Source organism: Rheinheimera tilapiae (assembly GCF_042432165.1).
Classification (GTDB): Bacteria; Pseudomonadota; Gammaproteobacteria; order Enterobacterales; family Alteromonadaceae; genus Pararheinheimera; species Pararheinheimera tilapiae.
Map to the genome: position 1 here is coordinate 1514719 of NZ_JBHLXP010000001.1, position 46465 is coordinate 1561183.

Consider the following 46465-nt stretch of genomic DNA (forward strand, 5'->3'; position numbering starts at 1 on the left):
TGCCATGGTTTAGTAAGTTCTTAAGCAAACTGACTGCGACGAACCAACAAATTACTACGATAAATGTCAGTGAACAACATCCAAATGCAGGAACATTTTATTATGCAAAAACTGATCAAAATAGCGCCGCTCGCTATTGCTGTGGCATCGACTCTGACTTTCTCTACAACTGCTCAAGCCGAACGTGTCATCCTCCAGGTCGACAATCTGAACAAAGGCATCATCACTGCCATTACCCGTCAAGCCGGCGGTGAAGTCAAAGTGGATGCTGATGGTTTTATTGCTGTCGAAGTGCCAGGTAAGAGTTTTGAAGAACTCAAAGGCATCTTTAACAATCCGCATATTTCATTGGTAGAAAAAGATGAGTTGCGTAAGCCGATGGCACTGTTTAACGACACGGCCGGTAACCCGATGCAGCAACAAGTCACGCCTTATGCCGTGTTTCAGTCACAAGCGAATCTGGTCAGTTTCAACCCGGCTACAGCTCCAAAAGTTTGTGTGATCGACTCAGGTCTGGACCGTTCTAACGTCGATTTCGACTGGGGCTCGATCACCGGCGATAACGACAGCGGCACCGGCAACTGGGATGTCAATGGCGGCCCACATGGCACGCACGTCGCGGGCACAATCGGCGCAGCGAATAATGGCGTGGGTGTTGTTGGTATGGCACCTGGCGTCAAGATGCACATTATCAAAGTCTTTAACGCCGAAGGCTGGGGCTACTCTTCGGATCTGGCCTTTGCTGCACAAAAATGTAGTGCTGCCGGTGCAAAAATTATCAGCATGAGCTTAGGCGGTGGCGGTTCAAACACCACTGAATCCAATGCCTTCCAGAATTTTGTTAATGCCGGTGGTCTGGTTGTCGCTGCGGCCGGTAATGACGGTAACAACGTTCGTTCTTACCCTGCCGGTTATCCTTCAGTCATGATGGTAGGCGCCAACGACAACAACAATGCCATTGCCAGTTTCTCGCAATTCCCAAGCTGTACGTTAAACGGCAAAACAGATGAAAACACTTGCGTGGAAATTACCGCTGGTGGTGTAGATACGCTGTCGACTTACCCGGCGGGTATGGCAACAACGGCGGCGCTGAGCACAAACCTTGGGCCATTTGCGTCTTCTTCGATGGAAAACGTAGGCACTGCCAATGCGGCAACATTCTTTATGGGCACAGCTGAGACCACCAATGCCGCAGCTGCCGGAAAAGTCTGTCTGATTGACCGTGGCGTGATTTCATTCCACGACAAAGTGAAGAATTGCCAATTGTCCGGTGGTGTCGGCGCAGTGATCATCAATAACGTTGCGGGCATGCTGTACGCGACATTGGGTGAGGGCACAGCCAATACCACGTCAATTCCGGCCGTTGGCGCTGCGTTTGAAGACCGGGCGCAATTATTAGCGTCGACCAGTGCAACCATCACTATCGGTGGCAGCGATTATGGCCTGATGAGCGGTACTTCAATGGCAACACCTGCAGTGTCAGGGATTGCGGCGCTGGTTTGGTCGAACCATCCGACCTGTAGCGGTGCGCAGATCCGTACTGCGTTAAAAGCAACTGCGAAAGATTCAGGTACGGCCGGTAAAGATGTTTACTTCGGTTATGGTATTGCCCAAGCGAAAGCGGCCAACGACTACCTGCTGCAAAATGGTTGTGGCGGTGGCGGCACAACAGCCATCACGCTGACAGCGACTGCTCAGATGCAAGGCAAAACCCGTTACGCCAACCTGAGCTGGGCCAATGCGACCACAACAAATGTCGATATCTACCGCAATGGCGTGAAGATTATCACCACTGCAAACGATGGCTCGCATCGTGACAGCCCAACGGTGAAAGGTACCTTCAGTTATAAAGTCTGTAATGCGGCCAGCGCCACGGCGTGCTCGGTTGAGAAATCAGTGACCTTTACGAAGTAACGTTCTGAATAGGACCATTGTTCTTGATGCAAAAGGCCTGCTCTAAGTCGCAGGCCTTTTTTATGGTGCGCCATTGCTGGTGCTCAGCTATGGGGCTAATGCTGAGCATGGTTAAAAAGCGTTCCTGACGCCTTTTTATGCTCCACAGTGGCTGCACTTAAATGTGGCAAATGTAAGCAAATCGGTTGGTAAATGCGGCATTGTTTCTTAATTGTGATAATAATTTTTCCCATAGAATTCAGTGAAATACGATGTTTTGGGTACGAAAGAACATATTCGCTGCCGGAAAGTACGACAATCTTGTGACAGCTTTCTTTACATACCCTAACTGGCGATAACACTAAACCCAGACCGGATGACGCTTTGCGTGATTGGCATACATTATGAATTACTAAAACAGTCAAACCAAAATAAGGTAAAACCAAATGACAGCAGCACGCAAACTAACCTCGGCCGCGATGTTAACAGCCGCGCTTTTATGTTCACAATTTACCCACGCGACGCCAATGGGCAACGGCAATGGCAACGGTGGTAATGGTGGTAACGGCGGCGGCGGTGGCAACCAGGTCACACCTCCATCTTGTAATGTTGCAGATATTCAGATCACCAGTATTCAAAAACAAGACGGCTCAGCAGCACAGAGCGTGCCAGCGATAGATGCTACCGCCTGCTATGGTGCCTTTTCCGGCAATGATGATGTAAGCGCGCTGGGAAATAACTTGGGTTACGACAATGTAGGATGGCTCAATCAGGAATCAGAATACTGGCCTGGCCAACCTGGTGCGTTCATTTCAAATGCTGATCTGCAAAACTTGCAGGGTCTGGGTAATATCGATCCGGGTTGGATCTTCTTCGGCAAGTATACCGCTGGTAACTTTGCACCTTCTTCCAGTTCAAAAGACGGTTTTGGCACTTATAACTATGCGGCAGATTTAGTCAGTCTGACCAACTGTAAAGACAAAAACGGTGGGTCAGTTGCCTGTACTGGTGGTAGCGTTGTCAGCGGTGAATGGACTTACAAACCACCAGTTAATAATCCACAGCAGTTACTCGATATGCTGGGTACTGACAAATATTTCGATCAGGTTACGGTTGTGTTTAAGTCGGGCAATATGTTTGCTTTGTACAACTTCAATATTTCGGCTTTAAACTTACCACCGGTCCTTGGCACCAATGACGAGAACTATCTGTTTAAAGGGGTGTGGAATATGGCAGGCACATTGCTGAATGCCAGCGGTGGTGCCGGTTTGTCACATGTGTCGATTTGGGGTCGTGATCCGGTGTCTGATACACCACCACCGCCACCGGTTGATGTACCAGTGTCTGCGCCATTAACTCTGGCAGGCCTTGGTCTACTGTTGTTAGGTTTGCACCGTCGTCGTCAGCAGGCATAAGTTCGGATTGCATAAAAAAACCAGCATCAGCTGGTTTTTTTATTTGTGATACAGCGAACTTATCGTTACTTTTGCAACGATAGATCCCGTGCTGCTTTAAATTCCTTACCTTCATACCAGTTTGGCCAGAGCGCTGAATTAGCGAGTTCTTGCCCGACTAAATAAAACAGCCACAGATCCTGCTGCGAACCGCGTAAATCCCATGCTGGGCTGAATTCATCATTGACCTTGTGGTAATAATTCGCCGTGTAATCGCGCCGTTGTGCCAGGCCCCAATCTTTGCCATGCTGGACGCTGTCGACACCACCACGGGCATACAACATCGGCACGCCATAGCGCGCCAGCTGGAAATGGTCTGAACGGTAATAAAATCCATCTTCCGGTGTTGGTTCCGGCGCGATATAACGACCTTGAGCCTTGGCATATTTGTCGAGCAGCGGCTCCAGCTCGGACGCACCATAACCAAACACCTGCACGTCACGCATCGGTCCATACACGTTCATCACGTCCATATTGATACCGGCGACCGTTTTATTCAGTGGAAATAACGGGTTAGCGGCGTACCAGCGTGAACCTAACATGCCGCGCTCTTCGGCTGTCACCGCAATAAACACCACGGAACGTTCCGGCTGCGGCTGTTTTTGATAATGCTCGGCCAGTGCAATTAACCCGGCGATACCACCGGCGTTATCTTGGGCGCCATTAAAAATCTTGTCGTCTTTGCGGCTGAAATCGAGACCAAAGTGGTCCCAGTGCGCCATGTACAGCACGGCTTCATCGGGTTTTGTCTTGCCGGGAATATAACCAATGACGTTGCTTGAATCGATTTCGCGCAGTTGGTTTTTGATGCTGATGGAGGCGGTACCGCCCAGTGCTATCGCCTGAAAATCTTTCGCCAGCGCTTTTTTACGCAGGCTCTGAATGCTCTGGCCTGAGGCGGCGAACAGCTGTTCGGCGCTGTCAGTGGTCAGCCAGCCTTCGACGGCCGCTTTATGCTGGTTTTTGTTTTTGTCGGCCAGCTCAAAGCGGATTGGGCTGGTGCCGGACACCACATTCCAGCCATAAGCGGCGGCATCGGTTTCGTGCACAATCAGCGCCATCGCCGCGCCCTGACGCGCTGCCTCTTCAAACTTGTAAGTCCAGCGGCCGTAATAGGTCATGGCTTTGCCGGTGAAGAGTTTGGCATCGCCGGTGGCAAAGCCCGGATCGTTGACAAACATCACCACGGTTTTGCCTTTGACGTCGACATTTTTATAGTCGTTCCAGCCATATTCCGGCGCAACAATGCCGTAGCCGACAAACACCAGTTCGCTGTTTTTCACTTCAACCTGCGGTTGCATCCGCGTCGACCAGGCCATCATTTGAGTTTTATAGGCGAAACTGGCGGGTAACTTGCCGCCTTGCAAAGTGAGTGCAGAGACTGCCACCGGGTCGATTTGTACCACGGGCACGGCCTGACGGTAGCTCTCTTTGCCGAAGGGTTTTAGGCCAAGACGCTGAAACTGTTGTTCGATATAAGCAACAGTGCGCTCTTCGCCAACGGTGGCCGGCGCGCGGCCTTGCAGCTCGTCGGAGGCCACTTCGGCAAAATAGCGGCCAAAGGCTGGATTGAATTCAGTTTGTGGCAGGGGCGCCGGGCTCTCAGCCAGCGCGCTCTGACTGAGCAGCAGACCGACACCAAGGCGTAGCAAGGAATTGGATTTGAACATAACAACACTCACAGCAGGGGGCGCTATTGTTTACAGCGACCATGAATATCAGGAAGTCTGCATTCTGCCATGGCAGGTTCACTGATGCTGTGTTTTTCGATTAAGGGCCCAGATTAATGGACAGATCTGACCAACAGAGCAGTCCGACAGAGCAGTTGATGTCGTAACGATGCTAGTGCTTGACGCAGACAAAGAGCGCATTGCCGGCGCTGCCGTCCCAGGCGACCAGTTTGTCGTAGTCATGTTGCAGGATCTGCACGTCGAAGTAAGGCGCCAGTAGTTGTTGTAATTCCGCAAAAGTGACCGCCACCATCGGATGGGCGTCTTGCCAAACTTCGGTCTGGTCATTTTCAGTTTTTTCGATGCGAAGGCGCAGCTGTTGTAGTTCACCCTGGCCCGGATAAAACCAGCCGGACGTGAATATAAACTTGCTATTAGCGTGTTGTGCCTGATGCGACACCACGGAAGCATTGTCGATTTGGCTTTTATCCACTGCGTTAAAACAAAACACACCGCCGGGATTGAGCGCCAGATGGGCTTGACGGATACAAGCGGTGAGGCCTGCGATGGTCTGGCTGTAATGCAGCGAGTATAAAAAGCAGGTGATCAAATCTACCGGTTGGCTGAGCTGGAATTCACACATATTCTGGCAAGAAAAATCAGCTTCAGGGCAGCGTTGCTGTGCCAGTTCCAGCATCGGCTGATTGAGGTCGAGCCCGGCGCTTTGATAACCGAGGTCCAGCAAAAAACGGATATGCGGGCCGGTGCCACAGGCTAAATCGAGGTGCCGTTTGCCACCATTGCCAAAAAACTGATCGATGCGATGCACGGTGTCGCTTTGCGCCTGATAATTGATGTCCGCGCACATCAAATCATAATAACCGGACAAATCGGTGTAGAGGGCAGTGGCAGTCATGGCAGGTCCGGTCAGCGCAGTAAAAACGGCGCGCAAGATAGCATAAATTACCGTCTGCGGCGACCTGTCGCACGCGCTGGTGTAATGGCCGGTTTTGTGGAAAAACTGCCGATTGCGGTTGTCATGATTACTGACCACATTATTTAGAGGAGTCCAGAATGAGAATCAAACTGATCCTGACGCAACTGCTGTTATGGGCTTTAGCCGTTGGCGCTGCCGTGCTGACCGGTGCGCCGGATTTTTATGCGCTGCTTTTGTTGCCGGTGATTGGCATCATCGCCATGGCCGCTTTGTGGCGTGCCACAGCGCCAAAAGCCGACTGCTGTAATTCGTAACTATTGCTGCGAATTCCATAAATGTAAGCGCTTTACAAAGGCGCTGCAGGCAGGCCACTATCTGGCAAACCGACAAATAAGGAACGTCAGATGAAATTGAAACTTCGCCTCAGCGGCTTGCTGTTTGTTACCAGCCTTGTCACGGCCTTTGTGGCATTACCCCTAGCTGCCAGCCCGCAGTTATCCCTGCTGGACCCGACATTAAGTCAGTGGGAGACTTACCTCAGTTACCGGCATCAGGAGCAATACAATGGCAGTCAACCGACTGATGCGGCAGGTAAACCGCTGGCACCGCTTGGACTGTTTCCAGGGCTGGACCCGCATGCCGTGTTCACTCTGCAGCAACAGGGTGGTGAAACAGTGCTGCGTGTCAGCGGCGAGATTTACGGTGCTTTAACCAGTAAACAGAGCTTTCGCAATTATCACCTGACACTGCAATACCGCTGGGGCGAGAAAAAATGGCCACCTCGTCTGCAAAAGCTCAAAGACAGCGGCATTTTGTATCATGCCAACGGGCCCCACGGGCAAGAGTACTTCCGCTCCTGGATGTTGTCGCAGGAATTTCAAATCATGCAGGGCCATACCGGCGATTATTGGCAGCAAGCCAATTCGGCAATTGATATTCGCGCTTTTCAGCCCGAGGGCGAGATGAATGCGGTGGCAGATATCACTCAGCCGTTTTTAGCTGCAGGCCGCGCCAGCGGCGGGCCGGGTTTTGTCATGCGGCAACTGAATGCGGAGAAACCGGACAACCAATGGAACACAGTGGAACTGATTTGTTTTGAAGGCCAGAGCCTCCATATTGTGAACGGCCAAGTGGTAATGGTGCTGAAAAACTCGCGTTATCAGCAGGATGGCCGTGATATGCCAATGTGGGAAGGTAAAATTCAGCTACAAAGTGAAGCGGCCGAAGTGTTCTACAAAAACATCCGGCTGCAGCCGCTTGCCCAGCTGCCAGCGCAGTACGCAGGCTATTTCTGAGCCGCAGTCTGGCTTTGGCAGCGGCCGGATCTCAGACCAGCTAGCTGCAGATCAGATAAATGTTGCACAATCCGGCCGGCACGCTGAGTATAAAGTTCAGTGTTGCTGAGTCGGAGTTTGCATGTCTTCATCTGCCATTGCGCTTATTACCGGTGCCAGTCGGGGCATCGGTGCTGCCACCGCACGGCTTTTTGCGCAGCAAGGTTATGCGCTGGGGCTTAATTATCAGCAGGACCATGGCGCAGCTGAGGCGCTTGCCACTGAGCTTCGTGCCGGCGGCTGTCGTTGCATCTTGTTGCAAGCCGATATTGGCAACGAAGCGCAAGTGCTGGCGATGTTTCAGCGGCTGGATACTGAACTCGGGCCTTTGTCGGTGTTGGTCAATAACGCCGGCATCTTACAACCTCAAAGCTCAATCAGCGGGATCAGCGCAGCCCGCTTTGCCGCGATTTTACAAACCAATGTGATCGGTACTTTTTTGTGCTGCCAGCAAGCAGTGCAACGGATGCGCACAGATTTGGGTGGCCAGGGCGGCGCTATAGTCAATGTCTCGTCGGCCGCGGCTAAAAGTGGTTCACCGCATGAATATATTGATTATGCCGCCTCCAAAGGCGCGGTTGATACGCTGACCCGTGGCCTCGCGCTGGAAGTGGCGGCACAGGGGATCCGGGTGAATGCCGTCCGGCCTGGTTTTATCTATACCGATATGCACGCCGCAGGCGGCGAACCAGGTCGGGTCGACCGGCTGAAAAGCCGCATTCCACTTGGACGCGGCGGCGAAGCCATTGAGGTCGCAGAGGCAATTGCCTGGCTGGCCTCAGGCGCCGCCAGTTTTACCACTGGCAGCTTTATTGATGTCTGTGGTGGCGTTTAACATGCAGAACTTTTTGAGGAGCAAAAACATGCGACAAACTTGGATTTTATTGCTGGTTGGTTTAGCGCTGCTGTTGCCGGTTCAGGCGATTGAGCAAACCAAGGCGGTGAAAGTCAGCACAGTGCTAAAAACCCAAACCAGCTGGGACGGACAGCCGCTGCAATATCCGGCGGGGGACGCCGAAGTGACCGGCATGCTGATCGAGATAGCGCCTGGCGGCGAAACCGGCTGGCATCTGCATCCGGTGCCTTCTTTTGGCATGGTGGTACAGGGTGAGCTTGAAGTTTCTCTCAAAGACGGTCGGAAAAAGCGGCTGAAAGCCGGCGACGCGCTGGCCGAGGTGGTGAACACGGCACACAATGGCCGCAATGTCGGTACTGAAGCGGTGAAACTGGTGGTGTTTTACGCCGGCAGTATAGGCCAGCCGCTTTCGCAGAAAATCCAGGCGGAACCCAAGGCAAAGCACTGAGCAGTGCTGAGCAGAACTAATCTGGCGGCATAGCAGCGCTTGCCCGGTAAGCGCCCGGTGTTTTGCCGGTGACGCGGACAAACTCTTTATGGAAATTCGATTTGGTAGCAAAGCCGGCATGATACATCACATCTGTGACCGCGAGTGGTGGGTTCTGTAGCAACAACTGTTTGGCCTTGCAGATGCGTTTGTCGTTTAACAATACGGAAAAACTGGCGCCATAACATTGATTGACAGCCTGCGATAATTGCCGCGCTGGTACCTGCAGTTTACGTGCGGCCTGCGCGAGCGTAATGCCGAATTCAAGCTGATAAAGCTGTTGTTGCTCCAGCAGCTCTAGCCAGCGCTGATATACCACCAGCAATTTTTCATCGGCGGCCACACTTCCGTCAGGAAGTGGTGCCAGAGTTTCGTCGGGAATTGGTGCCAGGGCTTCGTCAGGAAGTGGTACCACGGTATCGACAGGAGCGCGCGCGCTCAGGCTTGGCGCCTCTTGACGTTGCATCTGCGGTTGTTGCTGACTGCGTTGATACAGCCATTCCAGCAATGGGCTGCGCTGCAACGCGAATAACAATGTCAGCAGATGCAATAGCAAAAACAGCGCCGCCGCCGGCAGCAACAGGCTTGAAGCGGCCACAGTGCCGCCTTGTTGCAGCTCGAGATAAAGCATGGCTTCCACCAGCAGGTTAGTGCCAAGCAAAGCGCCCTGTAGTTGCAAATAGCGCCGCGCTACCGGTGCTGCGTCACCGAGCGAAGCCAGTCGCGCCGGATCCCGCGACACTGTCACCCCCACGGCCAACAGATAACCGGCATAACTCAGCAGTAAAAACAGGTCGAGATAATCCAGAAAGGCGGAGCCGCGTAGCAGCAGATACAACGTCAGCACGGCCGGGATTAAATGCCAAAGATCGCGGCGGCGCAGCCCAGCATCGGACCGCTGCAACACCTGAAAAAAACACCAGAACAACGGTGCCAGCAACATGGCGCCGACCGGCCGCAACATCGCCTGTGCAGGGAATAACTGGATCTGTTGCAGTGCCAAAACGAATAACAGGCTTTGGCCGCCATACAGCAAATAAGTGGCGCCGGCTAAACGCAGCGGCCAGGGCCGGCCTTGCGGGCTGAGCAAAAAATGCAGCCCAAGCAGCAGACACAACAACGCGATAGCGCTGTGTAGCATGACTAATTCATTCATCAGAAAACCATCTGCAGTATCAAACCCGCAAAAACCAGTGTTACGCCCACAGATCTGTGGCACCTGCGATCAAGCCGCAGTGTAACTCGCCTAACCAGGCGGCAACAGGCGAATTTAAAGTCCTTAAACGCGTTTCAGGACGCCGGAAGCGCAGCAACAACTTAATCTGAGCGCAGATAAACAGATGAGGATTTCGCATGGACAACACAAAACAACAACATTCTCGCAGCTGGCTGCTGGCCATGCCGGTTCTGCTACTGAGCTGGCTTTGCGCGCCAGCGCTTGCAGCCAACGCTCCAGCTGCTGCAGCAGCGTCCGCAGATAATCAGCTGCTATTTGGCGGTTCACGCGCCACGCAATGTGCAGCGGCGGTACCGCTGCGCCAGCAAGGTTATGTCCGGATCGGCGGTATTGACCAGTGGATCAGTCTGAACAGCAGCGATTGTACTTTACCGGTGATCCTGTTTTTACACGGTGGGCCAGCAAATCCGATCAGCCCTTTTGCCGATGCGATTTACGCCGGCTGGGAACAGCAGTTTACGTTGGTGCAATGGGACCAGCGTGCCAGTGGCAAAACCTGGCTGCGCAATCAACCGGCGGCTGGAGAGCGGCTGACACTGGCACAAATGACGCAGGATGGCTTAGCGCTGGTGCAGTATCTGCAACAAATCCTGGGTAATCGGCCGCTGATCCTGATGGGCAGTTCCTGGGGCTCGGCACTTGGCATTAAAATGGTGCAACAACAACCAGAGTGGTTCGCCGCTTATGTCGGTAGCTCGCAACTGGTCAGTGGGCCGCAAAACAGCCTGGCCAGCTATCAGGCGGTGCTGAAATTAGCCACCGCAGCGCAGGATCAGGTCGCATTGGCGCAGCTTAGCAAACTGGGGCCACCACCATATGCCAAACCAAACGGTATTCTGCGTCGTTTGAGCCGTCAGTATGAAGCGAAAATGGCCACGCCGGCGCCGGCCCACTGGTGGCAAGCTGCGCCTGCTTTTGAACTGGAAAAACATGCTCCAGCATATGAAGCGGCGGAAGAGTACTCATTTTTACAGTTTATGGGTTTTGACCCAGCAACCGGCCAGACCACAAGCGGTATGTACCACGATATTGAGCTGCAACGGGATGCCACAGTGCTGAAACTGCCGGTGTATTTTATTCAGGGCGAGGCCGACCTCGTCACAGTTCCGGCAGTCACTGCTGCTTATGTCAATGCCATTCAGGCGCCGCATAAAGAACTGATCATGGTGTCCAAAGCCGGACACGGCCCGAACGCTGCCAGCATTACCGCCGAGTGGCAGCTGCTGCAGCGCATTCGTGCACAGTTGGTCGGTAAATAGCGCTGGTTGCCGCTAGTTGCTAGCAACTTCAGCCCGGCAACTTCAACGCAGAGAAATCTGGCCGGCGCAGTCGGGGGGCTGTGGCGTAACAGCCCAGCACCAGCGCACAGAGACCGGCACTGATGGCGAACAGGGCAGGCCCGCCGAGCGCGTCGAGGATAAGGCCACCGATCAACGGCGACAAGCTATAGCCGATGGCATACAGGCTGGCGGCACCGAAATAGCTGCCACGCAGCGCCGGATGCGCCAGCTGGTCCAGATGTACATTCATATTTGCAAACAGAATGGCCTCACCAATGCTGAGGACGGCCATCGCTCCCAACCAGCCCCAGAACCAGTCCACCGGATTGAGCGCAAACCAAATCTGCGACAGTCCCAATAACACCACGCCAAGATGAATGCGTTTGATCACAGGCCAATGACCCAGCAAACGTAACAACGGAAACTGGCAGGTAACAATAATCAGCGAATTGACCATCACCAGACTGGAGATCAGCGTCACCAGATCCGGAAAATCAGCCCGCGTCAGGTATTGGATCAGGCTCGAATCGGCATGGGCGTAGATAAAGTTAATCAGAATATTGGCGAGGATAATCACGGCAAACAGCTGGTCTTGCCGCAGCAGTTGCAGGATAGCGGCGAAGTTCAGCGTGTGCGATGGCCGGCTGTTCGCGGTGCTGCTGTCAAGTTTGCCCGGACGATATAACCACATCAACCCCAAACCCAAAGCGCCATATGACGCCGCAGTGATGAAAAAGCCATGCGGATTGCCACTCAGGCCCGCCCATAACCCCAGCACCGGCCCACAGGCAGCGCCGGCATTGACCATAAAATACAGACCCTGCAGGGCTAGCTCGCGGTCTTTGCTGTCGGGTAATAAATCACCGAGCCAGGCTTTACTGGGGGCATCCCACAACGCGCGCGGTAAGGTGGCGAGGAAAATACAGCACAGCATCAGCGGTAAAGTGTCGGCCAGCGCCAGCGCAGAAAATGCCAGCACGCCGGTCAGCGCGCCGGCCAGCATCAGCGGTTTACGGCCAAAGCGGTCGGATAAATGGCCGGCATAAAAGCCAGCGACCACAGCCAGTAAAGCTGCCGAGGTCAGCCAGAAACCGGTTTCGGTCGCACTGAGGTCATAACGCTGATACAAAATGACAGCCAGAAAAGGCCAGACCATAAAATAGCTGCCGCGGACAAAAAAATTGCCCCACAACATTAACCAAACCGGCGCTGGCAGCTGTTTTACCCGCTGCCACGACAACACTTGCGCTGACATTTTGCCTCCTGCATATTGAAGCCTACCAGCATGCCGAAAAAGCAGCAGCCAAACCAGCGCACAACGCTGCTGTTTCAGAAAAGCTTTGTTTCCAAACGTGACATGACTGGCTTGAAGCGCGGTGACCATTAAAGGACATGACATGTATCAGGGCAGTTGTTTATGCGGCGCTGTGGTGTATCAACTGCTCGGCGAGCCCCGGCGCGTCTCGCATTGTCATTGCCACATGTGTCAGAAACAACATGGTGCTGCCTTTGCAACTTATCTGAGTCTGCCAGCGACTGAATTGCAATATATACAAGGCAGCGGTGCAGTCACACGTTATCAATCTTCGGCCACCGTGACGCGTGGTTTCTGCCGTCATTGCGGCTCTACGCTGGAATGGCGGGATACTACAGAACCTGATGGTTATGTGGCGCTGACCGTCGCAACGCTCGACACTGCGTTTGAAATCACTGATATCCCGCATATCTGCACAGAAAGCAGAAGCAGTTGGTGTCCTTGTTGACGCTGACTAGCCAGCTTCGGCAACGTCCATTATTAATGTGGAAAATACGTTTAATCAGAGCCAAGGAAGAACCATTGTCTTATCAAATTCGTGTCGCGACTGCTTCAGATCATCAAGCCATCAGTGCTTTGTTATTGCCGCTGATTGAGAAATTTATTGCACCGGATTGTTCGGCTGAGGGGACGGCGTTATTGCTGGGTTCGATGCAACCGCAGGCGATCCTCGGTTATCTGCATGGCGATTATCGGTATTGGCTGGCGGAGGACGCACAGGGGCTGCTTGGGGTTGTGGCCATCAAAGGCAGTAATCACCTGTATCATCTGTTTGTAGCTGAGCGCGCACAAGGACAGGGGCTGGCACGAAAACTTTGGCAACATGCGCTGGCACAATGTGCAGCGCGTGACGAACCGGATGAGTTTACCGTCAATGCGTCATTATATGCCGAGCCCATGTATCAACATCTTGGTTTTGTCGCCGAACAGGGCCCGCGCGAGCGGATGGGGATCACGGATGTACCGATGCGGCTGATTTTAAGGTCTCGCTTTGCAGGGGACACCCAGCCCTGACGAGTCTGACCGCAAGTCCCACCTGGGTTGTCACTGACGGATCTGCAGACCACACTGTTGATCCTGTTACAAATAAAGGAGATGACGCGATGACAGCAATCGCAAAATGGTTTTATCCGGTCGTGGTACTGGCGTTGTTATGGAATTTAATGGGGCTGTTTGCATTCTGGACGGATGTCACGATGACGCCGGAACAGATCGCCGCGATGCCGGCAGCGATGCAAGAAGCATATCAAAGCCGGCCTTTGTGGTCGGTGCTGGCAACTGCGGCGGCCGTGCTTGGTGGCACGCTCGGCACTGTGCTGTTGTTATTGCGCTTGCCGCTGGCAACACCGCTGCTGTTGGTGTCTTTGCTCGGAGTCGTGCTGCAGGACATTAGTTTTGCGCTGGATCCGGCTGCCCGCGCTTTAATAGACCAGACCGTGATCATCTTACAAAGCCTGGTGTTATTGATTGCTGTGGCTTTGTTGTATCTGGCGCGAACGGCCGGACAAAGGGGCTGGCTGAAAACCGGCCAATCAGCCAGTTAGCTGCGGTCGGCTGGGCGGACACCGATCCGTGATTTTGCTATGCTCCGGTTTTTGCTGCGACCGGAGCCTTTATGCAGTCTGTTATCGATTTTATCCTTGAGCTCGATAAGCTCAAAACCGTTACCCGTAAAACCAAAACCCTGCATAGCGATCGCTATGAAAACTCCGCCGAACACAGCTGGCAAATTGCCATGCTGGCCTGGTCTTTAGCGCCTTATGCGCCAGCAGAAACCGATATCCATCAGGTGATCAAACTACTGCTGGTGCATGACATCGGTGAAATCGATACCGGCGATACTATTGTTTACGCCAATGCTGATTGGACAGCATTAAAAGCGGAAGAATTAGCAGCAGTGCAGCGGATCTTTGGCTTGTTACCGGCCGGCCAGGCGGCAGAGCTGTTGGCGTTATGGCACGAATTTGAAGCCGGCGCGACTATCGAGGCGCAATTTGCCCATGCTTGTGATCGTGCGATGCCGGTGTTGTTGAATCTGGCCAACAATGGTCAGAGCTGGCGCGAAAACGGTATCAGCTATGCAAGGGTGGTCGATCGCATCGAAGCGCCAATCAGCCAAGGCTGTCCGGCCTTATGGCACTATCTCAGTGGCAAACTGGCGCAAGCGGAACAGGCCGGTTGGTTTGGTGTTTAAGGCATTACAAAATAGAGGCTTTTCATTGCCTGCCATTTTGACCTATAGTCGTTTTCGTGGAAGCGCCGCTTAGCGTCAGGCCAATTGATCATCTATGGATCATCAATAGCCAGCCAGCATCAGCGTCGCAGGATATAAGGACATAGCATGAAATATCGCATCGAACAGAAGATCCTGAGCCTCACCGACAGTTTTGATATAGATGATGAGGATGGCAGGCTCGCTTTTACCGTCAAAGGCAAATTCTTCAGTATTTCCAGCAGCCAGACCATGTATGACCGTGCTGAACGCGAAGTACTAAAAATCAAACGTAAATATCTGACCATCTTGCCGGCTTGTCGCCTTGTTGCACCTTCGGGTGACGAATGGCTGGTGCGCAAGAAATTCTGGCCGTTCTGGCGCGCGGCATTTTCGGTACAAACGCCACAAGGCACTTTAGCGATTGACGGCAATCTGTGGCAGCGCGAGTACCGCATCACACAAGGCGATCAATTACTGGCGCGGGTGTCCAAAGCCTGGTTCAGCTGGTCCGACAGTTATGGCGTGGAGATCTACCGGCCCGACGTCGCCATCCAGCTGCTGGGCACAGTGATAGTGATCGACCGGATCCAGCATGCCGGGACTAATTCGGTTTTAAGCGACGACTGATTTACCTGGGAGAATGCGATGGCCAATTTGCGAAATTTCCCTCTGCTAGTTGCCTGTGTTGTTGCCTGTACGGTTGAGGCAGCTACCAGCACTGAAACCGAACTCTGCGGCCCCGGCTGGGTCGACGCGACTGAAGCCAAGCTTGCCGTCACCGATAGCGCCGGCCACGGCCCGGATCTTGGGTCGGCAGAGTGGGCCGAGGCGCTGACCAGACGCCTTGGTGGTCATCATCAGCCTGGCACTACAGACTGGTGTGACTGGGGCACCGAGCAATTGGCAGTCCAACACCGCGGGCCAGCTTTTGATTGCAAACATGTGCCGGCCCATAGTGCTGAAGCGCTGATTTGTCAGAACGCCGGATTGAGTCAACTCGACCAGCAGCTACATCAGGTATTTGCCAAATCGGCTGTACTGGCTGCCCATGAACGTCCTTCGCTGTTAAAAGCAGAACAACGCGGCTGGATCAAAGGCCGCAATGACTGCTGGAAAGATGCGAATGAAGTCGCGTGTATGCAAGACGCTTATCAACGCCGCATTGCCGAATTACAGGCGCGCTATCGGTTAGTGTCGATGCGCGGCCCGTTGCATTATCAGTGCGGTGTCTCGCCAGCCGATGAATTAGTACTGAGTTATTTTGCTACCCAACCAGCCACCCTGATCGCTGAACGGGGCGACAGCGTCAGCCTGATGTTTCTACAGGCAAATGGCACTGACTACGTTGGACGGAATGAGACCTTGTGGCCGCAACAAGACGGTGTCCGTCTGCAGTGGGGCTATGAAGCACCAATCTTAACTTGTCGCTCAGCGCAATAACCGGAACGACCACCCACCACGTCTGGTGTTTTACAGACGTTCTACTGCATTTCGTCGCAACAATGGCGTTACTGGTCGCTGCCAGGCGGAGCGTCGGCCCAGCCGGCTGATATAAACAGCCCATTGGACTCATCCGTGAATTTTGTAGGACCTGCCATGTTTGTTATTCGTCTTGACGATTTACAAGGCCCAGAAATCGCCGCCTTACTGACCGCGCATCTGGCGGATATGCAAGCGACCTCGCCACCGGAAAGTGTCCACGCTCTGGATTTGACGGCATTGCGCCAAGCCGATATCCGCTTCTGGACGCTCTGGCATCAAGCCGACACCACTGCACCTGCCACGTTGGCCGGATGTATCGCGTTAAAGCAGCTGGATGCCTGCTATGGCGAAAAACATGGCGAAATTAAATCCACCCGGGTCGCCGAGGCGTTCCGAGGGCAGGGCTGTGGTCGGTTATTAGTGACGCATCTGCTCGCTGCCGCACAGCAAAGTGGTTTACAGAGGGTGAGTCTGGAAACCGGCTCCATGGCGTTTTTTCAGCCTGCCCGCACTTTGTATCAGGCCTTTGGTTTTGTCGAATGCCCGCCTTTTGCTGATTATATCGAAGATCCAAACAGTGTTTTTATGACCTTAGCCCTGAGCTAGCTGAAAGCACTGTTTACAATTTTCATTTCGACGCTGCAAATATTTCAGCGTAATTTAGCGCCAGCATGCTGCTGGCAACGCGCAGTTACAACGAGAACCGGCCTATCCGGACCCAACACAGAGGAACACTCCAGTGCGACATACTTTATTAGCCTTTTCCATTGCTGCGGTACTGACCGGCTGTAATCCGGCACCGGATAGCAAAAACAGCACCACGACACCGGCACAGGCCGAAGCGGCAAAACCTGCAGAGACGGTAGCAGTTCAGCAATCGGAGTCTGAGCGGATCAATCAATGGTTTGAACAGAAGTACGAAGAACAATTGCAGATGAGCCCACTGCAGATGACATTCCAGGGCCGTAAAGATAAAAACGATCAAATTGACGATGTGACCGAAGCTGGCGAAGACAAAATGTTGGCCTGGTATGCCGGCACCGTCGAAGAGCTGAAAGCGAACTTCGATTACAGCAAGCTCGATACTGAAGCGAAAACTTCGTACGATCTGTGGATTTATCAATATGAAGAAGTCCGTGACGCCGTACCGTTTCGCGTTAATCAGTATGTGTTTAACCAAATGCAGGGCATCCATGCCTTGTTACCGCAGGTGATGATCAACTTCCATAAAGTCGAAGAAGTCAAAGACATGGAAGCCTATATCACGCGGATCGGCGGCATTGCCAAAGCCATCGCTGAGTTGCAGCAACGGGCGAAAAAATATGCCGACGCTGGTGTGCGACCGCCACGTTTTGCTTATGAAGGCGTGATTGAACAGGTCAATAATCTGGTCACGGGTGCCCCGTTTACTGAATCAGATAAAGAATCACCGTTATGGAGCGACGCTAAAGGCAAAATCGAAGCGCTGAAAAAAGCCGACAAGCTTGATGATGCGACGGCCCAAAAGCTGACCGAGGATGCGAAAAATGCTCTGACCAGCCAATTCCTGCCGGCGTACCAGAATCTGGCGACTTTCCTGACCAGTGAACTGGATAAAACGGTTGTGAATCCAACGGGTGTGTCGACGCAGCCAAATGGCGTGGCGTATTACAATCTGCGACTGAAGCAGTCGACCACCACGGATTTAACCGCTGACCAAATCCATCAGATTGGTCTGGACGAAGTGGCGCGCCTGACCAAAGAGATGAACACCATCAAAGATCAGGTTGGTTTTAAAGGCTCTCTGCAGGATTTCTTTAAATTCATTAAAACCGACAAGCAGTTCTTTTATGAAGACACTGATGAAGGTCGTCAGGCTTATTTAAAAGACTCGGAAGCTTTTATCCGCGAGATCGAAGCCAAGCTGCCGCAATACTTCGGGATCCTGCCAAAAGCACCTTTGATCATCAAACGGGTCGAACCGTTCCGTGAACAACCGGGCGCGGCGCAGCACTATTTCCCCGGGACTGCCGATGGCAAACGTCCGGGCATTTATTACGCGCATTTATCTGACATGAAAGCGATGCCGAAAAATGAAATGGAAGCTATCGCTTACCACGAAGGTAGCCCGGGTCACCATATGCAGATTTCGATTGCACAGGAACTGACTGGCGTGCCGAAATTCCGCACCCAGGCTGGTTTCACTGCGTATCAGGAAGGCTGGGCGTTGTACACCGAAACTCTGGCCAAAGAAATGGGCCAGTATAAGAACCCGTACAACGATTTTGGCCGTCTGATCACCGAGATGTGGCGTGCGGTGCGTTTGGTGGTCGATACCGGTATGCATGCTAAAGGCTGGACTGAACAACAGGCTGTTGAATACTTCCTGGCGAACTCACCGGTTGCCGAAGGCGCGGTGAAATCCGAAGTGCGTCGTTATCTGGTATGGCCAGGTCAGGCCACATCATACAAAATCGGCATGCTGAAGATCCTCGAACTGCGCGCCAAAGCCAAAGCGGACTTAGGTGAGAAGTTCGACATTCGTGGTTTCCATGACACAGTGCTCGGTGGTGGTGCGTTGCCACTGAAAGTGCTGGAACAGCGCGTACAGAACTGGGTCGACAGCGTCAAAGCCAAAGGCTGAGCCGGCGACATCAGGTTGAACAGCCGGCAGCAAAAACAGGATGTTTTGCGGTCGGCTATGTGAACAATAAAGTGAACCACGCGATATCCAGAGGGCCACCAGCAGTGGCCCTTTTTTATTGATGGCAATGGCCGCTTTGTATACCGGGCTGCCTGAACGCGCGCTATTGTCGGAGGGGAGGCTCGTTTTTTTGGGGATATAGGCGAAGATGAGTGACGGCAACTCTTCAAAATGAACGTTATAAAAAATTTTATTTTAATAACTAAGCGAAATAAGTTTGACAGGATCGCCAAAGGCTATACAATGGCCTTGCTTTGTTAGTCTGTTCAATATTTATGCACCACAACGAATGTTACTGTTGTTTTAGTACCTCCTGTATCCATAAGTTTAAACATCTCTTTCAGCACCATCGCCTGACACCAGGCACAATAAATTTAATTAATACAGGTAATTACCATGTCTAATACAACTACCGGCACCGTAAAATGGTTCAACGAAACTAAAGGTTTTGGCTTCATCGAACAGGCTTCAGGTCCAGACGTTTTCGCTCACTTCAGCGAAATCGCCAGCACAGGTTTCAAAACTCTGCAAGAAGGCCAACGTGTACAGTTCACTGTGACACAAGGTCAAAAAGGCCCACAAGCTGAGAAAATCGTTGTTCTGTAATTTGTAATTACAGTGACCGGAGTCAGCAGAGAAATCTGAGGTTCTGGTAACAACCGAAAAAAAGGCAACTGCACTGCAGCTGCCTTTTTTTTATGCTTTTTGTTTGGTACTCACTGTAACCCATGCATCACGTCGTTGTTGTTTTTGCCGACACCAGCTTTTCACCAGCGCTATCTGCAACAAAATCATCAACCCATTGCGTTTGAGTTCACGCCAGCGCTATGTTATATCCGCGATGAAGCGGATCAGGAGCTGCAGTGGATTTAGTTTATGGTTTTTTGCTGGGCTGTGTTTTGTTGGTGGCGGGCACTGTTTATTGGTATTGGCTAAGCCGTTTATTACCGCAGCGGCATTGTTATCCGCTCGCTTTGTCGGTACCGCTGCACCAGCTATGCACACTGTTATTGGTGTTTGGACTTGGCGTGACTCCCGCCCAGGGCTGGTTTAGTTTTGGCTTGTTTTGCGTGTTGTGTGCCATGGTCCTGGGTCTGTTGTTATTGCCATTGATGATGTTTGTGCGCTACGTCGGTCGTTGTCGTCCGCTACAGGATAAGATATAGGTCTAGCCCTAGCTCTAACCATTTAACCGATAAAAAACGCTGCTGGACCTGCTTTGCCACAATTCGCTTGTCACACCGGGATTGCTCTTTTAGTGTTGATTTTATCAACTCAGGGAGTGTCATCGTGTTTTCAGCTAAATCTCGTTCGTCCGGCTTTTTCCAGGCTGCAGGCCTGAGCGTCGTCGCCGGTGTTTGCAGTAGTTTTCATGTGTTGGCAGCAACTGGAGTGCCGACAACGGCCGCTCCGCTGGTACAACCCTCTTATTTTGAATCGGAAGATATTTTTGGTCTGGAATGGGCCAGCGATCCGCAGTTATCGCCGGATGGCCGTACTATTGTTTATGTACGCAACAGCAATGACATCATGACGGACCGCGCCCGCACCGCGTTGTGGCAAATTGACGTGGCAAGCGGCCAGCATACGCCGTTGTATGCGGACAAATTTAATTACAGTCAGCCACGCTGGGCGCCTGATGGCAGCCGGCTGGCGTTTATTTCGGATCAAAGCGGCAAAGCGCAAATTCATCTGCACTGGGTCAAAACTGCGCAAACGACCCAGCTGAGCCGTTTAGACAAAAGCCCATCCAACCTGACCTGGTCACCGGATAGCAAACAACTGGCCTTTACGATGAACTTGCCGGCCACACCGTCCGCACTGACGACGCTGGTCAAAATGCCGAAAAAGCCTAAAGATGCTAACTGGTCCGAACCTGTGGTGGTGATCGACCGCGCGCAGTATCAGGCTGACGGTCAGGGTTTCCTCAAATCGGAATACCGGCAGCTGTTTTTGCTCAGTAGCGACGGTGGCTCCGCGCGTCAGCTGACCAGCGGCGATCGTAGTTATGGCGAAGACCTGACGTTTAGTCCGGATGGCAAAGCGCTGGTGTTTTCCGCCAATCTGGCGCCAGACTGGGAATATCAGCCACGTGACAGCGATCTGTATCAGCTGGACCTTCGCTCTGGTCAACTGAAGCAGCTGACAGCAGTGCCTGGCCAGGAAACCAGCCCGGTATTTTCACCGGATAGTAAAAAGCTGGCTTATCTGTGGGGGAGTAATGCCAAGTTGCCGTTCGCCAACGGTAAACTGAAAGTGCTGGACGTCGCGTCCGGAAAAAGCCGCGATATCGGCGCCTCGCTAGATTTAGATTTGACTGCGCCGGACTGGTGGAGTAATGACGAGCTGACCGTGCAATATGATGAAAAAGGACTGCGCAAAGTAGCGCTGCTGGATTTAGGCGGAGAACTGACCGTGCTGACGGACCAGTTATCCGGTACCGGCCTGCCGCAGCCGTATTTAAGCGGTGAGTACCAGCAAAGTGCTGAAAAACTGGTGTTTACCAAAGGGGATGCATCGCGTCCGGCCGACGTCGCGTTGTGGCAGGATGGCAAAGTACGCCAGCTGACGCAGCTGAATGAAGACTTGCTGGGCCATAAAACTCTGGGGCAGGTACATGAAATCACCTACAAATCATCTTTTGACGGTGAACTGATCCAAGGCTGGTACATTTTGCCACCGGACTTTGACCCGAAGAAAAAATACCCGATGATGCTGGAAATTCACGGTGGACCGCATCTGGCCTACGGTCCGCATTTTAGTGCCGAGATGCAGCGTTTTGCCCGCGAAGGTTATGTGGTGTTTTACGATAATCATCGTGGTAGTACCGGGTATGGTGAACGGTTTGCGTTGTTATTACACAATAAATACAGCTCACCGGAAGATTATGCCGACCATGATTCCGGCGTGAATGCGATGATTGCCAAAGGTTTTGTTGATGCCGACAACGTCTATATCGCCGGCGGTTCAGCCGGTGGCATCGCGACCGCTTATGCCATTGGTCTGACCGACCGCTATCGTGCGGCGGCGGTGATCAAACCTATTATCAACTGGGTCAGTAAAGTGCTGACCGGGGATAGTTATTTGTATCAGACCTATCATCAGTTCCCCGGTGTGCCGTGGGAGCATCTGGACCATTACTGGCAGCGTTCACCGATCGCCAATGCCGGCAAAATCAAAACGCCGACCCTGATCATGACCGGTGAAGCGGACCGCCGCACGCCGATCAGTGAGTCGGAGCAGCTGTATCAGGCGCTGAAACTGCAGCATGTGCCTGCAGCGTTAGTGCGGGTGCCGGGTGCGCCACATGGCATTGCTGGCCGGCCCAGCCGGATGATCGCTAAAATTGAACATACGTTGGCCTGGTTCGAGTTGCACAAAAAGCAATAAGGCAGCCCGGCGTTATGCTCCCGACAGAAAGGCGCTTTGGCGCCTTTTTACTTTCTGGCAATAAATTGCGCCAGCTCATAGCTTTAGCCCGCGATTAATGCTGAAATCAATCCATAGTGCTTTGAACCACCGCAGGTTTTAATGCAAACCGAGCTGACTATTTTACAAAACTTCGCTTATGCGCTCGCCATCGGTGCTTTAGTCGGTATTGAGCGCGAAAAACACAAAGTCAGCAACTTGAGTAGTTTTGGTGGCGTGCGCACTTTTATGTTAATGGCGCTGCTAGGGGCCGTCGGCGCCTGGCTTGGCTTGCAACTGCAACAACCCTGGCCTGAACTGGCGGTGTTGGCGGTAGTGGCGTTACTGGTGCTGGCGGCCTATAACCGCAAACAACGTGAAGAGCCACAAGTGCCGGGTCTGACAACTGAACTCAGTGCGATGCTGGTATTTTTACTTGGCGGCGCCGTGATGCATGGCCATGCAGGTATCGCCGTCGCGCTGGCGATCATGACATCGGCCATTCTGGCCTTTAAACAACCTCTGCACGGCCTGGTCGATAAAATCGGCAATGACGATTTGTATGCTGGTCTGAAGTTACTCATTGCGACTTTTATCGTGTTGCCCCTGTTGCCCGACCACGCCCTCGATCCCTGGCAAGCTTTTAATCCTTATAAAATCTGGCTGTTGGTGATCCTGATCTCATTGTTGTCGCTGGTCGGTTATATCGCGACCCGGCTGCTGGGGCCGGCGCGCGGCACCGCGGTGGCGGGGCTTGCAGGTGGTCTGGTGTCGTCGACAGCGGTGAGCCTGAGCTTTGCAAGGCTCAGTCAGCAGCCGCAGGGTGGTGACAATCAGGATGATGCGCTGGCGTGCGGTATCTTACTCGCCTGGTCCGTGATGTCATTGCGTGTGCTGCTGATGGTTGGCATCGTCTATCTGCCGTTACTGGCGTCGTTGTGGCCAGCGATTGGCGCGATGGCGTTGGTGACTTTGGCACTGGCGGCTTACTTTTACCGCCGGGCGCCGCAGTTGCAGGCGAATTCTGCGACTAGCGTCAGTAACCCTTTTAGTCTGTGGGCAGCCAGCCAGTTTGGCTTGATGTTTGCGGCGGTATTGCTGGTGGTCAAGCTGACCGAGCATTTTGCACCGGCGGAGGGGCTTTATCTGGTTTCGGCCATCGCCGGCACGACCGATGTCGATGCGATCACCTTATCAATGGCGCAATACGCTCAGCAGGCGGGAAGGGAGCAGCTTGCTGCAACTGCGCTGGTCATTGCAGTGCTCAGCAATACGCTGGTGAAAACGGCATTGGTGTGTACGCTCGGTAGTGCGGGTTTACGCCAGCGTTTGCTTTGGACCTGCGCCCTGGTCGTATTGACGGCATTTCTGGTGTTGTGGGCACTCTAAGCGTTATTTGTTAAGATGCGCGCGCCAATAGCATCACCCGGTCAGGCGGTGCTCCAGGAGTGATGATGTCTAAAGCGGCGCGGCCTTCCGAAATTACCTTACCTCCGGTCAATCAGGGCTGGGACAATCTGTATCAGTTTTTGTGTAGCCAGTTCCCGCGGATAGCCCCGGAAATTTGGGCTGCGCGGTTTCGTGACGGCAAAATCCATTGGCACAATGGTGAGCCGGTCTCGATGGCAGCGCCATTTTTACCGAGCCGCCGTCTATGTTATTACCGCGAAGTGGTCGCAGAGCCGGTGGTTCAGGCCGCACATCAGATTATCTATCAGGACAGCCATATCTTGCTGGCCTGCAAACCACATGGCTTGCCGGTGATCCCCGGCGGCGAATTTGTTAACGAATGCCTGCTGGAACGCGTGCGCCGTGATACCGGACTTGAAGACATCGCCCCGGTACACCGGTTAGATCGGGATACCGCCGGATTGGTGTTGTTTTCGGTCAATGCGCAAAGCCGCGCCGCCTATTATCAGCTGTTTGCGCAGGGCCTGATTGAGAAAACCTATCAGGCGGTTGCCTGTTTACCGGAATCGCTGCAGCACCAGTCACTGCCACAACAGTTCGAACTGCACAACCGGCTGGAAAAAAGTCAGCCAAGGTTCCTGATGCAGGCCGTCAGTGGCGAGCCCAATGCACATTCCACCTTGCGTTTGGTGGCCCGCAGACATCAGCTGGGATTATTTCATTTGACACCGCATACCGGTAAAACCCACCAGCTCAGGCTGCATATGCAGGCCATCGGCTGCCCGATTTTATTTGACCCTTATTACCCGACACTGTTGCCTAAAACTGAACAGCTGGCAGGCCCGTTACAATTACTGGCGCAGCAGTTGCGTTTTGTTGATCCGATCAGCGGAACTGCCCAATATTTCTGCTCCACCCGACAGCTGGACGCTTGGTCTTTGGCTGAAATCTGAGACCAGCAAGGCTTATCCAGTTTGCATCATAAAAAAACTTAATATTTATCCATTATTTAACAAAATTCACCGACGAGCAGGCTTTACCTATGGCTTGTAACTGCTTACATTGGTTCAGAAACTGCTGATATTGGTGACTGATGATTTCTTCCAGACAATTTTTTGCCGGCTCAGGCCTGTTGTTCGCGTTCTTATTGTGGTCAGCCTGGGCACCTTTTGATCGGACCACATGGTTACTGGAAGTCTTCCCGGTGTTACTGGCGTGGCCACTGCTATGGCATAGCCGTCAGTCCTATCCGCTGACCCCTTTGTTATATAGCCTGATCTTGTTGCATGCGGCCGTGCTAATTCTTGGCGGCACTTACAGTTATGCCCGGGTACCGCTCGGTTTCTGGCTGATGGACTGGTTCGCACTGGATCGCAATCCCTATGACAAAATCGGCCATTTGATGCAGGGCTTTGTGCCTGTCCTGGTGGCGCGCGAAATCCTCATTCGCGGGGCTTATGTCCAGGGCCAACGGATGTTGCAGTTTTTACTGCTCTGTATCGTCCTCGCTATTAGTGCCAGCTATGAGCTGATTGAATGGGGCGCCGCGGTTGCATTGGGGCAGGGGGCCGATGAATTCCTTGGCACGCAGGGCTATGCGTGGGATACGCAAGCCGATATGGCCTTTGCTTTGCTCGGTGCTGTGCTGGCGTTATTGCTGTTTAGTCGCTGGCATGACCGACAAATTTGCCAGCTTGCATCCACTGATGTTTAGAGATATGTTAAAACAATGTTTTATTAAGGTTTCTTTAGGGAAGGGTGCTAGGATGCATTGCTATTGGACACTGCTGACATTGTTGTTACTGAGCAGCTGGCCGCTTCAAGCACAAAGCTTGGCGCCAATTGTCGAATTTCTGCCGGAGTGCAAGCAGGATGATGTACTGCCGGTCAAAACCACCCTGAAAGTCCGTAATAACAACCTGCTAAGATTCTCGCAGTTGCGCGACGTGCCTGAAGTCGCCCGCTATTTACAGCAAATGCGTGAAAATGCCAGCGCACGCCGTTTTGATGCGGTGTTATTGCAGCAACTCAAACAAGCTGAATATAAAGCGCCGGGTAACAATTCTGATGTGTTCGTGCAGCTGGAACTGTTTCGGTTTTGTGATGGCAATGATGCATTGTCTGATACCAGCGCTGATCCAGGCAGCAGCCGGCAGATCCGCCAAAGTCTGGGCACGCTGGAAGTAAAAACATCCATTAATACCGTCGTGGCTTTTGCCCGGGCTGAATCAGACTATAAATTGATAGCCCCGCCGCATATGCATGTGTCGTTGACGGAAGGCGCGATGGGCGTCAAACCGCAAATGACAGCCACACAAGTGCAGGCATTGTGGGGCACTCCCTCTGCGGATTTGGTGTTGCAGGATGGGTCCCGATTGTTGGGTTATGGTCGGCGGCTGTGGGTTTTATTAGATCCTCTGGTGAAAGTGGTATTTACTGACAGCGAGATCCTCAGCGGCGTCGGCCGGAATTTGCTGGAATTTCACCCTGAGTTTGACGAAAAGCCCTGGCTGGTTGATGGCAAAGTGCCTTATAAAAAAGACATGGTCCAAGCCAGTTTACAGCTTGGTTCCTGGCAAAAAAAATCGGCGCTATTATGGCGGCGTCAGCTGGGGACGCAGCAACTGAGTGTGCAGTTTGAAGAATTTAATCCTGAATCGGTGGACAAAAATACCGCGCTGCTGACCGGGTTCCGCCTGAGCGGCCAGCCTGATCACGTTGTGAAGAGTCCGTTACAACAAGCGCCGATGGCTGACGTGCTGACCTTTGTTGAATCCGTTAATGTGCGCAATCTTCGGCAACACCCGTTGGCCAGCCAGCTGCTTCCGCAATTACGCGTGCACCAGATGGTACAGCGTCGCAATCTGATTTGGTGGTTGCCCACTACTCAGCTGCATGTGTTGCTCCAAAAAGACAAAATCAGTCGGCTCAAAGTGACGGCGCCGATCATCAGAAATTTGCAACAACCAGACCAGTTCCCACAATTGTTAAAAGCACTACAAATTCCGATCAGTAAAGCCGGTCTGCGGCTGGCGTTTCCGGACATGCAGGATTATGGTGACCGCTTTCAGTTATATCGCGACGATTTTGATATCCTGATTGAGTTTGCCTCTGATGAAGAGCACGCACCGATCGAGTTGCTTGAGATCATTTATCATTATCCGCATTAAACGGTCTGACGTTGCAGTGCACTGATGCAGCGGGCATACTGGCAATTCTGCCGAAGGCTATTCTTTTCACAAGGTTTTTCTGTTGTCCTGGTTGTTGCCGCGTCCTGATCGTCGTTCTGTCTGGTTATTACTGGGCTTAAGCCTGTTGTGTTCTGCGCTGGAATTGGCGCTACTGCAGCATAAGTATCAGTTGTTCAGTGGCGGAGGTTTTTTACAGCCACACAGCTTTGGGCTGATTTCAGAACGAGTCATCTATGTCTTGGCGGGCTGGCTGGCTGATCTCAGTGCGTTAATCTGCGCTTTTATGTTGTACAACCTGCTGTGCCGGTTTCAGACCAGCAGCCGCAGTCATTTGTGGTTCGCATTGTTTGTACTGCTCAGCTACAGCAGTTACAGCTGGCTGGGCACTGAGCTATTTCAGTATTTTGGTGACAATCTTGACTGGCAGGTGTTAGCGAATCTGGGCGGCGGCAGTGTCCTCGCCGCGATCAGCATGGTGCTGACGGAGCTAAGCCAACATCTGTTACCGGTGATCTTCGGTCTGCTGCTTGGCATCGCGTTATTGTATTGCGTACATCTGGCATTTCGCCGCTATCGGACTCCGATCTGTGATGCACAGCGCTGGTGGGCTTATGCCGCACTGTTGGTGTTGCTGCTATTTCCGTTACAACTGCAATGGGTGGCGACGGCGCAGCCTTATCGTTTTGGTCTGGAAAAGAAACTATCACAACAGGTATTAGCACAGCTGATTAACCGGCTGACGGATATCGATTTTGATGGTTATGGTGCTTTTGGCATCAACGCCGACGCCCATCCGCTGAATGCCAGTTTGTATCCGGGCGCGATGGATGTGCCTGGTAATGGCATTGATGAAGACGGCATTGGCGGTGATCTGCCGCAGCTTCAGGCCGATGCACCCGATGCATTGATGCAATTGCCGCTGCGGGCCGGCCAACATATTTTTTTAGTGGTGCTGGAAAGTGTGCGGGCCGATGCGTTGTTTGCCAACGTCGAAGGGCAGGCCGTGATGCCACATCTGGCGGCATTGGCCAAGCAAGGCAGCTACAGTGAGCAGGCCTACAGCCATACTGGCTTTACCACCAGTTCTTTAAAAGCGTTATTTAACCGCAGTCTTAGTTATCATCCGCCACAGCAGAACTTATTGGACGCGCTGCAGGCGCGGGGTTATCAGCTCAATGTGTTATCGGCGCAAGCTGAGCGTTTTGGTGACGTGTTGTCCAGTGCAAGGTTAAAACGCAGTGGTCAGTATTATTTTGACGCCGACTCGGCGCTGTCAGACCGGTTGGACCCATCGCTGAATGCCGGAGCGCTGCGGCTGAGTGAACAGCGCTTATTACGCCAGCTACAACAGCGCTTTGGCGAGGTAAATTGGCAGCAACCGCAGTTTTTTTATCTGAATGTGCAGGCTGCGCATTATCCGTATCATCACCGGGAGATGCTGCCGTTACTAACCACCCGAGCGATTAACCGCCAACAAATGCAACCGGCAAATAAGGCTTTGTTGCAACTGAGTTATTACAATGCCGTGGCCAATGCTGACTGGTTGATTGGGCAGCTGCAACAGTTGATGCAACAGCAGGGGATCGCCGGACAAAGCACGCAGTTTTATACCTCAGATCATGGTGAGTCGTTATTTGACGACGGTTTTCTCGGCCACGGCCATCAGCTCAATGATACGCAAACCCGCGTGGTGCTGGTTAGCAATCGACAGGTCACTTATCCCAAGGTACTGGGTCATGCTGACTTGGCGCCATTGATCCTGGCTACGGCACAAAATGTGACGCCACCAGCGACAGAGGACGCGGTATTGCAAGTGGTCGGGCTGGTACGCTCGCCACAGCAAATTGCCAGAGTGGACGCTGAAGGGCGGATGTTATATGACTTTCGCCAACAACATTTCCGCCGCAGCGACGAAGCGCCGTGGCAGGATTTTGCGCAGTTATCTGCAGCAGATCAGCAGCGCGCCCAACAGCTGATTAACCAATGGGGCTGGTTGCGCTATCAACAGTCTGAGCTGTACCAGCAGCAAAGTGCTACACCCTGACGCGGTTTGCTTAACGGAGGGTCAGCGATTGAGTGGTGCGAAATTGGCTTCAGCCTGTGCCATCCGGATCTGTAGTCGACCAATTTCCTGATTGTAGCCTTCCATCTGATAGCGTAGCCGGTCGGCTTGATTTAACAGCGCAGCGCGGGCCGATGCGTTTTGTTCGACCGCGATACGCTGGTTGATGGCGTAGATATCTTCACGCAGCGTCAGATTTCGGTTTTGTAGATCGTTGATGGCTATAGCGATATCGTCGACCACTTTTTTCGCTTTATACCAGCGTTGTCCTTGCTGAAAACCACTGCGAAACGCCGGTTCCATCGGGCCGGTACAGGCGGTGTTGTAGTCTTTCCCGGCCCGGCCCCAGGCTTCGCCGTGCGGGAAATCACAGAAAAATACTAATCCCTGACTATGACCTTGCTGATAGGTTTTAAAATCCGGTGTGACGCCATGGTCAGCACAGTCTTTTTGATACTCGCGAAATTTACTGCTCAGTTCGCCGGCTTTGCCATCGTTGACGCCAAGACTATACCAGTCGCCCAACAAACATTCGTTTTTGCTGATGCTGGCGCAGGCCAGTAGCTGACTGCTCAGCATGATCAGAATAATTTGACGTAACATATTGATCCTTATAAGCCTGCATGGGCAACAGAACGACGCCGGTCCCGCCGCATGCTAACGAGGGTGTCCGTCTTTGTAAAGGGTCAACAATGTTGATTACTCAAGGCCGGTCGCTTGCCGGCCTTCACAGGCCTCCACTATAGTAAACAGGTGTAGTAAACCGGAGCCTTTGATGCGACTTCTATGCGTGCTGATGCTGCTTTGCAGCCCAATGCTGGTTGCAGCGCCGACAGCAACGATCCGCATTCTCGGGCTGCAGTCCAGTTCCGAAGCCAGCGTGGTGTATTACCGCGATTTGTTGCAGCTGGTCCTCGAGCGCACAGCGGCGGAATATGGTGTAGCCAAGCTGGAACTGGTGGCGCCACCACCGCTCGGTGATTACCGTTATTTGTTGATGAAAGAGAATTTTATTGATGTGCATCACTTTGGTACATCGCCGGAGTTAGAGCGTGATCTGTTAGCGGTGCGCGTGCCTTTGCTGGCGGGTGGACTTGGCTGGCGCGGATTTGTGATCCGCAAAGCTGACCGGCTGGCTTTTAGCCAAATCAGCGAGTTTGCCGAGTTAAAGCGGCTGATAGCCTGTCAGGGCGAATTATGGCCTGACACCGTCATCATGCGGGCTGCCGGTCTGCAAGTGATCACTGCTGAGCGGCATGACCAGATGCTGGAGATGCTGCGCCGGGAGCGGTGTGATTATTTCCCACGCAGTATTTTTGAAGGCCCGGTTGAACAAAAATCCTTTCAGTTGCAATACCCGGATCTGGAATTCAACAGTAGCGTTCTGCTGCATTACCCCTTTGCCATGTATTTTTTTGTCAAAAAGGACAACATCGCGCTGGCAACCCGGCTGGAAAAAGGTCTGGAGCAACTGGCACAAAGCGGTGAATTGTTGCGCTTTTTACAGCAACATCAAATTGGCAGGCAGGTGTTTCCGCTCAGTCGATTCACTCAGTCGTTAGTATTCCAACTGGACAATCCGTTAATGCCAGCCAACACGCCGCTGCAACAGGCTGCTTATTGGTTCACAATGCCGGCGGTCCAACGCGAGATCCGCATTGCGCCGTCGCGCTGACTGCGGCTCCTTCTGATATACTGCGCGGCTTCGTGCGACAGCTGATGTCTGCTGCTCAGCTGCTGTCAATTTTCAGGAATAAACCGATGACCCAAGCCGATACTTCTGCCGAGCTGTCTGATTTCATTCAGCAGTTTTGCACAGCGTTTGAACAAAACCAGCTACTGCGTCTGGTGTTATCCCGCTATGAAGGGCCACAGACCGAACTGCAACGACTGCAGATCCGGCCGATTTTATTAAAAACCGGCACCCAGCTGAGTGTCTTGTTTGAAAACAAAACCTTTGATCAGACAAAAAATCTGTCGTTGCCAGCGCTGCAACCGTTACTGAGCGAGTGGCTCGGCCCCCAGTTTAAAGCCGCATTACTGGAAACTAATGGCGCTGAGATCCAGTTAACGATGTCGAAAAAAGGCAAAGTGCTGCTCAATAAACGCAAAACGAATGTGCAGCAAGACTTGCTGCCACAGCAGCACAATCGGGAAAAACAACGCTGGATTGATCCGCAGGCGCCATTTCTACGCGAGCTTGGCATCAATGGCAGTGATGGTCAAATTGCGCCGACCATGCAGAAAAAGTGGAAGCAAATCAACAAGTTTATCGAAATTTTTGCCAGGGCGCTGAAAGAGAGCGGTCTGGTCCAACGTCCGGCATTGCAAGTGGCCGATTTTGGTTCAGGCAAGGCCTATCTGACGTTTGCCATTGCGCACTACCTGCAGCAAGTCGGCATTCAGGGCGCTGTGATTGGCGTTGAACTTCGCCAGAGTCTGGTGGATTTATGCAACACCACAGCGGCGCGGCTGAATCAGCGCGGCATTCGCTTTGAACAAGGTGATGTGCAGCATTATCAGAGTACAGGCCTTGATGTGATGATTGCGCTGCATGCCTGTGATACGGCTACCGATCATGCCATTCATATGGGGATCCGCGCCGGTGCCGCAGTGATCATGTGTTCACCCTGTTGCCATAAACAGATCCGACCGCAGATGCATAGTCCGGCCGTGTTAACGCCATTGTTGCAACACGGCATTCACCTGGGACAAGAAGCTGAAATGCTGACGGACGGCATCCGCGCACTTTTGCTTGAAGCGCACGGTTACGACACTCAGGTTTTTGAATTCATTGCGCTGGAACATACCAGCAAAAACAAGATGATCCTGGCGATTAAACGTCAGACACCATGGTCAGCGGCCAGCCAACAGGCGGTGCTGGCGCAGGTCAGTGCTTTGAAACAGTTTTACGGCGTCAGTGAGCATTGTCTGGAAAGTCTGCTAGGGCCTGCTGTGTCTGCTTCGACCAGCTAACCGGGCGAATGCAGTACACTAGAGTTTTGCAAAGATAGGGAAATAGTCTTGATGAGCGACTTGTTTACGCTGGATTTTAAAGTGCGGGATTATGAGTGTGATATGCAGGGCATCGTCAATAATGCCGTCTATTTTCATTATCTGGAGCATGCCCGCCATGAATATTTGTTATCGCGCGGTGTTGATTTTGCCGCTCTTGCGCGGGAAAAAATTAATTTGGTCGTGGTGCGCTCAGAGATGGATTACAAAGCATCGCTGCAAAGCGGTGACCGTTTTATCGTTACTGTGCAATATCAGGCCGTTTCGAAATTGCGTTTTGGTTTTCGTCAGCAAGTGCTGCGTCAGCAAGATGGCAAACTGATGCTGGATGCGCTAATCACCGGCACCGCCTTAAACGCACAAGGCAAACCATTTGTGCCGGGCTTTATTAGCCAGTTAGCTGCGGTCGCCGGTTAGGTTGATCAGCTGATGGCGATATTCAGACGGCTAATCTGGTGTTTGTTGGTGGCGGTCGTTGCGCCGGCCGGCGCTGCCACAGTGCGCATCTGCGTGCAAAATATCGATTATTACCCGCATTATGACTTCAGTAAGCTGCCCGGTCGTGGTTATGCTGCCGATTTGTTTGCGCTTTTTACGGCTAAAACCGGCGTGAAAATCACCTTGTTGCCACTGCCGGTCAAGCGGTTGCAGGACAATCCGGAATGTCAGTTGGTGTATCCGGACAATCCGCAGTGGCATAGTGCCAAAGGTGAGCAGCAACCGCTGTATTTCAGCCAGTCATTCACCGGTATTATCGGCTCGACGGTGGTTCGCCGCGGGGAAGGGCACATAGAGTTATCCGCTATCCGGGCGATCGCCGTTCCGCGTGGGTTTACCCCAGACCACCTGCTGGCGGTGCAGCAGAACTATAGTTTTAATCTGGTGGAAGTCAGTGATGCAACTGCAGCCTTACAAATGCTGTTAAAAAAACGCGTAGATGCAGCTGATGTCGAATGGCATGTCGCCAAGTATTTGATCAACAAGCTTGGACAGCCGGATGCCTTAGAAATTGGCCGACTGCTGCCACTCGCGAGTGTCGGATTTCATTTATCCAGCCGCGATCATGGCGAACTGTTGCGGCGCTTTGATCTCTTTCTGCTGCAATACCAAAGTGAAGTCGCTCAGCTGAAAGCCCGTTATCAACTGCAAACTGTTGAGCAACTTAAAATCAACATTGTTGAGCCGCAATCTCCGGCCCCATCAGATCAGTAATAGCCACTGCTGTGCAAAAAACATGGTTCAAAGCAGCCAAACTTAAAAAGTTCAAATTTTTGCCTGATTATTTTACGAACAGACTTGACTGTTTTTTTTAGATGATCTAAAACGATTAAGTTGAAAGTATTTGACGCATACGATGCAAATTTACTGACGCATAAACGCAACATCCAGCCACACTGAGTATGTTGTTTTTTTGCAAAAGAGACTTAAACGATTAAGATTGATAAAACAATGTTGCTGACAGCAAAATCCGCTACACAAAGTCAGCAGCATCGGCAGCTGGGCAGAACTGGTCAGAGCCATGCCGCGTAGGCAGTTAAAGATTTAAGTAAACACAACACACTTATAAGCAACACAAATCGACAAGGGATAACCAAATGAGAACACAACTATTTAAACCCGCGTTATTGTCACTCGCAGTCTCGACCGCCATCTGGTCGGTGTCTGCAACAGCTGCAGAACAGCAGACTGCAGCGGCAGAAGCAAAATCAGGCGAAGCCGTTGAAGTGATCGCAGTGCGCGGCATCCGCGGCTCGCTGATCCGTTCTCAGGCGGAAAAAATGGATAACTCATCCATTGTCGAAGCGATCTCGGCAGAAGACATTGGTAAGTTACCAGACTCATCGATTGCTGAATCTTTATCGCGTTTGCCTGGCCTTGCCGGTGAGCGCGTTGGCGGCCGCACCTCCGGCATCTCGGTACGCGGCTTTAAAGAAGATTTCACCGGTACCTCATTAAACGGCCGTGAACTGATCGGGATCGGCGACAACCGCGGTGTTGAATATGATTTGTACCCGTCAGAAATCATGACAGGTGCGACCATCTATAAAACCACAGACGCCACGCTGATGGTGCAGGGCATTGGTGGTACTGTCGATTTACGCACTGTTCGCCCACTGCAGGCAAAAGAAACGCTGACGGTGAATGGGAACTACGAGTCGAACAGCCGCGATTCAGACAACCCGGAATTTGATAACAAAGGCAAACGTTATGCGCTGTCATTTGTAGAGAAATTTGCCGACGATACGTTAGGCCTTGCTGTGGCACTGGCATCCACTGAATCACCAAACAATCAGCGTAAGTACGGCGTCTGGGGTTACAGCGCCAATGCTGCCGGTCAGGTGTTGCCGACAGGTCTGGACATTGCGTCAATCAGCACCAAGCTGGAGCGCGATACTATTTCAACCGTGCTGCAGTATCAGCCGAACGATAAACTGAACATTGTGTTTGACGTACTGGATATCGACTATTCGGATTCAGGCGTGTTGCGCGGTTTTATTGAGCCGTTTTCATCTGCCAATGTGACCGGCAGTGGTACCAGCACTAAAGGCACGCAAGTCGGTGCGAATCCGGTACTGCGCACCGATCCGCTGAAAAAAGACGGTGATTTACAGACCTTTGGTCTGAACGTCGAATATCAGCTGAATGATGACTGGCAAGTTGAATTAGATCTCGCCAGCAGCGAATCGAGCAAACGCGATTTACGCGGTGAGTCGTATGCTGGCTTAGCCCGGTCAGGCGCACTGAATTCATCGCAGTTAGGTTCACGTGAATTCACCATGAGCCCTGACGGTGTGTTCTTCACCAAACTGACTGGCCTTGGCGCATTCTCGGATGCCAAAGCACTGCAACTGACTGGCCCACAAGTATGGGGCGGTGGTATGGCCAACCTGGCGAGCCAGTTCGCCACCAATGTGAAGCAAGCGAACGGTGACCCGTATAGCTATTTCAATGCGCAGGATGGCTTCTTGAACTACGCCGATTTCAGTGAAGAATTGAAAACCTATCGCTTAGAAGCGGTCGGTAATATTGAACTGAGCATCTTTAACAAATTAACGGTCGGCGTGAATTATTCAGACCGTTTCAAAGACAAAGACAACAAAGGTTTCTTTGCGACGGCAACATCCTATCCGTTCTCTACTGCTATTCCAGCCAAGTATTTGTACAACGGTCTGGCCGATTTAAGCTGGGCAGGCCTGGGACAAGTTGTGGCGTATGATGGTTTTGCGCCTTACAACGATGGAACCTACAAACTGAATGATGCAGGTTTGTTAGAGCCGGATCGTCTGGGTGACACTTACGAGGTCAACGAAGAAGTCACGACCCTTTACTTCAAGTCGGATTTTGAAACGCAGTTTGCTGGTTTACCGGTGACCGGTAATGTCGGCATGCAATATGTCAAAACCGATCAGTCGTCCAGTGGTTTCATCGGCATCGTCGGCGCCAATTTTGCCGTCTGTGATGATAACAATGACAAGCAGGTGGATGCAGACTGTATCACCGAACAAGGTGACAGCTACAATCACGTGCTGCCAAGCCTGAACCTGAGTATGGAAGTGTCGGACAACAACTTCGTCCGTTTCGCTGCCAACAAAACTATCAGCCGTGCCCGTATCGACCAGATGAAAGCGTCCGGTTTCGTCAAGTTTGACCAAAACATTGACCTCATCACCATTCCGAACAGCACTGCAGCAGTGGAAACCTACGGTTCGCCATGGTCAAAATTTGCCGGTAACCCGCTGTTAAAACCACTGGAAGCCAACAACTTCGACCTGGCGTTTGAAAGCTACTTCGAAGAAGAAGGTTACCTGTCTGCCACTGTGTTCTACAAAGACTTAGTGAACTGGACCCGTGACGGCAACAAACTGATTAACTTCACCAATGATGAAACCAATAGTGGCGCCAACTATTTTATCCCTGGCTTCCATGACCGCATCATTGACCAGGCAGGTACTTATGGTCCGGCTGATATTTTCTTCGCCGCCGGCGCGAAAGCGACACCACCGAACTACGGCTACTTCTCATACTTTGAAGATGGTCTGACCGGCCGTGTGCATGGGGTAGAAGTCACTGCCAACGTGCCATTCAGCAAGTTTTCTGACGTGCTGGAAGGTTTTGGTGTGGCCACGTCAGGTACCTTAATCGACGCCAAACTGAATGACGGCAGCCGGATCCCTGGCCAGTCTGACAAAATGTTCTCGTTAACAGCGTACTACGAGAAAAATGGCTTCGAAGTGCGGGTAGCCGGGACTGACCGTTCTGACTTCCTGACCTACGAGCGCGGTGGTTCGAACAAAATTTCTACTGCGAGCCGTAATGGCGTGACGCTGGTGGATGCGCAAATCAGTTACGACTTCTCTGAAAGCAACTTCACCTCACTGCACGGTCTGCGCGTTTCACTGCAGGGCACCAACCTGACGGATGTCGACGAAGAAACAGTCAACGATGACGGCATTGTCACCACCCGTCGTCAGTTTGGTCCGACCTACATGCTGAACGTGAACTACGCGTTTTATTAGGACGTCAACGCGCCCTAAACCGACCCGGTAGAGGCACAGGTCAGGCGAAGCCCTTCGTGAACTGACTTGTGTAGCAGGCCTCAATAAGTTATTGGTATTGAGGCCTTTTTTTAGGCTATTGGTGTAGGCTTTAGCATAGAACCTAGACCCATACCTTATTTTGCAACGGAGTTGTTATGCATCAGGCACCTGCGACCGGTTCTGCCGGTAAACCAATCCGTAAAGTGGTGATTGCCGGCGGTGGTACGGCCGGCTGGATGACCGCAGCACTGCTGAAAAAAGTGCTGGCAGACAGCGTCGAGATTGAATTGGTTGAATCCGAAGAAATCGGCATCGTCGGCGTCGGCGAAGCAACTATTCCGCCTATCCAGATTTTTAATCAGTACCTTGGCCTTGATGAAAAAGCCTTTTTGCGCGACACCCATGCCACGATGAAGCTGGCGATTAAATTTGAAAACTGGCGCAAACCGGGCGAGAGCTATTACCACACTTTCGGCGCACCCGGTGCCAGCCTCGGTTTTTGTAACTTCCAACATTATTGGTTGCGAGCCCGCGAAGCTGGTCTGCCCCAATCGCTGTGGGACTACGATTTAAATTATCTGTGCTGCGAAGCCGGTAAATTTAACATCATCAAAACGCCGAATCCGGTGTACGAAATGCCTTATGCCTATCATTTTGATTCGGCGTTATACGGTCAATTTCTGCGAAAAATGGCAGAAGCGGCTGGCGTCAAACGCACCGAAGGCATGATTGAAGCGGTGCAGCAGCATGGCATATCCGGTGATATCGAAGCGCTACAACTGAAAGATGGCCGCAAAATCCACGGCGATTTGTTTGTTGATTGCACCGGCCTGCGTGGGTTGTTAATTCGCCAGACGCTCGGTGTGCAATATGAATCCTGGGCCAAATACCTACCGGCCAATAGCGCACTCGCAGTGCCGAGCGAGCGTTTTGAAAAAACTTTGCCTTACACCCGCAGTATTGCGCACAAAGCCGGTTGGCAATGGCGCATTCCGCTGACGCATCGCAATGGTAATGGCATTGTTTATAGCTCAGCCTATCTGAGTGATGACGAAGCCTACAGCACTTTGATGGGCAATCTCGACAGTAAAGCGCTGGCCGAGCCGCGCAAAATTTCGTTTGAAACCGGCCGAACGAGCAGCCAGTGGGCGAAAAATGTCGTCGCGATTGGCCTGTCCAGTGGTTTCCTCGAACCGTTGGAATCGACCAGTATTCACTTGATCCAGTCCGGTATCGTGCGCTTGCTCAAAGTATTTCCGAATCAGGGCATCAGCGATGCAGTGGTTGACTACTACAACGCCGATTCCAAACAGGAGTTTGAAACCATCCGTGATTTCATCATCCTGCATTACCATGCCAATGAACGCGATGATTCCGAGTTCTGGCGCGATATGCGCAATATGGCTGTGCCAGCGCGGCTGCAGGAAAAAATGGCGCTGTTTCGCGAGTCGGCGCAGGTGTTTAACGATCACAACGATATTTTCCGCGACGCCAGCTGGATCCAGGTCATGCTGGGGCAGGGCATTATGCCGCGTGATTATCACCCGGCCGCTAAAGTGCCGACTAGCAGCGAATTGCTGGCAACGCTTGGCAAAGTGCAGGAAGCCAAGCACCAACCACTGGCGCAGATGCTGTCACACGATGAATTTCTTGCCCGCTATAGCGGAGTCTGAGTCATGAGCGGCAACCTATCTCCGTTTCATTTTGCCATCGTTGGTGGTGGCACTGCCGGCTGGATGGCGGCGTTGCTGTTTGCGCACAAATGGTTAAAGCCCGCGTCTGAACAGACAAGACCAGTAAAGATCACGCTGATTGAAGCTCCCGACATTGGCATCATTGGCGTGGGTGAAGGTTCGACGCCATCGCTGAAGCGCTTTTTTCAGCAACTTGGCATTGCCGACAGCGAATGGATGCCGGCTTGTCAGGCGACTTACAAGACTAATATCCGCTTTGTGAACTGGAGCCCGGCCGCTGCTGCGATGGGGCTCGGGTCCGACTACAGCCATCCATTTATTTCGCAGCCGGATCTGCACAGCGAAACGGCGTTTTACAGCAATTGTTTTAAACGCCGGCTGGGGCTTGCGGTTGAAACAGCGCCGGAGAAATTTCTGCTCAATGGCTATTTAGCCGCGCAGCAGCTGGCGCCGCTAACGCCGGCGAATTTTCCATTTCGCATCGAATATGGTTATCACTTTGACTCGGGGTTGTTGGGCCAGTTTTTAAAACAAAAGGCCTTAGCGATGGGCGTGCAGTATCAGGCGCTGACGGTGACAGCAGTCAATCAACTACCGGATGGCCGTATTGCCAGTCTGACCGGCGAGATTGCAGACGGCGACAGTAAAGCAGTCCAGACGCTGGACGCCGATTTTTTTATCGACTGCACCGGGTTTCGCGCCAACTTGCTGCAGCAAACGCTGCAGGTGCCTTTTGAGTCTTTTGCCAGCAACCTGTTTAACGATGCTGCTGTGGTGCTGCCGACCGAAGCTTTTGCGATACCGCCGGTGGAAACCAAGGCCACAGCGTTGTCAAACGGCTGGGCCTGGCAAATTCCGCTGAGGCATCGCAGCGGTAATGGTTACGTCTACAGCTCGGCGTTTTTATCCAAAGACGCCGCCGAGCTGGAATTACGGCAACATTTGGGTTTGCTCGATAGTGAGGTGAATGCGCGCCATCTGCAGATGAAAGTCGGGCAGGTGACGCGCAGCTGGGAGAAAAACTGTCTGGCGCTTGGTTTGTCGCAAGGCTTTATCGAACCGCTTGAAGCCACAGCGCTGCATCTGGTGCAAAGTTCGATTGAGCAGTTTATCGATGCCTTTGCTGATTTTTCTGACGAAGGGCAAGCCGAATTCAACCGCCAGGTGCATCAGCGCTTTGAAGCGGTGCGGGATTATATCGTCGCGCATTATAAGCTCAGCAGCCGCAGCGACAGCCATTACTGGCGCGCTAACAGCAGCAATATGCAGTTATCGGAATCACTGCGGCAAATTTTGGATGTGTGGTTTCGCCAGGGTGATTTGGCGCAGGAGCTATCCCGCCAAGCGCAGGGGCGTCAGCCATCGGGCAGCCACTTTGGTGCCACGTCCTGGCATTGTTTGTTAGCCGGCTATGGCGTGTTCCCGCCGCTGCGACAACCCCAGCCGGCAAACGTTAGTGATGCTTTTACTGAGCTGGAACTGGCAGCTTTTTTCAACGGCTGCAGCCTGAATTTTCAGCCGCAGCATCTGTTGTGGCGCGATTAAATACGAGTGGAGTCGGGGATGGCTTTTGATCGGACTAACAAACTTCGGGGCTGGCTCTGTGTGCCAGTTGTGCTGCTGTGCTGGCTGATGGCCGCTGCTGCGGTGGCGGCAGAGGGACAGCGCTGGCAGTTGCTGTCACCGGATAAACAAATAGCGCTGGAGTTATTGCTGTCGCAGGACGCTCTGACCTATCAAGTCAGTTATCGTGGCAAAGCGGTGTTAAAGCCGTCCGTGCTGGGCCTTGCTTTTAAAGGTCAGCCGCTACTAAAAACTGGCTTGCTGGCTGATAAAGTCAGTAGCCGCAGTCACGATGCACAGTGGCAACCGGTCTGGGGCCAGCGTGCGCAGATCCGTGACCACTATAACGAAATCACGCTTCAGTTGCGTGAAAGCACAGCACCGGGTCGGCAATTCACGCTGGTATTTCGCAGTTTTGATGATGGCGTGGCGTTTCGGTATCAGGTGCCGGCACAAGCGGCGCTGGCCGGTGAGCTGGTGATCAGTGACGAGCTGACCGAATTTGCTTTTGCCCGCAACTTTTCCGCCTGGTGGGTGGAGGCCTACCGCAACTTAAGTTTTGAATATCAGTATATGAATTCGGCACTGTCGAGCGTGTCGGTGGCGCATACACCGCTGACGCTGACCGATGATGGCATTGCCGTCGCTGTGCACGAAGCCGCGCTGGTCGATTACAGCTCGATGACGCTGCGCAATATCACCGACAACCATATCACGCTGAAAGCCGACCTGATGCCCTGGGGCGGTGCAAATCCGGGCATGGACAGTTCTGCCACAGTGGATCGGGTTTATACCAAAGCGCCGTTTCAAAGCCCATGGCGCACTATCCAAATCGCGCCGACCGAAGCGGCCTTGTTAAATTCCAGCCTGATCTTAAATCTGAACGAGCCGATGGCTGCCGGTACTGACACCAGCTACATCAAACCCGGCAAATATATGGGCATCTGGTGGGAGATGCATATCGGCGAAAAAGACTGGTCGCCAGGCCCTCTGCAAGGCGCAACCACAGCGCGAGCTATGCAATATATTGATTTTGCCAGCAAACACGACATTGATGGTTTGTTAATCGAGGGCTGGAATCAGGGCTGGGAAGGGCAATGGTGGCAGCGTCCGCCGACGTTTAGCTTCACCAAACCAGTGAAAGGTTTTGATATCGACAAAGTTGCCGCTTATGCCAAAGCCAAAGGTGTTGAGCTGATTGGTCATCATGAAACCGCTGCCGGCATCAGTTATTACGAGCAGCAAATGGCTGATGCGTTTAAGTATTACCAGCGTCTTGGTGTGCATAGCGTCAAGATGGGGTATGTCGGCAAACGGCTGGACGGGCGGGAGTGGCATGACGGCCAGTACATGGTGCGGCACTTTAAAAAAGTGGTCGATACCGCCGCAGCGCATCAGGTGATGGTCAATGCGCATGAAACGGTCAAAGACACTGGCTTAAGCCGGACTTACCCCAATCTGATGACACGGGAGTCGGTGCGCGGCATGGAATACAACGGTGGTAGCCCGGATAGTGGAAATTTACCCAATCACACCGTGATCATTCCTTTTACCCGCGGATTGTCGGGGCCCATTGACTTCACACCCGGTATTTTTAACTTTAATTACCAGAAACACCGGCCAAATAATCGGGTACCCAGCACGCTGGCCAATCAGCTGGCGCTTTATGTCACGCTGTATAGTCCGCTGCAAATGGTGGCGGATTTACCGGAGAATTATATGCCGGGCGGCAAGCTGCATCCGGCCTTTGCTTTTATCGATGCGGTGCCGACGGACTGGCAGCAGAGCATGGCGCTCGACGGTAAAATCGGTCAATACCTGGTGATGGCGCGGCAGGACAAACACTCTGAACGTTGGTTTGTCGGGGCCACCAGCAACGAGCAGGCGCGCACGCTGCAGTTACCGCTGCAGTTTTTAGACAAAAACCGCAGTTACGATTTGGTGATTTATCAGGATGCCGCAGATGCCCATTGGCAGACCAATCCGATGGCGTATCAAATTCAGCGCCGGCAAGTCAGCAGCAAAGATCTGATCACGCTGCAGCTTGCACCGGGCGGTGGTGCCGCGCTGGAACTGATCCCGCGCTAATAGACCCGGCCGCACTCAGTGATTGAGTTATTGCTGGCAGCGCTTTAGGATCAGTTTTTTTCGCGAACAGGATGTGGTGTTGGCTATTTTTGCGAAGTTCGCGTCAGCGCTCAGTAAATGGTACACGCAACAGCTGGAACCTTTGTGGTTTCGGCGGCGTCGTCCCAAGCGTTTGCAAAGTTTTAGTCCGGCGGTTGGGCAGCCTCTGCTGCCCGTGGCACAGCTACAACTTGACGGCAGGCAGGGCGGTGATTCGCCGTTAATCCGGCGTTATCAGCGTTATTATCAGCAGTTTTTACAGGTCGGGACATTACAGCGCGGGCCGTTGCAACAGGGCGGCATCGCGATGTTGCTGCCATTGTTGCAATATGCGGATGCGGCAACGTTTAACCGGCAATTAAAGAAAAAAGCCGGTAATTTCTGGCGCGAAGCAGACAAAGCGCGCCGCCTTGACCTGATCGTACAACCGTTCATGAGCGCCAACTATACGCCTGATTTGCTCGAGATCCGTCGCTCACGCAAAATCAGGGCCTTTGGTCCGGTTTTGGATGCGTTTACACTGCGGCTCGCGGATCTCGGCGGGGCGCCGGTCGGGCTGCAACCCTTGCAACTGCCGGTTCAGGCGGAACATTGGGATCTATATGTCGGCGTGTTCAGACCGGCCGCTGGCTATCAGCAAGGTGCAGTGACCACGGATCAGCAGTTAGTGGCTTATGCCCGGCTGCATCGGATTGGCAACATGCTGCGCTACGCTGAATTGATGGGGCATGCACAGTTTCAGCGGCAGGGCGTGATGAGTTTATTGCATTTGCAGGTGGTTGAATTGTTGCTGACCCGCAATACGCCCTGGCTGCAGGGCATTGAATACCTGAGTTATGGCGCACTGGAGCAAGGCAGTGACGGCTTACTGTTCTGGAAGCGTAAAGCGCAATTCTTACCGTATTTGCTGCTCTCTGGTTAAAAACCGCAATGTTAAAAAGCGCAGTCAGCTCAATATGATGGTACGTTGCTCGCGGCTGCTTTGTAATGCCAACTCGATTAGTTCCAGCCCTAAAATCGCTTCCGCCAGTGGCACCGGTGCTGGGGCTTTATCGCGCAAAAAAAGCGCCAGTTGCTGATAAAAGTCAGCGTAATCGCTGGCTGGGAAAGAGATGGTTTCAGCGCCTGTTGCGCACCAGAACTCACCGTGACGCCCATCCGTGCGCTGCTGCCAGGCGGCGGACTGAAATACCGCGGTCGGGGCGGCTGGATTTTGCTGCAGCGCGTCGCGCAAGATTTGTTCCTGCGGGTCCAGCCGGTAGCTGACAAAACTGCCACTATTGCCGTGTAGTTCAAACCGGGGAGCCGGATGGGCGCAATAAGGTGATGAACTTAATAGCACTTGTCGTGCCGGCGTGGCTGGTCTGGCGCTGCCGGCAGTGGCATCGGCCGGGACTGCCGGTTTCGCGGCATAATCGAGCCGCAGCTGAAAAGTATCGATACCGCCAGCTGCACCGTCGTGATTGCGCAGGCTTTGGCAGCTGGCCGTGATGGCATCAGGCGCGCCAAACAGCGCTACAGTCTGATCCAGCAGATGCGGCGCTAAGTCATACAACACACCGTTACCAGGCTCTGCTGATTCTTTCCAGCGCGCTTGTACTGTGGGTCTGAAGCGGTCGAATCGGGAGTACATCAGCTGCACCTCTCCCAAGGCATCAGACAGCATCAACTGTCGCAGCGCTAAAAAATCATCATCAAAGCGCCGGTTATGAAACACGGCGAGCTTGCGTTGTTGCTGCTGCGCCAGCTTTTGCAACTCGATGGCCTCGCTTGCCGTCACGGCCAGTGGTTTTTCCACCAATACATCTTTGCCGGCAAACAGCGCCGTTTTCGCCAAGCTAAAGTGCGCACGGTTTGGCGCGGTGATCACAATCAGGCTGGCGTCGGTGTTTTGGATCAGGCTTTCGGCATCCGGGAAAATCCGCACATCAGGCCAGCACTGTGCAGCATCTGATTGTGATGTGCTGATGCCGGTCAGCTCAAACTGCGTGGAGCTGGCGATAAAAGGCAGATGGAAGACACGGGCCGACAGGCCAAAACCAATCACAGCAGTTTTTATCATCAGGCGCTCCGGCAGCTAAGTGACAATTGTGCTGGATCATACTGTCCCTGGGGCGATTTGTCTGTTGTTTCATACCTTTAAACCACAGCGCCGGCTGAAGATAAGCCGGCGCTGTTGGTTGGTTTGACGGGGGGCGCCCTAGCTTATCAACCACAGCACCTGATAAGCAGCCAGCGGTACAGCGCCTGAGCTCAATTTTGCGCCGGTGAGCGTATCGGTGAATGTCTGACCATTTTCGCCGTGCCAATATTGTGGATGTTCGCTGAAGTTGGCGACGACACGTAGCCGTTGGCCCTGCAGTTCCCGCTCAAAACTAAACAGGTGCGGATTGTCGGTAGTGAGTATCCGGGTCGTGCCGTCACCGAGCACCGGCAGCGATGCGCGGGTTTTGACCAAATGCTGCAATTGCTGGTAAATCCGGCCAGATAAGGTTTTTGCCTGTGTCGCTTCGGCCAGCTGTGATTCGGTCACCGCAACGCGGTTAACCCAGCGGCTGTCGTCTTTTTTCGCCGGATCATTCACGTAGCTGTAGTCGTTGCGCAGACCCAGCTCGTCGCCCATATACAGCAGCGGCAAACCACCGATACTGAGGATGATGCTGTTCAGCAGGTAAATCCGCGCTAACGCATGATCCAGGTGTTGCTGATTCTGCTCGGCTTCTGCCTTGTCGACGCCAGCGAGCGATGCCAGCATGCCGGCCACGCGGCAGTCGCCGGTGACCGGGTTTTGCTGAAACGGTACGCCACTGGCAAAACTGCCGGGGAACTGACCGGTATAAAAGTGGTTGAGGAACTGGCGGTGGTGGTCTGGGTTCATCCCCAGCTGCCAGGCGATATTGTCGTCAAAGGTCCAGCCAATGTCGTCATGGCAGCGGATGTAATTGACCCAACTGCAGTGCGGATCTATAGCAAAACGCCGCTGCAGTGATTCGGTCAACAGCCGGGTTTTCCGTGTCGCCAGAGAATTCCACAGCAGCGCCATCAGTAGTGGGTTATAGGACAGCTGGCATTCGTTGGGCGCAATATATTTCACCACTTCGTCCGGGTGCACTATGGCTTCGGATTTGAACTGCAGCGCCGGCGCCGCAATCCGCGCCACCGCATTAAATGCTTTGATCAATAAATGTGCTTTGGGCAGATTTTCACAGTTAGTGCCGGCTTCTTTCCAGACAAAGGCCAGCGCGTCGAGACGCAATACCGCCGCGCCCTGATTGGCGAGAAACAACATCTCTTCGGCCATGGCGCTGAACACCGCCGGGTTGGCGTAATTTAAATCCCACTGAAAACTGTTAAAAGTGGTCCAGACCCAAAGGCCTGAGGCCTTATCCTGCGTAAAACAACCGCGGCGGATCTCCGGGAAAATTTCCCGCAGCGTTGGCGCATAGCGATCGCGTTCGGCTTCGGTCAGGAAAAAATAATAGTCGCGATAAGCCGGATCACCGGCTTTGGCTTTTTCTGCCCAGCGATGTTCATCGGAGGTGTGGTTAAAGACAAAATCCAGCACCGGTCGGATGCCTTGCTGATGCAGTTCCTGCATCAGGCTGGACAGCTGCGCCATAGTGCCCAGAGTCGGCATGGTGCTGCGGTAGTCTGACACGGCATAACCGCCGTCACTGTTCGGTTCCGGCGCTTTAAACAGCGGCATCAGGTGCAGATAGTTGATGCCGGTTTGTTGCAGATAAGGGATACGCTGTTTTAAGCCTTCGAAATCGCCGGCGAATAAATCGACGTAACAGGCCGAACCCAGCGCTTGATTGCTTTTGTGCCAATGCTGCGGTGCGGCATCTTCCGCCTGCAGGTATTCGGGCCGCTGCGCCGCGCTTTTCGCCAGCAGTTTCAGCAGTTGCTCGAGCTGGTAATAACAGTCAAACAAATCACCATAGAGTTGCAGATACAGACCCAGCAGTTCCGGCAGCACTTGCGCCAAACGCGGTTGTAAAGCCGGCCAGCTGGATTTGGCGGCGGTTTTTAAACTGGCGCTGTGACGTTTGAGCAGGGTCTCTGCTTCACGCTGCAGCAATGCCGGCTCAGCCAGCAACTGGGCAATAGTGTTTGGCATATCGTCTGGTCCGGATCTGGCCTTGTCGGCACGCTTTCTATTTATTGTGTGGCGAACTCACTGTGTCAGGCACAGCGAATCGTTATCGTTTAGTTTTACACCAGTTTGAAACTGGCGTATAGCAGAATCTTAATCGATTTAGAAAAAAGCGCAAGATCTGGGCTGACACTTGACTAGCGGCAACCATTTTTACCAAAAAATATCCAGCTGACCGATCTTGAGATTAGGGCCGTCAGGCCGCTGAAAAGTAGCAGGAGTTTTTCTGCGGAACCCTCAGGCAGCATTGTCGCTCAAGATAAAAACTTGATACATTTTTTAACAGATTGTTTGAGTACTCCTGATTAAAGTCGTTTATCACCGCCGTGACCTCCATGGTTTAGTTGATAGAGGGCAAGTCCATGAACCTTTTCTCCGGCCTCAGCACAATCCTAGTGCTGACCATGACCGCGCATGCAAGTGCAAATACCTGTGAAAAAAATTTTCTAGCCGAAGGC

General features: G+C 52.8%; 39 protein-coding genes. 32 read left to right on the forward strand and 7 right to left on the reverse strand.

All coding sequences use genetic code 11. The annotated features are described in order from the left end of the window. Positions 1–102: 102 nt before the first annotated feature. Together ACFFJP_RS06470 and ACFFJP_RS06475 are read left to right on the forward strand one after the other, a co-directional pair. Positions 103–1914, forward strand: coding sequence for a S8 family serine peptidase (locus ACFFJP_RS06470; RefSeq protein ID WP_377241621.1), 1812 nt, complete (start codon positions 103–105; stop codon positions 1912–1914). Positions 1915–2339: 425 nt separating this feature from the next. Then, on the forward strand, positions 2340–3308 hold the full coding sequence (locus ACFFJP_RS06475; RefSeq protein ID WP_377241623.1) for a hypothetical protein: 969 nt from the start codon (positions 2340–2342) through the stop codon (positions 3306–3308). Between the two features lie 65 nt (positions 3309–3373). Here the strand turns inward: ACFFJP_RS06475 and ACFFJP_RS06480 are convergent, their stop codons facing one another. Both ACFFJP_RS06480 and ACFFJP_RS06485 read right to left on the reverse strand, forming a co-directional pair. Further along, positions 3374–5017 (reverse strand): M28 family metallopeptidase, encoded by a 1644-nt coding sequence (locus ACFFJP_RS06480; RefSeq protein WP_377241626.1) that lies wholly within the window; start codon positions 5015–5017, stop codon positions 3374–3376. A gap of 172 nt (positions 5018–5189) precedes the next feature. After that, the gene (locus ACFFJP_RS06485; protein WP_377241629.1) at positions 5190–5933 is read right to left on the reverse strand and encodes a class I SAM-dependent DNA methyltransferase; all 744 of its coding nucleotides are present in this window, start codon (positions 5931–5933) and stop codon (positions 5190–5192) included. Between the two features lie 158 nt (positions 5934–6091). Here ACFFJP_RS06485 and ACFFJP_RS06490 point away from each other — a divergent pair, with 158 nt between their 5' ends. From ACFFJP_RS06490 to ACFFJP_RS06505, 4 genes are all read left to right on the forward strand, one after another. Further along, positions 6092–6268 (forward strand): hypothetical protein, encoded by a 177-nt coding sequence (locus tag ACFFJP_RS06490; RefSeq protein WP_377241631.1) that lies wholly within the window; start codon positions 6092–6094, stop codon positions 6266–6268. 90 nt (positions 6269–6358) lie between these two features. After that, on the forward strand, positions 6359–7249 hold the full coding sequence (locus tag ACFFJP_RS06495) for a 3-keto-disaccharide hydrolase (RefSeq protein WP_377241633.1): 891 nt from the start codon (positions 6359–6361) through the stop codon (positions 7247–7249). Positions 7250–7370: 121 nt separating this feature from the next. Continuing rightward, the gene (locus tag ACFFJP_RS06500) at positions 7371–8123 is read left to right on the forward strand and encodes an SDR family oxidoreductase (protein WP_377241635.1); all 753 of its coding nucleotides are present in this window, start codon (positions 7371–7373) and stop codon (positions 8121–8123) included. 28 nt (positions 8124–8151) lie between these two features. Continuing rightward, the gene (locus ACFFJP_RS06505) at positions 8152–8592 is read left to right on the forward strand and encodes a cupin domain-containing protein (protein ID WP_377241637.1); all 441 of its coding nucleotides are present in this window, start codon (positions 8152–8154) and stop codon (positions 8590–8592) included. Between the two features lie 16 nt (positions 8593–8608). On the opposite strand, the gene ACFFJP_RS06510 is transcribed toward ACFFJP_RS06505, so the two are convergent. Further along, positions 8609–9787, reverse strand: a complete 1179-nt coding sequence (locus ACFFJP_RS06510) for a helix-turn-helix domain-containing protein (RefSeq protein ID WP_377241639.1) — start codon at positions 9785–9787, stop codon at positions 8609–8611. A gap of 197 nt (positions 9788–9984) precedes the next feature. Between ACFFJP_RS06510 and ACFFJP_RS06515 the strand changes: the two genes are divergently transcribed. Next, a complete protein-coding gene (locus ACFFJP_RS06515; protein ID WP_377241641.1) occupies positions 9985–11127 on the forward strand; it encodes an alpha/beta fold hydrolase in 1143 nt (380 codons plus the stop codon). A gap of 28 nt (positions 11128–11155) precedes the next feature. On the opposite strand, the gene ACFFJP_RS06520 is transcribed toward ACFFJP_RS06515, so the two are convergent. Further along, entirely contained in the window at positions 11156–12403 is a 1248-nt protein-coding gene (locus ACFFJP_RS06520) for an MDR family MFS transporter (RefSeq protein ID WP_377241643.1), read from the reverse strand. 121 nt (positions 12404–12524) lie between these two features. Here ACFFJP_RS06520 and ACFFJP_RS06525 point away from each other — a divergent pair, with 121 nt between their 5' ends. The 16 genes from ACFFJP_RS06525 to ACFFJP_RS06600 all read left to right on the forward strand — a co-directional run bounded on the left by ACFFJP_RS06525 (position 12525) and on the right by ACFFJP_RS06600 (position 28896). Beyond that, complete coding sequence (locus tag ACFFJP_RS06525) at positions 12525–12911, forward strand: GFA family protein (RefSeq protein WP_377241645.1); 387 nt, start codon at positions 12525–12527, stop codon at positions 12909–12911. A gap of 74 nt (positions 12912–12985) precedes the next feature. Then, the gene (locus ACFFJP_RS06530) at positions 12986–13477 is read left to right on the forward strand and encodes a GNAT family N-acetyltransferase (RefSeq protein ID WP_377241647.1); all 492 of its coding nucleotides are present in this window, start codon (positions 12986–12988) and stop codon (positions 13475–13477) included. A gap of 89 nt (positions 13478–13566) precedes the next feature. After that, complete coding sequence (locus tag ACFFJP_RS06535; protein WP_377241650.1) at positions 13567–14007, forward strand: hypothetical protein; 441 nt, start codon at positions 13567–13569, stop codon at positions 14005–14007. A gap of 71 nt (positions 14008–14078) precedes the next feature. Beyond that, complete coding sequence (locus tag ACFFJP_RS06540; protein WP_377241652.1) at positions 14079–14657, forward strand: HD domain-containing protein; 579 nt, start codon at positions 14079–14081, stop codon at positions 14655–14657. Between the two features lie 147 nt (positions 14658–14804). After that, positions 14805–15305 (forward strand): LURP-one-related/scramblase family protein, encoded by a 501-nt coding sequence (locus tag ACFFJP_RS06545; RefSeq protein ID WP_377241655.1) that lies wholly within the window; start codon positions 14805–14807, stop codon positions 15303–15305. A gap of 18 nt (positions 15306–15323) precedes the next feature. Further along, positions 15324–16118 carry a lysozyme inhibitor LprI family protein gene (locus ACFFJP_RS06550; protein WP_377241657.1) on the forward strand — a complete coding sequence of 265 codons (795 nt, stop codon included), beginning with the start codon at positions 15324–15326 and terminating at the stop codon, positions 16116–16118. Positions 16119–16274: 156 nt separating this feature from the next. Further along, complete coding sequence (locus ACFFJP_RS06555) at positions 16275–16766, forward strand: GNAT family N-acetyltransferase (RefSeq protein WP_377241659.1); 492 nt, start codon at positions 16275–16277, stop codon at positions 16764–16766. A gap of 133 nt (positions 16767–16899) precedes the next feature. Continuing rightward, complete coding sequence (locus tag ACFFJP_RS06560) at positions 16900–18783, forward strand: DUF885 domain-containing protein (RefSeq protein WP_377241661.1); 1884 nt, start codon at positions 16900–16902, stop codon at positions 18781–18783. A 456-nt stretch (positions 18784–19239) separates the two neighbouring features. Then, positions 19240–19449, forward strand: a complete 210-nt coding sequence (locus ACFFJP_RS06565) for a cold-shock protein (protein ID WP_208930820.1) — start codon at positions 19240–19242, stop codon at positions 19447–19449. 257 nt (positions 19450–19706) lie between these two features. Next, a complete protein-coding gene (locus tag ACFFJP_RS06570) occupies positions 19707–20009 on the forward strand; it encodes a hypothetical protein (RefSeq protein WP_377241663.1) in 303 nt (100 codons plus the stop codon). Positions 20010–20133: 124 nt separating this feature from the next. Next, the gene (locus ACFFJP_RS06575) at positions 20134–22233 is read left to right on the forward strand and encodes a S9 family peptidase (protein ID WP_377241665.1); all 2100 of its coding nucleotides are present in this window, start codon (positions 20134–20136) and stop codon (positions 22231–22233) included. 141 nt (positions 22234–22374) lie between these two features. Next, on the forward strand, positions 22375–23640 hold the full coding sequence (locus tag ACFFJP_RS06580) for an MgtC/SapB family protein (protein ID WP_377241667.1): 1266 nt from the start codon (positions 22375–22377) through the stop codon (positions 23638–23640). Positions 23641–23705: 65 nt separating this feature from the next. After that, positions 23706–24614, forward strand: a complete 909-nt coding sequence (locus ACFFJP_RS06585) for a pseudouridine synthase (RefSeq protein WP_377241669.1) — start codon at positions 23706–23708, stop codon at positions 24612–24614. Between the two features lie 140 nt (positions 24615–24754). Beyond that, positions 24755–25375, forward strand: coding sequence for a DUF2238 domain-containing protein (locus tag ACFFJP_RS06590; protein WP_377241671.1), 621 nt, complete (start codon positions 24755–24757; stop codon positions 25373–25375). Positions 25376–25427: 52 nt separating this feature from the next. Beyond that, positions 25428–26831 carry a hypothetical protein gene (locus ACFFJP_RS06595; protein ID WP_377241673.1) on the forward strand — a complete coding sequence of 468 codons (1404 nt, stop codon included), beginning with the start codon at positions 25428–25430 and terminating at the stop codon, positions 26829–26831. 82 nt (positions 26832–26913) lie between these two features. Continuing rightward, positions 26914–28896, forward strand: coding sequence for a sulfatase-like hydrolase/transferase (locus ACFFJP_RS06600; RefSeq protein WP_377241675.1), 1983 nt, complete (start codon positions 26914–26916; stop codon positions 28894–28896). A 21-nt stretch (positions 28897–28917) separates the two neighbouring features. Here ACFFJP_RS06600 and ACFFJP_RS06605 read toward each other — a convergent pair whose 3' ends face one another. Continuing rightward, the gene (locus tag ACFFJP_RS06605) at positions 28918–29517 is read right to left on the reverse strand and encodes a DUF2799 domain-containing protein (RefSeq protein WP_377241677.1); all 600 of its coding nucleotides are present in this window, start codon (positions 29515–29517) and stop codon (positions 28918–28920) included. A 172-nt stretch (positions 29518–29689) separates the two neighbouring features. Between ACFFJP_RS06605 and ACFFJP_RS06610 the strand changes: the two genes are divergently transcribed. From ACFFJP_RS06610 to ACFFJP_RS06650, 9 genes are all read left to right on the forward strand, one after another. After that, a complete protein-coding gene (locus tag ACFFJP_RS06610) occupies positions 29690–30589 on the forward strand; it encodes a transporter substrate-binding domain-containing protein (protein ID WP_377241679.1) in 900 nt (299 codons plus the stop codon). An 86-nt stretch (positions 30590–30675) separates the two neighbouring features. Next, positions 30676–31890 (forward strand): class I SAM-dependent methyltransferase, encoded by a 1215-nt coding sequence (locus tag ACFFJP_RS06615; RefSeq protein WP_377241681.1) that lies wholly within the window; start codon positions 30676–30678, stop codon positions 31888–31890. Between the two features lie 51 nt (positions 31891–31941). Next, entirely contained in the window at positions 31942–32346 is a 405-nt protein-coding gene (locus tag ACFFJP_RS06620; RefSeq protein WP_377241683.1) for an acyl-CoA thioesterase, read from the forward strand. Between the two features lie 12 nt (positions 32347–32358). Beyond that, positions 32359–33141 (forward strand): type 2 periplasmic-binding domain-containing protein, encoded by a 783-nt coding sequence (locus ACFFJP_RS06625; protein ID WP_377241685.1) that lies wholly within the window; start codon positions 32359–32361, stop codon positions 33139–33141. Between the two features lie 383 nt (positions 33142–33524). Further along, positions 33525–36446, forward strand: a complete 2922-nt coding sequence (locus ACFFJP_RS06630) for a TonB-dependent receptor (protein WP_377241687.1) — start codon at positions 33525–33527, stop codon at positions 36444–36446. A 176-nt stretch (positions 36447–36622) separates the two neighbouring features. Next, positions 36623–38140, forward strand: coding sequence for a tryptophan halogenase family protein (locus tag ACFFJP_RS06635; RefSeq protein ID WP_377241689.1), 1518 nt, complete (start codon positions 36623–36625; stop codon positions 38138–38140). A gap of 3 nt (positions 38141–38143) precedes the next feature. After that, complete coding sequence (locus tag ACFFJP_RS06640; protein ID WP_377241691.1) at positions 38144–39706, forward strand: tryptophan halogenase family protein; 1563 nt, start codon at positions 38144–38146, stop codon at positions 39704–39706. Between the two features lie 18 nt (positions 39707–39724). Then, positions 39725–41812, forward strand: coding sequence for a glycoside hydrolase family 97 protein (locus tag ACFFJP_RS06645; protein ID WP_377241693.1), 2088 nt, complete (start codon positions 39725–39727; stop codon positions 41810–41812). Positions 41813–41891: 79 nt separating this feature from the next. Beyond that, a complete protein-coding gene (locus tag ACFFJP_RS06650; protein WP_377241695.1) occupies positions 41892–42773 on the forward strand; it encodes a hypothetical protein in 882 nt (293 codons plus the stop codon). Between the two features lie 24 nt (positions 42774–42797). Here ACFFJP_RS06650 and ACFFJP_RS06655 read toward each other — a convergent pair whose 3' ends face one another. Continuing rightward, entirely contained in the window at positions 42798–43913 is a 1116-nt protein-coding gene (locus tag ACFFJP_RS06655) for a Gfo/Idh/MocA family oxidoreductase (protein ID WP_377241697.1), read from the reverse strand. 138 nt (positions 43914–44051) lie between these two features. Next, positions 44052–45971, reverse strand: a complete 1920-nt coding sequence (locus ACFFJP_RS06660; protein ID WP_377241699.1) for an alpha-amylase family glycosyl hydrolase — start codon at positions 45969–45971, stop codon at positions 44052–44054. Positions 45972–46465: the final 494 nt, after the last annotated feature.

What these genes read in the sequence shown, in the direction of transcription:
- ACFFJP_RS06615 (WP_377241681.1), top strand. Translation starts at nt 30,676, where the DNA reads ATGACCCAAGCCGATACTTCTGCCGAGCTGTCTGATTTCATTCAGCAG.
- ACFFJP_RS06555 (WP_377241659.1), top strand. Translation starts at nt 16,275, where the DNA reads ATGTTTGTTATTCGTCTTGACGATTTACAAGGCCCAGAAATCGCCGCC.
- ACFFJP_RS06515 (WP_377241641.1), top strand. Translation starts at nt 9,985, where the DNA reads ATGGACAACACAAAACAACAACATTCTCGCAGCTGGCTGCTGGCCATG.
- ACFFJP_RS06620 (WP_377241683.1), top strand. Translation starts at nt 31,942, where the DNA reads ATGAGCGACTTGTTTACGCTGGATTTTAAAGTGCGGGATTATGAGTGT.
- ACFFJP_RS06580 (WP_377241667.1), top strand. Translation starts at nt 22,375, where the DNA reads ATGCAAACCGAGCTGACTATTTTACAAAACTTCGCTTATGCGCTCGCC.
- ACFFJP_RS06660 (WP_377241699.1), bottom strand. Translation starts at nt 45,971, where the DNA reads ATGCCAAACACTATTGCCCAGTTGCTGGCTGAGCCGGCATTGCTGCAG.
- ACFFJP_RS06490 (WP_377241631.1), top strand. Translation starts at nt 6,092, where the DNA reads ATGAGAATCAAACTGATCCTGACGCAACTGCTGTTATGGGCTTTAGCC.
- ACFFJP_RS06550 (WP_377241657.1), top strand. Translation starts at nt 15,324, where the DNA reads ATGGCCAATTTGCGAAATTTCCCTCTGCTAGTTGCCTGTGTTGTTGCC.
- ACFFJP_RS06485 (WP_377241629.1), bottom strand. Translation starts at nt 5,933, where the DNA reads ATGACTGCCACTGCCCTCTACACCGATTTGTCCGGTTATTATGATTTG.
- ACFFJP_RS06540 (WP_377241652.1), top strand. Translation starts at nt 14,079, where the DNA reads ATGCAGTCTGTTATCGATTTTATCCTTGAGCTCGATAAGCTCAAAACC.
- ACFFJP_RS06655 (WP_377241697.1), bottom strand. Translation starts at nt 43,913, where the DNA reads ATGATAAAAACTGCTGTGATTGGTTTTGGCCTGTCGGCCCGTGTCTTC.
- ACFFJP_RS06625 (WP_377241685.1), top strand. Translation starts at nt 32,359, where the DNA reads ATGGCGATATTCAGACGGCTAATCTGGTGTTTGTTGGTGGCGGTCGTT.
- ACFFJP_RS06500 (WP_377241635.1), top strand. Translation starts at nt 7,371, where the DNA reads ATGTCTTCATCTGCCATTGCGCTTATTACCGGTGCCAGTCGGGGCATC.
- ACFFJP_RS06470 (WP_377241621.1), top strand. Translation starts at nt 103, where the DNA reads ATGCAAAAACTGATCAAAATAGCGCCGCTCGCTATTGCTGTGGCATCG.
- ACFFJP_RS06545 (WP_377241655.1), top strand. Translation starts at nt 14,805, where the DNA reads ATGAAATATCGCATCGAACAGAAGATCCTGAGCCTCACCGACAGTTTT.
- ACFFJP_RS06535 (WP_377241650.1), top strand. Translation starts at nt 13,567, where the DNA reads ATGACAGCAATCGCAAAATGGTTTTATCCGGTCGTGGTACTGGCGTTG.
- ACFFJP_RS06585 (WP_377241669.1), top strand. Translation starts at nt 23,706, where the DNA reads ATGTCTAAAGCGGCGCGGCCTTCCGAAATTACCTTACCTCCGGTCAAT.
- ACFFJP_RS06645 (WP_377241693.1), top strand. Translation starts at nt 39,725, where the DNA reads ATGGCTTTTGATCGGACTAACAAACTTCGGGGCTGGCTCTGTGTGCCA.
- ACFFJP_RS06640 (WP_377241691.1), top strand. Translation starts at nt 38,144, where the DNA reads ATGAGCGGCAACCTATCTCCGTTTCATTTTGCCATCGTTGGTGGTGGC.
- ACFFJP_RS06520 (WP_377241643.1), bottom strand. Translation starts at nt 12,403, where the DNA reads ATGTCAGCGCAAGTGTTGTCGTGGCAGCGGGTAAAACAGCTGCCAGCG.
- ACFFJP_RS06630 (WP_377241687.1), top strand. Translation starts at nt 33,525, where the DNA reads ATGAGAACACAACTATTTAAACCCGCGTTATTGTCACTCGCAGTCTCG.
- ACFFJP_RS06510 (WP_377241639.1), bottom strand. Translation starts at nt 9,787, where the DNA reads ATGAATGAATTAGTCATGCTACACAGCGCTATCGCGTTGTTGTGTCTG.
- ACFFJP_RS06565 (WP_208930820.1), top strand. Translation starts at nt 19,240, where the DNA reads ATGTCTAATACAACTACCGGCACCGTAAAATGGTTCAACGAAACTAAA.
- ACFFJP_RS06590 (WP_377241671.1), top strand. Translation starts at nt 24,755, where the DNA reads ATGATTTCTTCCAGACAATTTTTTGCCGGCTCAGGCCTGTTGTTCGCG.
- ACFFJP_RS06505 (WP_377241637.1), top strand. Translation starts at nt 8,152, where the DNA reads ATGCGACAAACTTGGATTTTATTGCTGGTTGGTTTAGCGCTGCTGTTG.
- ACFFJP_RS06635 (WP_377241689.1), top strand. Translation starts at nt 36,623, where the DNA reads ATGCATCAGGCACCTGCGACCGGTTCTGCCGGTAAACCAATCCGTAAA.
- ACFFJP_RS06475 (WP_377241623.1), top strand. Translation starts at nt 2,340, where the DNA reads ATGACAGCAGCACGCAAACTAACCTCGGCCGCGATGTTAACAGCCGCG.
- ACFFJP_RS06595 (WP_377241673.1), top strand. Translation starts at nt 25,428, where the DNA reads ATGCATTGCTATTGGACACTGCTGACATTGTTGTTACTGAGCAGCTGG.
- ACFFJP_RS06495 (WP_377241633.1), top strand. Translation starts at nt 6,359, where the DNA reads ATGAAATTGAAACTTCGCCTCAGCGGCTTGCTGTTTGTTACCAGCCTT.
- ACFFJP_RS06480 (WP_377241626.1), bottom strand. Translation starts at nt 5,017, where the DNA reads ATGTTCAAATCCAATTCCTTGCTACGCCTTGGTGTCGGTCTGCTGCTC.
- ACFFJP_RS06610 (WP_377241679.1), top strand. Translation starts at nt 29,690, where the DNA reads ATGCGACTTCTATGCGTGCTGATGCTGCTTTGCAGCCCAATGCTGGTT.
- ACFFJP_RS06605 (WP_377241677.1), bottom strand. Translation starts at nt 29,517, where the DNA reads ATGTTACGTCAAATTATTCTGATCATGCTGAGCAGTCAGCTACTGGCC.